This window comes from Fructilactobacillus myrtifloralis (assembly GCF_024029335.1).
Lineage (GTDB): Bacteria > Bacillota > Bacilli > Lactobacillales > Lactobacillaceae > Fructilactobacillus > Fructilactobacillus myrtifloralis.
This window is the reverse complement of the sequence record NZ_CP097116.1, coordinates 980,418-1,038,088: the sequence shown is the minus strand read 5'-3', so window position 1 is coordinate 1,038,088 and position 57,671 is coordinate 980,418. Positions and strand designations below refer to the sequence as shown.

The 57,671-nt window shown below is 47.5% G+C and carries 41 protein-coding genes, 2 tRNA genes, 3 rRNA genes and 1 riboswitch (1 of these 47 only partly in view); of the genes, 17 read left to right on the top strand and 29 right to left on the bottom strand.

What is annotated here, in order from left to right:
- Positions 1–893, bottom strand: partial view of an ATP-binding cassette domain-containing protein gene (locus M3M35_RS05170; RefSeq protein ID WP_252749603.1) — the 5' portion only. It extends 1,381 nt beyond the left edge of the window; 893 of the gene's 2,274 nt are visible here — the first part of the coding sequence; its start codon is at positions 891–893; the stop codon falls past the left edge of the window.
- Between the two features lie 14 nt (positions 894–907).
- Positions 908–2,089, bottom strand: a complete 1,182-nt coding sequence (locus M3M35_RS05165; protein ID WP_252749602.1) for an MDR family MFS transporter — start codon at positions 2,087–2,089, stop codon at positions 908–910.
- Positions 2,090–2,251: 162 nt separating this feature from the next.
- Here M3M35_RS05165 and M3M35_RS05160 point away from each other — a divergent pair, with 162 nt between their 5' ends.
- Entirely contained in the window at positions 2,252–3,091 is an 840-nt protein-coding gene (locus M3M35_RS05160) for a DegV family protein (protein ID WP_252749601.1), read from the top strand.
- Between the two features lie 243 nt (positions 3,092–3,334).
- A complete protein-coding gene (locus M3M35_RS05155; RefSeq protein WP_252749600.1) occupies positions 3,335–3,832 on the top strand; it encodes a hypothetical protein in 498 nt (165 codons plus the stop codon).
- 550 nt (positions 3,833–4,382) lie between these two features.
- Here M3M35_RS05155 and M3M35_RS05150 read toward each other — a convergent pair.
- The gene (locus tag M3M35_RS05150) at positions 4,383–5,171 is read right to left on the bottom strand and encodes a LysM peptidoglycan-binding domain-containing protein (protein WP_252749599.1); all 789 of its coding nucleotides are present in this window, start codon (positions 5,169–5,171) and stop codon (positions 4,383–4,385) included.
- A gap of 275 nt (positions 5,172–5,446) precedes the next feature.
- Complete coding sequence (locus M3M35_RS05145) at positions 5,447–7,141, bottom strand: glycoside hydrolase family 13 protein (protein WP_252749598.1); 1,695 nt, start codon at positions 7,139–7,141, stop codon at positions 5,447–5,449.
- A 235-nt stretch (positions 7,142–7,376) separates the two neighbouring features.
- On the opposite strand from M3M35_RS05145, the gene zwf reads away from it, so the two are divergent.
- Entirely contained in the window at positions 7,377–8,867 is a 1,491-nt protein-coding gene (gene zwf, locus M3M35_RS05140) for a glucose-6-phosphate dehydrogenase (RefSeq protein ID WP_252749597.1), read from the top strand.
- Between the two features lie 108 nt (positions 8,868–8,975).
- Positions 8,976–10,406, top strand: coding sequence for an NADP-dependent phosphogluconate dehydrogenase (gndA, locus tag M3M35_RS05135; protein ID WP_252749596.1), 1,431 nt, complete (start codon positions 8,976–8,978; stop codon positions 10,404–10,406).
- 126 nt (positions 10,407–10,532) lie between these two features.
- Here the strand turns inward: gndA and M3M35_RS05130 are convergent, their stop codons facing one another.
- Positions 10,533–14,096, bottom strand: coding sequence for a mucin-binding protein (locus M3M35_RS05130; RefSeq protein WP_252749595.1), 3,564 nt, complete (start codon positions 14,094–14,096; stop codon positions 10,533–10,535).
- A 511-nt stretch (positions 14,097–14,607) separates the two neighbouring features.
- Between M3M35_RS05130 and M3M35_RS05125 the strand changes: the two genes are divergently transcribed.
- Together M3M35_RS05125 and M3M35_RS05120 are read left to right on the top strand one after the other, a co-directional pair.
- The gene (locus M3M35_RS05125) at positions 14,608–18,117 is read left to right on the top strand and encodes a mucin-binding protein (protein WP_252749594.1); all 3,510 of its coding nucleotides are present in this window, start codon (positions 14,608–14,610) and stop codon (positions 18,115–18,117) included.
- A 280-nt stretch (positions 18,118–18,397) separates the two neighbouring features.
- The gene (locus tag M3M35_RS05120; RefSeq protein ID WP_252749593.1) at positions 18,398–19,774 is read left to right on the top strand and encodes an amino acid permease; all 1,377 of its coding nucleotides are present in this window, start codon (positions 18,398–18,400) and stop codon (positions 19,772–19,774) included.
- 45 nt (positions 19,775–19,819) lie between these two features.
- On the opposite strand, the gene M3M35_RS05115 is transcribed toward M3M35_RS05120, so the two are convergent.
- The 9 genes from M3M35_RS05115 to lysA all read right to left on the bottom strand — a co-directional run bounded on the left by M3M35_RS05115 (position 19,820) and on the right by lysA (position 28,313).
- Positions 19,820–20,647 (bottom strand): amino acid ABC transporter substrate-binding protein, encoded by an 828-nt coding sequence (locus M3M35_RS05115; protein ID WP_252749592.1) that lies wholly within the window; start codon positions 20,645–20,647, stop codon positions 19,820–19,822.
- 14 nt (positions 20,648–20,661) lie between these two features.
- The gene (locus tag M3M35_RS05110; RefSeq protein WP_252749591.1) at positions 20,662–21,300 is read right to left on the bottom strand and encodes an amino acid ABC transporter ATP-binding protein; all 639 of its coding nucleotides are present in this window, start codon (positions 21,298–21,300) and stop codon (positions 20,662–20,664) included.
- A gap of 12 nt (positions 21,301–21,312) precedes the next feature.
- Positions 21,313–21,957, bottom strand: coding sequence for an amino acid ABC transporter permease (locus M3M35_RS05105; RefSeq protein WP_252749590.1), 645 nt, complete (start codon positions 21,955–21,957; stop codon positions 21,313–21,315).
- 382 nt (positions 21,958–22,339) lie between these two features.
- Entirely contained in the window at positions 22,340–23,422 is a 1,083-nt protein-coding gene (locus M3M35_RS05100; protein WP_252749589.1) for an aspartate-semialdehyde dehydrogenase, read from the bottom strand.
- An 18-nt stretch (positions 23,423–23,440) separates the two neighbouring features.
- Positions 23,441–24,223 (bottom strand): 4-hydroxy-tetrahydrodipicolinate reductase, encoded by a 783-nt coding sequence (dapB, locus tag M3M35_RS05095; protein ID WP_252749588.1) that lies wholly within the window; start codon positions 24,221–24,223, stop codon positions 23,441–23,443.
- Positions 24,224–24,226: 3 nt separating this feature from the next.
- Complete coding sequence (gene dapA / locus M3M35_RS05090; protein WP_252749587.1) at positions 24,227–25,105, bottom strand: 4-hydroxy-tetrahydrodipicolinate synthase; 879 nt, start codon at positions 25,103–25,105, stop codon at positions 24,227–24,229.
- Positions 25,106–25,110: 5 nt separating this feature from the next.
- Positions 25,111–26,265: an N-acetyldiaminopimelate deacetylase gene (locus tag M3M35_RS05085; RefSeq protein WP_252749586.1), complete on the bottom strand. Its 1,155-nt coding sequence runs from the start codon at positions 26,263–26,265 to the stop codon at positions 25,111–25,113.
- A gap of 3 nt (positions 26,266–26,268) precedes the next feature.
- Positions 26,269–26,976: a 2,3,4,5-tetrahydropyridine-2,6-dicarboxylate N-acetyltransferase gene (gene dapD / locus M3M35_RS05080; protein WP_252749585.1), complete on the bottom strand. Its 708-nt coding sequence runs from the start codon at positions 26,974–26,976 to the stop codon at positions 26,269–26,271.
- A gap of 38 nt (positions 26,977–27,014) precedes the next feature.
- Positions 27,015–28,313, bottom strand: a complete 1,299-nt coding sequence (gene lysA, locus M3M35_RS05075; RefSeq protein ID WP_252749584.1) for a diaminopimelate decarboxylase — start codon at positions 28,311–28,313, stop codon at positions 27,015–27,017.
- A gap of 113 nt (positions 28,314–28,426) precedes the next feature.
- Positions 28,427–28,602: riboswitch (Lysine riboswitch) on the bottom strand.
- 178 nt (positions 28,603–28,780) lie between these two features.
- Here lysA and M3M35_RS05070 point away from each other — a divergent pair.
- From M3M35_RS05070 to M3M35_RS05040, 7 genes are all read left to right on the top strand, one after another.
- Complete coding sequence (locus M3M35_RS05070; protein ID WP_252749583.1) at positions 28,781–30,157, top strand: aspartate kinase; 1,377 nt, start codon at positions 28,781–28,783, stop codon at positions 30,155–30,157.
- Positions 30,158–30,171: 14 nt separating this feature from the next.
- Positions 30,172–31,152 carry a diaminopimelate epimerase gene (gene dapF, locus M3M35_RS05065; protein ID WP_252749582.1) on the top strand — a complete coding sequence of 327 codons (981 nt, stop codon included), beginning with the start codon at positions 30,172–30,174 and terminating at the stop codon, positions 31,150–31,152.
- A 119-nt stretch (positions 31,153–31,271) separates the two neighbouring features.
- Complete coding sequence (locus M3M35_RS05060) at positions 31,272–31,874, top strand: NADPH-dependent FMN reductase (RefSeq protein WP_252749581.1); 603 nt, start codon at positions 31,272–31,274, stop codon at positions 31,872–31,874.
- 92 nt (positions 31,875–31,966) lie between these two features.
- Positions 31,967–32,293 carry a PadR family transcriptional regulator gene (locus M3M35_RS05055; RefSeq protein WP_252750701.1) on the top strand — a complete coding sequence of 109 codons (327 nt, stop codon included), beginning with the start codon at positions 31,967–31,969 and terminating at the stop codon, positions 32,291–32,293.
- Positions 32,293–32,895 carry a DUF1700 domain-containing protein gene (locus M3M35_RS05050; protein ID WP_252749580.1) on the top strand — a complete coding sequence of 201 codons (603 nt, stop codon included), beginning with the start codon at positions 32,293–32,295 and terminating at the stop codon, positions 32,893–32,895. The genes M3M35_RS05055 and M3M35_RS05050 overlap by 1 nt, the downstream gene beginning before the upstream one ends.
- Positions 32,888–33,073 carry a hypothetical protein gene (locus M3M35_RS05045; RefSeq protein ID WP_252749579.1) on the top strand — a complete coding sequence of 62 codons (186 nt, stop codon included), beginning with the start codon at positions 32,888–32,890 and terminating at the stop codon, positions 33,071–33,073. The genes M3M35_RS05050 and M3M35_RS05045 overlap by 8 nt, the downstream gene beginning before the upstream one ends.
- Before the next feature lie 158 nt (positions 33,074–33,231).
- Entirely contained in the window at positions 33,232–34,149 is a 918-nt protein-coding gene (locus tag M3M35_RS05040) for a DUF4097 family beta strand repeat-containing protein (protein WP_252749578.1), read from the top strand.
- Positions 34,150–34,268: 119 nt separating this feature from the next.
- Here M3M35_RS05040 and M3M35_RS05035 read toward each other — a convergent pair whose 3' ends face one another.
- From M3M35_RS05035 to M3M35_RS05025, 3 genes are all read right to left on the bottom strand, one after another.
- Complete coding sequence (locus tag M3M35_RS05035) at positions 34,269–35,147, bottom strand: ketose-bisphosphate aldolase (protein WP_252749577.1); 879 nt, start codon at positions 35,145–35,147, stop codon at positions 34,269–34,271.
- A 16-nt stretch (positions 35,148–35,163) separates the two neighbouring features.
- Complete coding sequence (locus M3M35_RS05030) at positions 35,164–35,766, bottom strand: 5' nucleotidase, NT5C type (protein WP_252749576.1); 603 nt, start codon at positions 35,764–35,766, stop codon at positions 35,164–35,166.
- Between the two features lie 194 nt (positions 35,767–35,960).
- Positions 35,961–37,406 (bottom strand): catalase, encoded by a 1,446-nt coding sequence (locus M3M35_RS05025; protein WP_252749575.1) that lies wholly within the window; start codon positions 37,404–37,406, stop codon positions 35,961–35,963.
- A 122-nt stretch (positions 37,407–37,528) separates the two neighbouring features.
- On the opposite strand from M3M35_RS05025, the gene M3M35_RS05020 reads away from it, so the two are divergent.
- A complete protein-coding gene (locus M3M35_RS05020; RefSeq protein WP_252749574.1) occupies positions 37,529–38,146 on the top strand; it encodes an NADPH-dependent FMN reductase in 618 nt (205 codons plus the stop codon).
- Between the two features lie 117 nt (positions 38,147–38,263).
- Here M3M35_RS05020 and M3M35_RS05015 read toward each other — a convergent pair whose 3' ends face one another.
- The 3 genes from M3M35_RS05015 to M3M35_RS05005 form a co-directional block, all read right to left on the bottom strand.
- The gene (locus M3M35_RS05015) at positions 38,264–38,854 is read right to left on the bottom strand and encodes a cadmium resistance transporter (protein WP_252749573.1); all 591 of its coding nucleotides are present in this window, start codon (positions 38,852–38,854) and stop codon (positions 38,264–38,266) included.
- A gap of 167 nt (positions 38,855–39,021) precedes the next feature.
- Positions 39,022–39,372, bottom strand: a complete 351-nt coding sequence (locus M3M35_RS05010) for a type II toxin-antitoxin system PemK/MazF family toxin (RefSeq protein ID WP_252749572.1) — start codon at positions 39,370–39,372, stop codon at positions 39,022–39,024.
- Positions 39,373–39,453: 81 nt separating this feature from the next.
- A complete protein-coding gene (locus M3M35_RS05005) occupies positions 39,454–39,732 on the bottom strand; it encodes an AbrB/MazE/SpoVT family DNA-binding domain-containing protein (protein WP_252749571.1) in 279 nt (92 codons plus the stop codon).
- Positions 39,733–40,120: 388 nt separating this feature from the next.
- Here M3M35_RS05005 and M3M35_RS05000 point away from each other — a divergent pair, with 388 nt between their 5' ends.
- From M3M35_RS05000 to M3M35_RS04990, 3 genes are read left to right on the top strand one after another with little or no spacing between them, the layout of a single operon-like run.
- Positions 40,121–41,350 carry an MFS transporter gene (locus M3M35_RS05000; protein WP_252749570.1) on the top strand — a complete coding sequence of 410 codons (1,230 nt, stop codon included), beginning with the start codon at positions 40,121–40,123 and terminating at the stop codon, positions 41,348–41,350.
- Positions 41,334–42,905 carry a bifunctional metallophosphatase/5'-nucleotidase gene (locus M3M35_RS04995; protein ID WP_252749569.1) on the top strand — a complete coding sequence of 524 codons (1,572 nt, stop codon included), beginning with the start codon at positions 41,334–41,336 and terminating at the stop codon, positions 42,903–42,905. The genes M3M35_RS05000 and M3M35_RS04995 overlap by 17 nt, the downstream gene beginning before the upstream one ends.
- 16 nt (positions 42,906–42,921) lie before the next feature.
- Positions 42,922–43,488 (top strand): hypothetical protein, encoded by a 567-nt coding sequence (locus M3M35_RS04990; protein ID WP_252749568.1) that lies wholly within the window; start codon positions 42,922–42,924, stop codon positions 43,486–43,488.
- Between the two features lie 100 nt (positions 43,489–43,588).
- On the opposite strand, the gene carB is transcribed toward M3M35_RS04990, so the two are convergent.
- The 9 genes from carB to M3M35_RS04945 all read right to left on the bottom strand — a co-directional run bounded on the left by carB (position 43,589) and on the right by M3M35_RS04945 (position 57,552).
- A complete protein-coding gene (gene carB, locus M3M35_RS04985) occupies positions 43,589–46,762 on the bottom strand; it encodes a carbamoyl-phosphate synthase large subunit (protein WP_252749567.1) in 3,174 nt (1,057 codons plus the stop codon).
- Between the two features lie 15 nt (positions 46,763–46,777).
- A complete protein-coding gene (locus tag M3M35_RS04980) occupies positions 46,778–47,857 on the bottom strand; it encodes a carbamoyl phosphate synthase small subunit (protein ID WP_252749566.1) in 1,080 nt (359 codons plus the stop codon).
- Positions 47,858–48,122: 265 nt separating this feature from the next.
- Positions 48,123–49,412 (bottom strand): cation:dicarboxylate symporter family transporter, encoded by a 1,290-nt coding sequence (locus tag M3M35_RS04975; RefSeq protein WP_252749565.1) that lies wholly within the window; start codon positions 49,410–49,412, stop codon positions 48,123–48,125.
- Positions 49,413–49,525: 113 nt separating this feature from the next.
- A 5S ribosomal RNA gene (gene rrf / locus M3M35_RS04970) occupies positions 49,526–49,642 on the bottom strand.
- A 69-nt stretch (positions 49,643–49,711) separates the two neighbouring features.
- A 23S ribosomal RNA gene (locus M3M35_RS04965) occupies positions 49,712–52,627 on the bottom strand.
- 166 nt (positions 52,628–52,793) lie between these two features.
- A tRNA-Ala gene (locus M3M35_RS04960) sits at positions 52,794–52,866 on the bottom strand.
- 35 nt (positions 52,867–52,901) lie between these two features.
- A tRNA-Ile gene (locus M3M35_RS04955) sits at positions 52,902–52,976 on the bottom strand.
- A gap of 84 nt (positions 52,977–53,060) precedes the next feature.
- Positions 53,061–54,636 (bottom strand): 16S ribosomal RNA (locus tag M3M35_RS04950).
- The 16S, 23S and 5S rRNA genes sit together here with 2 tRNA genes alongside, the layout of an rRNA operon.
- Before the next feature lie 381 nt (positions 54,637–55,017).
- On the bottom strand, positions 55,018–57,552 hold the full coding sequence (locus tag M3M35_RS04945) for a M1 family metallopeptidase (protein WP_252749564.1): 2,535 nt from the start codon (positions 57,550–57,552) through the stop codon (positions 55,018–55,020).
- Positions 57,553–57,671 lie beyond the last annotated feature (119 nt).

Here is a 57,671-nt window from a genome sequence, read left to right as displayed (position 1 = left end):
AGAAAATCCAAAAACTGAACCAGATTCATCTGCGTGGCTGCCGCAATGTTAACCCCGTTAATCGTGACGCTGAGCGCCTGGTGGTTCAACCGGGCTCCCTGACAGACGGGACACGTCCGGCGCGTGACCACTTCATCAATGGCCGCTTGGTGGTGCTTTCCCTCAGAGCTGTGCAGAATGGAGCGCACAATCCGAGGCACCACGCCTTCGTAATCAGTACTTTTAAAGGCGGCTGGCGAATGTGGAAACGGTTGTTTAGGGGCGTGCATTAATAGCTGGTACTCAGCGGGCGTGTAATCTTTAATCGGTTTATCATTATCAAAAAGGCCCGAATCACCATAGCGCCGCCACCGCCAACTCCCAGGCCGAAAGCTCACGAAGGTAATGGCTCCCTCGTTCAGGGACTTTTCTGGGTCAATCAACTTGCTTTCGTCGACATCATCGACGTAGCCCAATCCCTGACACTTGGGACACATTCCCTGGGGCAGGTTAAACGAAAAAACCTCCGAATAACCCACAAAGTGATCCCCAATCCGGGAGTACAGGAGGCGTAATAACGAATAAATGCCCGTGTAGGTTGCCAACGTGGAGCGGGCGTTCCCCGTCAGTTGCTTCTGTTCAATGGCAATCGCGACCGGAAGGTTTTCAATCGCTCCGACCTCCGGTTGCCCGTACTTGGGGAGGTACTGTTGGGTAAAACTCGGAAAGGTTTCGTTTAGCTCCCGACGAGATTGGGCGGCCACCGTATCAAAGACCAACGATGACTTCCCCGATCCAGATTCCCCTAAAAAGACGGTGATTTCGTGTTTCGGAAGCTGGACGTTGACGTGCTGTAAATTATTTTGGTGCGCATCGCGCACAATGATTTCTGTAGTCTCTGTTTGTTTTTGCATCTATTCCTCCGTAATTACGTTGTCGCCTGCCGATTGGCAACTAAGACAGCGCCTAAGGCCAGTAAAATCGAGCTCCCGGCGACCGCAAATAGAATCGGATAGTTAAACCATTCTACCATCAGCCCGCCAAACAAGGGCCCTACTGCCCGACCCAGGGACATGAAAATGTTAAACATGCCTTGATACCTCCCCTTTGCTCGTGCATCCGCCAAACTATCAATCCAGGCCGGAATGGCGGGGAGTCCGTTCATCTCTCCAAGGGTTAAGATGACCATGATAATGACAAACCAGTGGTAGTCACGCGCCCAGATTAACATAAAGAAGGTCGCCGCAAACACCGTTACCCCAAACGCAATTTGGGGGACCATGCGGAAATGTAGCCCAATCCGATTCACGATTGGTTGCCCAATTACAATTAACAACCCGTTGATGGGCCAAATTAAACTATATTTTTCAAAGGAAATGTGCAGGTCCCCCATGTGAACTGGCATGACACTTTCCCACAATGTGTAACTTAAATAGATAAAAAAGACCATTCCACAAATTAACCAAATTAAGCGCGGACGTGGGCGGGGAGTTGGTCCCATATCAACCCCCTGGTCACCTGCCGCATGCAAATGGGCTTGCACCGGGGGAAATTTAACGTTAAACTCAAGAATCGTCATGAGTAACAGAATGACGTAAAAGAACGCGGCGACCGTAAAGACGACGGCCACTCCATACTTCATGAGGTAGCCAACCGCCGTCGTCCCAATTACCACGCCCAGGTTCACACCGATGTAAACGGAGTTAAACACCTGGCGGGTACTTCTGCTTTGCACCTTGGCTGCATAGGCATTTAACAGGGTCAGACTGGCGCCCTCGCCGAGCCCGTAGACAAACAGGAGAATGGCGAACATGGGCCAGCCATGCGCAAAAATTAACCAAATAACAGCGATTAATGCAATCGAAATACTAATGATGGCGGTCTGGTAAGGCGACCAGCGGTCAAACAACCGTCCGCCCAGGTAATTACCTAACACCATGAAACACGACATGATGAATAACACCGTTCCCGCGACCGTGAGTGACTCGTGCAAGGTATCGTGCATATAAACGGTCGTTAACGGCCACATCAAGGCCGCTCCCGAATTAAGTAGTAGCGAATAAATTAAAACCGAAGTTAACCGAATTTCGGAACGAGGTGCTCGGCTCATACGCAGTTCCTCCTATCATTGATCATTATTTCTATTTTCGCATAAATCAGCTGGTTTAAAAAGGAACGGCCCGAGCTTTAAAGCGTGGTAAAATATGAGTACTTAGTTAGCAACTCATCCGAACCTTAATCAAAATTAACCATCCGAAAGGAAGTTCACATTATGATTCATATCGTTACAGATTCAACTGCCCAACTAACTCCAGAAGAGATCACTGAAAATGATTTGCACGTCATTCCTTTACAGGTCAGTTTTGAAGGAAAGACGTACCGTGATAACGTTGACATCACCCGGCAACAGTTTTCTGACATGCTAAAGGATGACGAAACGGAATTTCCCAAAACCAGTCAACCTGCGTTAGGTCAGTTCGTAGAAACTTACGAACAAATCCTTAACGATGATCCCCACGGTAGCATTATTTCGATTCACCTCACTCACGTAATCAGTGGGACGGTGGAAACGGCCCGGTCTGCAGCCCAGCAAGTGGAAGGCGATATCCGAGTTATCGATAGTCAGTCCACCGATCGGGGAATGGCGTTTGAAGTCTTAGAAGCCGCTAAATTAGCCCAGAAAGGTAGCACTCCGGATGAAATTGAAAAAGCGGTGGTGGCCATGATTCCAGAGATCAGCCTCCACGTGTTCGTAAATAGCTTTGACTACTTGGTCAAGGGGGGACGCGCTAGTCGAGCCGTTGGTTTTATTTCTTCCCTCATTCAACTCAAACCGGTCTTAGAACTGAAGGATGACCAGTTAGCAATTGTGGCTAAGTGTCGGGGCGCCAAGAAAATGCACAAGGTTCGAGATGAAATTACCGAAACCCTAATTAAGGATCCGAAGGTGAAGGAAGTCGGCCTCTCTTACGTGGACTCTACGGAAGACGTTGACGTAGTTGCAAACCGGATTAAGGAAGCCCGACCGGACATTCACGTGTTGGTACGCCTCACCTGCCCAGTAATTATGACGCACGTAGGCCCTGGCGGATTTGCCATTATTTATAAATAAGCATTACGCATAAAAAACAAGCTCTCCCACAAGGTTAGACAACCATCTAATCCTAGGTGGGGAGCTTTTTTAATTCGCTGTACATGCCTTCAAAGCTTAACTAACCGAAAAAGTGTACCTAAAATTTGCAATTATTAGTTCAGTAAATATTATGGAAGTAGATTATAGTGAAAAATGTGGATTATGTCTTATTTAAAGAATTATTGATTAACCAGTATTAGATTTATAAATGGAGAATAACTAATGAAAAAACATAAAATTATGATTACTTACGATAGATATAAAAAAGTCATCAAATCAAGTTTAATTATTTTAAGCATGTTAGAAATAATATTAACTATTATTAACTTGGGATTAATTCTTACAAACGATGTTACAATTAATTTTTTCCTTTTTTTTATTTTGGGATTTGAATTATGTTTGCTTATGTTGTTCTTATTGACATCATTGGGGAAAAAAAGAAGAAAACGAAATCTTAGGAAAATGGATCTAATTGTTAAGGACTATATTTATTTAATTTTAATGAAAAGAAAAAAAGTATACTATATTTTATTTATAACATCTATAATTTTATTTATACTTATTGTTTTTCAATATAATGAATTTAGACCTAAAATATTTACTTATTTTCTTCTTTTTCTTTTATATGGTTTTATATCTAGTGAATTTTGTTTATTTATATTTTTATCGTCTTTTCTTAAAAAAAGAGAATCACATATAAAAAAATTAAAAAATATTTAAACTAAAAACTGTAATGAAGATATTAATTAATATCTTCATTACAGTTTTAAATTATGACATAATACCATAAATATCAACACAGATAGAAGCAAAACCGTTAGCTACTGTTGCTAAAGTAAGTGGGGAACTAGCAATAACAATTTTTGACCATTTTGTTTTTACAAAATCTATAGCCTCAGCATATTGTTTTACTACCGGAATATTATATGGTTTGATTTTGAAATCAATTTGTAGATTTCCATCCGTAATGTAATCAATATTATTAATTTTAGCTTTGAAAATGTTAATACTAAATTAAATAGTATAAAATCCTTCTTCATCAATAGAGATGGAAATAGTTAATTGACCATCAACGATATTTTGCATTAGGAATATCTCCATTTTGCACATCAATATCACCAGCAAAATAGATAGTAAATTCCTGAGGGACCCCCCAACATTTGCATCATATCCCTCTTGATTTACAGCAAGGTATCCCTCATTTATAAATTTAAACCACAAAAAAGGACGCTACTCAAGTAGCGTCCTTTTCGTTAGTTTAATTTACTTTTTACCAGTAGTTGTGGGCGTTCCGGAAAGCAACGGCGTTCGCAACTGAACCGTAACGACTAATTGCGTATTGACGAGCAACCCGTTCTTGGTTAGCTGGTGAGTAGTCACCGTTCAAGTATGATGAAGACAATTGGTATTTACCAATGTATTGACCATTCCGGGCCGTGTATGAGCCACCAGATTCAACAGCGGCGATGGAGTCTAAGGAACCATCACTTTCGGCACCAGTATTGCTGCTTGCTTGGGTAGCAGCTGGAGCTTGCGTTTGAGCTGGTTGTGCAGCTACGGCTGGTTTAGCAGCTGGTTGTTGTTGAGTAGCTGGTTGAGCTGGAGTTTGTGCTTGAGCTTGAACTGGTTGAGCAGCTGGGGCTTCAGTCTTAGCTGGAGCTTGTGCTTGTGCTTGTGCTTGAACCGGTTGTGCAGCAGGTTGGCTAGCTTCGGCTGGTTGTGCAGCTGGAGTTTCAGTTTGAGCAGCTGGTTGAGCAGTTGCTTGCTTAACTTCGTAGTGAGGTTGAGCAGCTGGTGCTTGAGGAGCAGCAACTTGAACGTTACCATTGTCACCGATTACAAAAGTTTCACCAACGTAAATCCGGTTAATGTCTTGGATTTTGTTAGCTTCCTTTAAGCTTTGAACCGTTACGTTGTAGTCTTGGGCGATTTGTGAAAGCGTGTCCCCAGATTTAACCGTTACGTTCGTAGAAGCGTCAGCGTTGTTAGCACCGGCAAACAAAACACCAGCAGAAACAGCGGTAATGGCAGCAGCAGTTTTTAGTCCTTTAAATTTCATTGAGTAAATCTCTCCTTATTAAATAAATAATTATCAACATTAGTTTACGAATTCTTGAGTTCCGTTAAGTGATTACTGAATCATTTAACAGTACCTATACTAACGGCTCATTGTTACAGTGATGTTACAGCCGGTTTAAAAAAGCAGCCGATTTTGTAATGATGTAACATTAGTAACACATTCTGTAATTACGTAACTTGCGTTAAATTCCTGCAACCTCGCTCTCATCTAGTCAAGCCACTACTTTAAAGCCCGGCACTTCGGTTCACTTTAGATTACAGTTCCCATAAAACCAGAGCCTGGTAGGGTTGTAATTTGGTAATTGTTTGCGTTGTTGTCGGTGGTGCAACGGTGTAATTATCCAAAACCACCCGGCCGCGGTAGGACGACTGTGAGGTTACAACCTGTTGACTTAAATTTACCAATACTAGGAGACATTGGTCGGCTTGACGGCGCCGGTATGCAATAACCGAATCGCTGCCCGTTGCCACTGGAAGCAATGCACCCGTTCGTAAAACTTTCCGCTGGGTGGGAGAGCGCCATACCCGAATTAACCTGCGGTAGTAATTTAAAACCGAAGTCGGATCCGCCGCCTCAGTCTGCACGCTAATTCCCCGTCGGACGATTCCCATCTGTAACCACGGGGTTCCCGTGGTAAACCCACCCGTCGCGGTTTCATCCCACTGCATGGGAACCCGTGCATTATCCCGGGAGCGCCAGTTAACAATTGCCAGGGCGGTTGCGGGACTGTTACCTGCTGCCAGTAACCGATAATAGTTATTTAATGAAGAAACGTCATTAAAGTCAGCAATCTTAGTCCGCTGAAAATTTTGCATCCCTAGTTCTTGCCCCTGGTAGATGACGGGAACGCCCGCCAAAAAGAAGTAGAGTGTGGCCAACGCCTTGGCGGCCATTGGCGTTCGTTCCGCAGGGTTAGGCACAAACTTAGACAGGGCTCGATTTTGATCGTGGTTCTCTAACACGTTGGCAAATTTCCCCCCAGCTTGTTGCATCGCCGTCTGGCTTGCAAAGATGGTTGTTGCTAGTTGTTTCACAGACCACGGTCGGGGTTCCTCCCACTGGTTGGCATCCGCCACGTCCAGATTGAGATAACTAAAGTCAAAAATCAGCGAGAAATACCCGTTGGGACCAACAAACTCACCGAGTTGGTCGTCCCCGACTCCCGCAGCCTCCCCAATCGTCACAGCGTCAACTCGCGCAAACGTCGCATCCCGCATTTCCCGTAAGAATGTGCCTAACCCCGGCCGATTTAATCCCTTGTTGGTTACACTAACCAGCCCATCCGGTCCATCAGCCGGTAAACTCGCCCAATCCTGATCCTTCTTTAAGTGGGTAATCGCATCTAACCGAAAGCCGGCGATGCCCTGCGCTAGCCACCAGTTAATGATCCGATACATCTCGCTCCGAAGTGCGGGATTTTCCCAATTCAAATCGGGCTGTTCAGCCGTGAAGGTATGGAAATAATACGTTCCCGGTTCATTGGGGACGGGCGTCCAGGTCGAACCACCAAAAATCCCCCGCCAGTTGTTGGGTGGTTGCCCCGTGGTGGTCGTTTTAAAAATGTAGTATTTCCGATAGGGGCTCGTTGGATCAGCAAGGGCCGCTTGAAACCACGGGTGCTGATCCGAAGTATGGTTCGCCACCAAGTCGAGCATCACCTTTAACCCTCGCTTGCGCGCCGCCCGAATGAGCTCATGCAGATCAGCAAGCGTCCCGAACAGGGGATCAACGGCTTGATAATCGGCAATGTCATAGCCCATATCAACCATTGGCGACCGATAGAACGGCGCAATCCAGAGTAAAGTTACCCCGAGATGTTGCAGATAATCTAACTTAGCTGTGATTCCCGGTAAATCCCCGACTCCATCTCCATTACTATCATTAAAGGAACGCGGATAAATTTCATAAATCACTTCGTCCTGCCACCAGGCCGGGTGTTGTGTTTGCATAAGTAATCCTTTCTGAAGCTTTCTTCCATATTAGTTAGCTAATATTGTAACAAATCCGGTCCCCTAGCATTCTTCCTTCACTAAGGTTCTCTCCCAGGTGCATTTACCGGGTAATTTTACCCTTTAAGATAGCGGTTTCATTTAGGGCGGGCGGGGAAACAAACCCCTTTCATTCTAGGTAAATATGGTTTATTCTTGGTTATGTATCTAACCAATTTTTGAAGGAGTGAATGTTATGGCAACTGGAACACCAACTCGAGCATTATTCATGCTGTTCGGTGGGACTGGTGACCTAGCATTGCGGAAGTTGTACCCTGCCATTTTTAACCTTTACAAAAAGGGCAGTTTAAGTAACGACCACTTCGCTTTGATAGGTCTCTCCCGAAAAGAACTAACCGATGATGAATTTCGTGCTAAGATTATCGACTCAGTTTCAAGTGAAGCTGACCAACCGGAACAAGCACAAGCATTTGCCAGTCACTTTTACTGGAAATCTCATGACGTAACTAACAACGATCACTATTCCGAATTAAGCGATTTAGCTGACCAATTAGAGGCAAAATACGCTACTGAAGGAAACCGGGTTTTCTACGTATCAATGGCTCCCCGGTTCTTCGGAATCGTTGCCCAGAGCTTACATGACCAAGGGGTTCTCTCAACTAACGGAGGCTTCAACCGCTTAGTCATTGAAAAACCATTTGGTCGGGACTACGCCTCCGCCAAAGAACTGAATGATGCCCTCACCAGTGCCTTTAACGAAAATCAAATTTACCGGATTGACCACTACCTCGGGAAGGAAACGACCCAAGCCATTCCCGTTCTCCGGTTTGGGAATCCCATGTTAGAAGCCGTTTGGAATCACGAATACATTAAGGACGTGCAAGTAACCCTTGCCGAAAAGCTTGGTGTGGAAGATCGGGCCGGCTATTATGACACAGCTGGTGCCCTGCGGGACATGATTCAAAACCATACCCTCCAAATCGTTAGTTATCTAGCGATGGATCAACCAAACTCCTTTGTGGACACGGAAATTCGGCGGGAAAAGGTCAAGGCCTTAGAAAGCATGGAAATCTACGATGCCGAAGGTGTTAAGCAAAACTTTGTCCGCGGTCAATATGGCGCTGGTCCAGACTCCGTTCCCTATCGTGAAGAACCAGGGGTTCCCAGTGACTCTAACAACGACACTTACGCAGCTGGTAAGATTGTTTTCAACAACCACCGCTGGGGCGACACACCGTTCTACATTCGTTCCGGAAAGAAGTTAGCTGACAAGCAAGGCCGGATTGACATCGAGTTTAAAAAGCCGCTGGTTGACATCTTTGCCAAAGGAACTAAGCAGCCAGCAGAGTTACAAGGCAACGTGTTGTCCTTCTACATCGATCCTAAAATCGGCGTAACGCTGAGTGTTAACACCAAGGATTCTGAACAGGGGCTCCACACGGAAACCATTGACCTTAATTACCTGCAAGGTGCCGACCGGGCTGCTCAAGTCCCACTTCCATACGAACGCCTCTTCCATGATATTTTAACTGGCGACGGAACGTACTTCGCTAGTTGGCCGGAAGTGGCTGCTGCTTGGAAGTTTGTGGATCCCGTGCAAAAACTCTGGGATCAAGAACCCGGTGACTTTCCAAACTATGAGTCGGGATCAATGGGACCAAAGGCCGCTGATGACCTCCTCGCTCGCGACGATAACCAGTGGTATTGGCCTCACAACGTTCACTAATAAAGCGGTTTCAAAATATAATGAAAACCATTTCACAAATGTAATTTCTAATGATAAACTATGATTGTAGGATTTTACAAAACTGATATCCAAAAAGGAAGGTATATTATGGCTGACAAGAAAGCAAACATCGGAGTTGTTGGAATGGCCGTTATGGGTAAGAACCTTGCCCTTAACATCGAAAGCCGCGGTTACACGGTTGCCATCTACAACCGTTCTGCTGCGAAAACAGAAAAAGTAATGGCAGATCACGGTGACAAGAACTTGATTCCTTCATACGACATCAAGGACTTCGTGAACTCCATTGAAGCTCCACGGACGATTTTATTAATGGTGAAGGCTGGTGCCCCAACCGACGCCGTAATTAACGAAATTCTCCCACTCCTTGATAAAGGTGACACGTTGATCGATGGTGGTAACACGAACTTCCACGACACGATTGCCCGGAACAAGGAATTAGCTAAATCCGGAATTAACTTCATCGGAATGGGAGTTTCTGGTGGTGAACTAGGTGCCCTTGAAGGTCCTTCATTGATGCCTGGTGGCCAAAAAGAAGCTTACGACCGGGTTGCTCCAATCTTGGAAAAGATTGCTGCAAAGGCTAAAGATGGCAAGCCATGTGTTGCTTACATCGGCCCTGATGGTGCTGGTCACTACGTTAAGATGGTCCACAACGGGATTGAATACGGTGACGAAGAGTTAATTGACGAATCATTTAATATCTTACGGAACGCCGCTGGCTACTCCGTTGATGACCTTGCTAAGATTTTCGCCGACTGGAACAAGGGTGAATTGAACAGTTACCTAATCGAAATTACGGCTGACATTTTAACTCGTAAAGATGACTTAGGCGCTGACAAGAGCAAGCCAATCGTTGACATGATTCTAGACCGGGGTGCTAACAAAGGAACTGGTAAGTGGTCTTCAGAAGATGCCTTGGATGAAGGTGCTCCACAATCCGTTATTACTGAATCAGTTTACGCTCGGTTCGTTTCGATGTTGAAAGACGAACGGATGGCCGCTGCCAAAGTATTACACGGACCAGCTAACAAACCATCTTACAACGGTAGTGACATCGTTGAAGACATGCGTCAAGCCCTCTACTTCGGTAAGATCATGAGTTATGCGCAAGGATTTGAACAAATGCGGATGGCTTCTAACAGTCACAACTGGAACTTAAAGTACGGCGAATTAGCCCAAATTTGGCGTGAAGGTTGTATCATCCGGGCTCAATTCTTAGACGAAATTACGAAAGCCTTTGAAAAGACCCCTGACTTGAACAACTTATTAATGGATCCATTCTTTGGTGACATCGCCAACAAGTACCAAGATGCAGCTCGTCGAATTCTGGCATTCGCAACTGAATACGGAATTCCAGTTCCATCATTGGCCGGCGCTGTTTCCTACTTCGATTCTTACCGGGCTGAAATCCTTCCTGCTAACCTGTTACAAGCTCAACGTGACTACTTCGGTGCTCACACTTACGAACGGGTTGACCGTCCAGGAAGCTTCCACTACCCATGGTACAAAGAACAATAAACATCAGCGACAAGCTGAAAAAGAACCGATTTTCATCGGTTCTTTTTTTATGCTCACATTCTTACACGTACAAAAGGAGTCCCGCTGACAGCGGAACTCCTTTTTATTTTGCTAATCGCCTGTGGTTTATTCCTTGCGTTGCTTCAACTTCCCGAAGCCAAAGAGTCCGGCTAGCGTTGTCAGCAGCATTCCCATTAAACCAAGGAAGCGGTGCTGAGTTTGCCCCGTTTGCGGTAACTGCGTTTGCGGTTTCCCGGCTTGGGGTTTAGCGGCTTCTGGTGCTTGTGAGGTATTCTGGGCGTAAACCGCGAAGGTTTTTCCAGCTTTCGTTTGGAATTCTTTGAACCGGTAACTTGGGATCGTTGGGACTTGTGGGTGTTCAGCACCGGTTGGGTAAGCTGGTCCCACGGGGTTTCCTTGTTCATCAATTGGTTGGACCGTCATCTGATCATCTTTGGCGGCCGGAGTATCGTCCTTCGTGTAAACGGCGTAAGTCTTCCCAGCTTTCGTTTCAAAGTGATCAAACTGGTAGCCTGGGATTTCCTGTGGTTGCGGCTGCTTAGGATCCGTTGGGTAGGCTGGTCCGACTGGATTCCCGTCTTTATCAATTGGTTGCACAATCAAGGGGTTCTGGGCGTAAGTGACCGTTTGGTTGCTGTTGTTCCCAGCCGTGGCTGTCACGGAAACTTGCTCTTGATCCGGCGTGTAGCCATCAATCCTTGGAGAAGTAATTGTAACCTCGGTGCTGTCGATCGGCGTCCAAGCTCCGTAGGTCACTTGACCGGTTACCATGTCAACCGTAACTGTCCGCGTGAATTTCACCGTCCGGGTTGCATCTGGTGCAGCTTGGCTACCATCTGCGTACTTGTAATGAACGGTAATCGTACTTTCCGTTTGTAGTTGTTCAGCTGCCGTCCCCTCCGGCCATTTTGGTCCGTCCGGATTGTTCGGATCGATTGGTTGGCCTGGGTTTCCCGGGTTATCTGGGGTTCCGGTAACTGAACCGTGGGTGACGTGAATTTCATAGGTTTGTTCCGCATCGGAACCAAAGATCGTTGGCACGTTGTTACTTCCAATCACATAGCCTTTGTTTTTCAAAGCTTGCAGGTCAACTGGGTTCGTTAATGAATTCCCAATTTTACCGTTGACTGTCTGCGTGTCAATGGTTTGCCCGGTCGTGTCATCAATCACCTTAATGGTTGCCTGAACGTCATTCGCATTGTAGACCACAGTTTGCTTACTATCTTGTCCGGCAGTTACGGTAGTCGTAATCTGACTGTGGTCCGGGGTGTAACCATCAATCCTTGGAGAAGTAATTGTAACCATTGCACTGCCAACGGGCGTCCATTCGCCGTAAGTTACGACACCGGTAACGTGGTTAACTGTCGCCATCCGTGTAAACCGGACTTTTTTAATTGCACCCGGGGCTGCTTGCCGACCATCTGCGTACCGATAATGAACGGTAACGGAGTTTTCTGTCTGTAGTTGCTCAACACTCGTTCCTGCCGGCCATTTCGGTCCCTCGGGATTATTCGGATCAATCGGTTGCCCTGGGATTCCAGGCTTATCCGGCGTAATTTGACTCGTCCCTTGGGTCACGTGAATCTCATAAGTCTGGTCAGCGTTTGGTCCAAAAGTACCGGGGACATTATTACTACCGATGATATAACCCTTGTTCTTCAAAGCTTGGAGGTCAATGGGATTGTTTAATTGTGCATCAGTTTTCCCAGTAACGGTTTGGGTAGCAATCGTTGTCCCAGTAGTATCATCAATTAATTTGATGGTCGCCTGCACATCATTAGCCTGATAAGTTACCGTGGCATTACTATCCTGACCAGCAGTAACGGTGGTAGTTACCTGATTTTGATCGGGCGTATAACCATTGATTGTGGGAGAGTCAATGGTGATGGTTGCACTACCGACCGGAGTCCATGCGCCATAAGTGATTTTCCCAGTTACTTCATCAACGGTTGCATTTCGTGTGAATTGAACCTGCTTAACAGCATCAGGCGCAGCTGAGCGACCGTCTGGATATTGATAATGAATGGTGACGGAGTTTTCTGTGTTTAAATGCTCTCCGGTCGAGCCATCGGGCCACTTAGTTCCATCGGGATTGCTGGGATCAATCGGTTGGCCCGGAACACCGGGGCTATCCGGCGTAAGTTCTTTTAAATTATGTTTTAGCCCAACGTAAATGGTTTGAAGACCGTCTTTGTCGACCGTGCCTGCAACGCCATTTTGATATGTAGCCGTTGGATCACTCAAATGATAGCCCTTGGGGATGTTTTGGTGCACTGGCTGGGTAATCTCAATTCCGGGAGCTTGATAGCCTAACTCAAGACCAGTTCCTACCGATTGATCCTGATTATCGTTATCAACGTAAATAATTTTAGTGTTAGTCGTTTGGGCCCACACGTATTGGTTGGGATGCGCCTGCCCATCAAGGAGTACCTGCGCTGCAACCCATTTACCCAATGGATTTAAATCAGAACCATTCCCCAATAGTTGCCAACTTGGTCCAGCAACGGTTTTATTGCTGTTTGGAATCGCATTTCCCGTGGTTGGATTTGCTAAGCCCGCATCTTGATAAAGCAACGTATCCGCCCCTAATTTAAGATTCCACAGTGAGGTCGTTCCTCGGAACATGTTGGCAAGTCCCCCACCGGTGAAGTTGGCGTTACGCGTGTTAAACATGGATAAATCCAGGTGCGTCAGACTGGTGGCATCGAAAAACATAGCATTAAAATACTGCGCACCGCTAGTATCCCAACCGGTAAAGTTCACATCAGTTAGACTCGTACAGTTCCGAAACATTGCTCCAAACGAAGTTACCTTAGCAACGTTCCAGCCACTAAGATCCAGCTTTTTTAATGCTGTACAATCTTTAAACATTCCGACAATATTAGTTACTTTGGAAGTATCCAAATAATGAATGTTAGTAATGTCTTCTAGTTGACTTAAGCCGGCAAACACAAAGGGAGACGTTGCTGCCAGCGATACGGGGCCGTTAAAAACGATGTGGCGAACGTCTGGAAAGGGACAACTAGAGGTCCCGGTGTTTCCAGTTGAATAAGTCCCGGCAGGAAGTTCGCCACCGCCCAGAAGTGTCAGGGTTTTAGAGCTATCATCATAGGTATATTGCGCGGTTCCCCAAGTTCCCGTTTGAATTGCTGCTGGTGCTGGGGTGGTTGCCGCAAGTTCAACCGTGGGCGTAGTTACCGGCTGGACAGTCGCAGTGGAGTCTGCGGTTACAGAAGTCGCCGTTCCTGATTCACTAGTGGCACTTACTTGCGTCGCGCTTGCAGAGGTTACTTGCAGCGCGCTTGCAGACGTGGACGTGGCAGTTGCTGCTGATGTTGCCGGACTGGTACTCGTCCCTTGACTAGTTACAGTAGTTTCTGGAGTAACCACCGCTGGAGCCTGGCTTGAACTAGATTGTGAACCACTAATTTCAGTTACCACTTCGCTTTGAGCCGTAGCAGTTGACTGCGCTACTGGAGCTGGAACAGTTTGTGACTCCGACTCTGGTTGTGGTGTAGCAGTGGCCTGGTCTGTCTGCACATTTGTGGCAGCTTTAACCTGGGATTGTGTTCCAAGTAATAAACCCGTGCCGAGTGTAATGGTAGTTAAAGTAGCAAAGAGCCAGAATTTTCCGGCTTTATACATTTTGTAATGGAGTTTAGGTTCCATAAAAAATTCCTTTCTTAGCAGTTCGGACAAAAAATTAGGTTACCAATGGAGCTTTAAAAAAGTTCCAAACTTAATTATTTCAGATCAATGTTAACGGTTTATTGAAATTAGATTGCGATTTAATTACTTAATCAAATTTCATTTTTTAACATTCGTTTTCTTCATATATAGCACATTAATGCACAATCTTTAATCACATTGTGAATATAGTGACACTTGATCCAGATTAGTAACGCTTTCTTGGTTAAAAAAACACCTTATACAGGAAAGCAAATTATTAAAGCGTTAACAATTATGAATGATCTGTGCTCATTGCCATACACAACAGAATTGATAACAATAATTTTGCGTAATTTCACAATAAATCGTGAATTATAAATTAAAATTTATTTAAAAAGTTCGTTTTAATGTTAACTATTTGATTGTTTTCAAGTATAATTAAATTATACAAAAATATATGCATTATTTATGTTATTTTTTCACAATTACCTTTTATGGAGGATCTATACATATGGAAAACAAACTTCATTACAAGATGTACAAAGCTGGAAAAATCTGGCTGTTTGCATCAATTTCAACCATTGCCTTCGGAACTGGGATCATGCTTAGCCCGAACGGAAACAAAGTTCATGCTGACACTGTAGCCACAACAACCACCGCTCAAGCAGGACAAACAGAAACTACGCAAGTAGCACCCACGAGCGAAGCTGTTACTACTACAAATCCGGCAAGTGAACAAACTAGTTCAACAGATGCGAAAAATAGTACTGATACCACAGTTGTTGCTCAACCGGCTTCCACAACGGCTACGAACGCTTCTGAAGCCACTACGTCAACGAGTCAAGCTAGTCAGACAACGACCACCTCTGAAGCTGCTACCGCAACTCCAGGTTCACAAGCAACTAGTGCTGTCACAACTGAGAGCGTTGCAACTTCAACTGCTGTAAATGAGACTAATCCGGAATCAGCAGCGGTTTCCTCCCCGGCCACTTCTGAAGTAAAGGCTACACCGGAAACCGAACCAACTTCCACGCAACCATCATCCCAACCGGATGTTACCCAACAAACAGAAACAGTCCAACCAGTTTCACAACCAAACTTAAACAAATTAACTACTAACCTAGCAGCCGCTCCAACAACTGCTGCTACAGTTGTTGCTCAAGGAACATGGCCATGGGGAAACACCGCACACTGGACGTACACCGATGATGGAACGTTAACCTTTGATGGAGATGGAACCATTTCTTCAAACTGGGCCAGTGACAATAATAGTTTTGACAATAGTGACTCACCAATTGTTAAATACAACCCCAAGAAGATTGTTTTTGCAGCTAAGGTAACAATTGTTAATCGTGGTGCAGATATTTTTTCAAATGTTCCAGGTAAAATAACCGCTATCAATGGTTTTACCGGTCCTGAAGTTTATAACAATAAAACCAGTAACCTAGAAAGCTTTGAAAACTTATCTAATCTTGATATTTCTGGATTAGATCGAGTTGGTCGCCTGTTTGAAGGTTTAAATAGCCTAAAAACAATTGATTTAAGCCAATTAAAACCTAATCCTAACGTAGTACTAGATCGGAATCTTGGAGATTCTGGTTACAACGCTTTATTTGCTGGAGACTCCTCCCTGGTAGAAATCAAGGGACTGGAAACTTGGAAAGACTTACGAGCTGGACTAACTTTTAATAGTACTTTTTGGGCTTGTTCTAGTTTGCAAACCCTTGATTTAAGTAACTGGAACACCGGTCAATCAATCAGTAACACTTACATGTTATTAGGGACTAAATCATTGTGGAAGCTTACTTTAAACAAAGATCATCCCCTATTAAACGTTCCTGATGCTGCAATTCCTAACGGAACTGATAACTTCAACTCTAATCCAACTAAGGGACAAAAAATTCCTGGGACCGTTAATCCTGCTACTGGTGACAATAACATTGCTACTGGTCAAGGGTGGCGTTCCGTTGGAAATGGGACAGATGCTAATCCCCAAGGAACTAACTATCCAACTGCAAAAGATGTTGCAAACATTCAAGGCCCAATTACTGACAATGTCTTTGTTTGGCGTCAATTGGCGCAACCCGTTCAAATTGAATATGTTAATGATAGCAAGGGTGGAGCTCCTATCACTGGTCCCAACGTCCCGACGCAAGTTCCTGGTTATAACGGTATTGATAGCGATAACCCCACTAATGCCGGGGATCAATTAACCATCGATAGCTCGATCCCAGCAGAAACGATTGTTGTTGATGGAATTACTTATAAGTTAGTTCCAAGTAAAAATCCCCAAGTACCTGGATTCTATACCAATGATAATCAAAAACTGACGTATCACTACGTGCAACAAGCGTCAGCAACCATTAACTATGTTGATGCCTCAAATGGGAATACCATCATTGACTCAACTAACCTAACTGGCACAATTGGGGACCCAATTACGGGAGTTACTGAAAAAATCGCTGCTTTAGAAAAACAGGGTTACAAACTAAAAAGTAACAATGTTCCTGCAACGTTCGGTGAAGATGCTAACCAAACCTATACGGTAGAGTTAGAACACAACATTCTTACCATTAATCCAGATAATCCTGGAAAACCGGGTCAACCAATTGATCCAAATAATCCGGACGGCCCAAAATGGCCCGAAAAGACCACTGCCGAAGACTTAAAGACGGAAAGTACCATTACCGTTCATTACAAGTACGCAGATGGTCGGCAAGCGGCTCCAGATGCGACCCGGACGGTACACTTCACCCGGACAGCCACGGTAGATGCGGTTACTGGCCAAGTGACCTATGGTGCCTGGACTCCGGTTGAGAGTGCTAACGTGACCGTTGATTCTCCAGCAATCTCTGGCTACACGCCGGATCAAGGTCAGATTTCTGTGACGGCTACGGCTGGGAACAACAGTGACCAAACGGTTACTTACCAAGCTAACGATGTCAAGGCGACCGTGAAGGTGATCGATGATACAACCGGTCAAACCATTGAAACTCACCCGCTTACAGGTAAAAATGGGGGTCAATTAACAAACCCAGTTGACCTGCAGGCTTTGAAAAACAAAGGTTATGTGATTGGAAGTAACAACGTGCCAACGACCTTCGGTCCTGATGCAGAACAAACCTATGAAATTCACGTCACGCACGGTTCGGTTACCGGAACGCCGGATAACCCGGGAAAACCAGGCCAACCGATTGATCCAAACAACCCGGACGGACCGAAGTGGCCGGACGGAACGGCAGCTGATCAACTGCAAACGGAAAGTACCATTACCGTTCATTACAAGTATGCAGATGGCAGTCAAGCGGCTCCAGATGCTACCAAGACAGTGAAATTCACCCGGACAGTTACGGTTGATACGGTAACCGGTCAAGTAACCTACGGAGCTTGGATCCCCGTCGACGGTACCAATGTTACAATTGCTTCTCCAAGGATTGATGGCTACACGCCAGATCAAGCTCAAGTTTCCGTGACGGCTACGGCTGGGAACAACAGCAACCAAACGGTCACTTACGCCCAGAATCCCTTGATTGTGCAACCAATCGATAAAGACGGGAACCCAGTCGGACCTGCCTACCCAACGGATCCTAAGCAGCCGCAACCACAGGAAATTCCAGGTTACAAGTTTGATCACTTTGAAACGAAAGACGGCAAGACTTACGCCGTTTACACGAAGGACGACACTCCGGCTGCTAAAGATGATCAGATTACCGTGCAACCAATCGATGAACAAGGGAACCCCGTGGGACCAGCTTACCCAACGGACCCTAAGAATCCCCAAGCCCCAACGATCCCAGGTTACCGGTTCAAAGAATTCCAAACGAAAGCTGGCAAGACCTTCGCAGTTTACGCCAAAGTTGCTTCACAACCAACGGAAGCCGCTAAACCCCAAGCAGAGAAACCGCAAACGCAGTTACCGCAAACGGGTCAAACCCAGAACCACTTCCTCGGTTTACTTGGAATGTTGCTGACAACGCTAGCCGGCCTCTTCAGGTTAGGCAAGTTGAAGAAACGCCAGTAATTAACCCGTAACCTTATACAAAAAGACCTTCGTAAGTAATTACGAGGGTCTTTTTTCGTTGCATCCATTTATCCACCCTTATTGCCAGACGCTTTGCGCTTTTGACTGGCATTGCTTTAAAGCCAACTAATCGCAGACCTACGTTTACAACGGCCAACCTAATCCAGTTAATTTTACGTTTTATGTCACAATACCTCACACGAACCCTTTGTAAATGGTAAAATTAGTCGTATACTGCAAACCTGTGCAAAATTTTACTACTAATCAAAGGAGCATCACTATGCCAGAACAAAACGATTGTAAGTTGAATCGGGGCCTGAAAAACCGCCACATTCAACTGATTGCCCTTGGGGGGACGATTGGGACGGGACTCTTTTTAGGATCCGGAGAATCCATTAGTTTAACCGGACCGTCCATCCTCTTGGCCTACGCAATTACTGGAGTTATCTGTTTCTTCATCATGCGGGCCCTCGGAACCTTACTCCTCTCGAACCTAGAAGCGAATTCCTTCATTGAACCCATCGCCCACTTTCTCGGCACCACCACGGGCTTTGTGGCCGGATGGACCTACTGGATGTGTTGGATCATTGGCGCCATCGCAGAGGTTACCGCCGCGGGAATCTACATTAATTTTTGGTTCCCCGGGATTCCCTCGTGGTTTACGGGCCTAGTCATCCTCGGGATTATCTACGCGCTTAACACGATTAACGTGGCTGCGTACGGAGAAACCGAATTTTGGTTTGCCCTCATCAAAGTGATTGCCATCGTTGCCATCATTATCGTGGGAATCGTGCTCGTCCTCATTAACTACAAAACCCCTGCTGGGCACGCTTCCATCACGAACCTGTATTCACACAAGTTCTTCGGCCATGGTTGGCAGGGATTTGCCCTCTCCTTTCAAATGGTTGTCTTCTCTCTGACCGGGGTCGAAATGGTCGGAATGACCGCTGGAGAAACCAAGGATCCCGTCCACGTGATTCCAAAGGCAATCGATGCCGTGCCGTTCCGGATTATCTTATTCTACATTGGAGCCCTCGCTGCCATCATGTGTGTGATTCCTTGGCAAACGATTTCTCCAAACCAAAGTCCGTTCGTGGAAGTGTTCAAAAACATTGGGGTGAACGGAGCTGCCGGAATCGTGAACTTTGTGGTTCTAACGGCCGCTACCTCCGCTTGTAACTCGTCTATTTACACGACTGGTCGGATGATGTTCAGCTTGACCAACGGGAGTAACGGGAAACTAGCAAAGAAACTGGGAACCCTTTCGAACCGGCGAATTCCGCAAAATGCGATTACCTTCTCCACGTTAGTCGTTGCGGCGGCGACCCTCTTAAACGTCTTCATTCCAAAGGGCGTCTTCGTCTTTATCGCTAGTATTTCTACCACGCTCTTCCTCTTCATGTGGTCCTTAATTATTCTGGCCCAGATGAAATACCGGCGCGAAGTCGATGCCGCTGGTAAGGAAGATCAACTTACCTTCAAAATGCCGTGGTACCCATTTTCTAGTTACATCGTGTTAATCTTCTTGGTCTTTGTCGCCATTGTGCTGCTCTTCCGGATTAGTTCGTTACTTGCCTTGATTGGCTCCCTAATCTGGATTGGAACGCTGTACGCGGTTAAGTTGCACCGCAATCACCAACAAAAACACCAAGCATAGCAAATAAAAAACCACCAATTACAGGTAATTGGTGGTTTTTTTAGCTTAACGTTGCGGTTGCGGCGTCCCAAAGTACTTCTTTGCCAACCGTTGTTCAGTTCCATCCAGGTGCAATTCTGCAATCGCCCAGTTCAACTTGTGACGGAGCGTCTTATCTTCCTTTCGCACCCCGACCGCCATCTCATCCGGCGGGAAGTTGGTGGAAACAATCTTTAACGGCACCTTCTGGTGACTGTGCGCTAGGTAATAGCGCGCGTAGTCTTCATCGATTAAAACGGCTCCGAGTCGGCCAACCTGCACATCATTGATGGCCTTATCAAAGGTATCATACTGAATCGGGGCCTTCGTTAAGAAGCGTTTTAAATCCTGCGGGTGCGATTGAAATAGCGTGTACCCGGAGGAGCCCGACTGCACGCCGAGCTGCTTACCACGCATATCAGCGGGTTGGTTAACTCCCGAATCCGCGCGGGTCAGCAACACCTGCCCGGTCCGGTGGTACCCCTTGGTAAAGGCCACGTGTTCCTTTCGTTGGGGCGTCACTGTGTATCCGTTCCAGATTGCATCAATGTGGTGAGTGTTTAACTCCGTTTCCTTCATGGACCAGTCAATCACCTGAAAGTCGGGCTTCAAACCGAGTTTTTTACAAGCGGCCTTGGCCATTTCAACGTCATAGCCCACCAGGTGGTTATTTTTATCCCGAAAGCCCATCGGGACAAAGGTATCATCAATTCCAATTTTTAGGGTTTTTTCGTGTTGCAAGCTCTGCCAGCTATCCGTGCGGTGGTTAAATCGGTAGTAGGCACCCCCGAGGATCACCCCTAGAATCACCAGTACTAGGATATTACCAATGATGAGTTTTTGTTTTGCCTTCATCTCAGCCTTCCTTTCTAACGGTCAACGTCCGTTCCGAAGTCCAAAACCTGGCCGTTCAAGCTGTGGGCAAAGGGCAAATCGTGGGTCACCACGATCTGGGTCACCCCGCGTTGTTGTAACTTCTGGATCACTTCCGTCACCCGCTTCGTCGAGGCTTCATCAAGTCCGGAAGTCGGTTCATCGTAAGCCAACACTCCCGGTTTCATGGCGAGAGCCCGGGCAATCGCAACCCGCTGCTTCTGACCACCTGAAAGTTGGAACGGATAGGAGTCCTGCTTACTGGTTAAGTCCAACTCGTCCAGTAACGCTTGGCACTGGTCCTGGTACTGCGCCTTCTTTTCCTTCTTAACCACCTTGGGGGCTAGAGTTACGTTCTCAGCGACCGTGTACTGGGGAAACAGGTTGAAGTCCTGAAAGATGACCCCAACGTCCGTGCCCTTCCGGTTGGGACTTAGTTCCAGTTGCTTCCCGTTTAAGGTAATGGTCCCGGCATCGGCCGCGATTAACCCGGCTAAAATATTTAAAAAGGTGGTTTTCCCAATTCCAGAAGGTCCGACCACGGTCAGGATGCCCCCGTCTGGAACGGTAATGTTGAGATTTTGAAAGACAACCTGATCGCCGTACGATTTCTTAAGGTTTTTAATCGTTAACATGTGCTTTCCCTCCTACCGATAATAGTTCAGCCGTTTTTCGATGTAGCGCATTGCAATTGTCAAAATGATGGTTAGGCCTAGGTACATCGCACCAACGAGCAGGTAGGGAACGAGCGTTACATCCCGTGAAACGGCGATGTTTCCGGCCCGCATTAAATCACCCAGTCCAATTACGTATACCAAGGAGGTATCCTTTACCAGGTTAATCACTTCGTTTCCAACCGACGGCATCACCGTCTTTACTACCTGGGGCAACGTAATGTACCACATTGTTTGGAGGCGGCTGAACCCGAGTACCTTGGCTCCGGCGTACTGCCCGGCTGGAACGGCTTGCATGCCTCCTCGAAAGATTTCGGCGAAGTAGGCCGCATAGTTCAAGATGAAGGTGAAAACCGCCGCTTCAAACCGGGGGAGCGTCACCAGATTGGCCAAACTCAACCCGTAGTAAACAAACACGATTTGTAATAACAGGGGCGTTCCACGCATCACAGTGATGTAGCCATCGATCAGCCACCGGAGCACCTTTAGTGGTGATTTCTGTAAGATCGCAACCACCACCCCGAGTGGTAATGACCCAATTAACGTCAAAGCGAACACGCCCAGCGTCATTTTTAACCCAGCTAGTAAACTGGGTAAAACTTGGTTAATGTAATTCATGATTTCCTCCTTTGATGATTGGGTTCTACCACCAGTCGGCTGGCCATAAAAAAAGTCCCCAAGTTATCAACATTGATAACTTGAGGACGATTCCGACTCGTGTTCCCACCTCTATTTTGGTTAGCATTACTACTAGCCACTCAGGCACCTCACCACGGTGAGGCACAGCTCGTAACGGAGCAACCCGAGAATTTTCTAGAAAGTTCCTGACGAACACGAGTGTGGTTCACCTAGTTCCAATTATCGCTTCTCAACTCCAGCGCGATTCTCTGTAAATTGAAAGTTAGGTTACTCTTTCGTGCATATCTTTATCGAGTATCTTAAACCCTGTTGATTGTTCGTGTCAACCATTTGTTGCTATTTTCGGGGAAAGAAACTGTCGTTATTCTTTCCCGTAGTAATCAGCTGGAACCTGAACCAAATCATGTTCCACCAGTTTTTCGGCAATTTCAACGGTGTTCGCAGCCGCTCCCTTGAGCAGGTTATCGGCTACCACCCACAGGTTGTAAGCACCTGGATTTTCGGGATCAGCCCGCACCCGGCCGACGTACGTTTCGGTGTGCCCGGCCGCGTTAATTGGTTGCGGATAGAGCTGTTGTGCTGGATCGTCTTCCAGTACCACGCCTGCGCCCGCCTGCAGTAAGGCTTGCACCTTGTGTGCATCCAAGTTGGAGTTATCTTCAACTTCAAAGTAGACCGATTCTCCGTGTCCAATCACGACTGGAACCCGCACACAGGTAGCGTTGACCTTAATCTTTGGGTCGTTCATATCGCCAGCCATGATCTTCTTCGTTTCGTGCACCATCTTCCACTCTTCGTGCGTGGAACCATCATCTTCAAACACATCGATTTGGGGCAGCAGGTTAAAGGCTAATGGATAATGGTGTGCTTCGCTCTTGACCGGGAAGATGTTAGCCGTCATTGGTTCCCCATTGAGGTGTTGTTGGGCTTCATCATCCAGCTCCTTAATGGCCATTTGCCCCGCTCCAGAACCGGCTTGATAGGTCGACACAATAATTTGTTTCAACCCCACCGCATCCATGATGGGTTTCAACGCCACCACCATTTGGATCGTTGAACAGTTCGGGTTCGCAATGATTCCCTTGTGTTGTTGGAGTGCTTCCTCATTTACTTCTGGAACCACCAGTGGGACTTCTGGATCCATCCGAAAAGCACTGGTATTATCAACGGCTACGGCACCGCGTTTCACGGCTTCCGGGAGGAATTGCTTGGAAGCAGCTCCCCCAGCGGAGGCCAAGACGATGTCAACGTCATCAAAGGACTCAGGCGTCGTGGCTTCGACCGTGACATCCTGGCCCTTAAATTGTAAGACGGTTCCAGCTGACCGGGGCGAAGCCAATAACTTAACCTGATTCACTGGAATCGTGGACTGCTCTAATTGCTGAATTAGGCGCGTGCCCACAGCCCCCGTGGCCCCTAAAATTGCTACATTATACTGCTTCATGATGAAAAAATCCTTTCCTTACAACACGTTTTCTAATCCAACGGCGAACCCCGATAACCGGCCAACCTGTTTAATCGCAATGTTTAACCCGTGCATAAATGATTCCCGGTCAAAGGAATCCTGGCGAATCGTCAAGGCTTCACCGGGGCCACCAAACAAGACCTGTTCGTGGGCAACGTACCCGGGTAACCGAACCGCGTGAATGGGAACTGCTTCATAGTTAGCTCCACGTGCTCCCGGTAGCGTTTCAACGGGGTTGGCCACCGTTTCTGGCGCTTGCGTCCGCCCAGCAGCAATCATTTTCGCCGTATTAATGGCCGTTCCCGACGGGGAATCCTTTTTATCGGCGTGGTGCATTTCGATGATTTCCGCATCCGGGAAGTACTGCGCCGCCTGCTTGGCAAACTGCATCAACAAGACTGCCGAGAGTCCAAAGTTCGGCACTAACAACCCGGCCTGGTGCTGTTCATCCGCCAGTTTTGTTAGTTGAGCAACCTGTTCGTCGCTGAGCCCACTGGTTCCAATGATGGGAGTCATCTCGTGTTCTAACGCAAACTGAGCGTTGGCAAAGGCGCCCGCGGGCGTCGAAAAGTCGACCCACACCGTGGCGGTGGTCTTAATTTCAGCTAAATCAGTAAATACCTGTGTGGTGGCTGGTAAGTCATATGCAGCCGGGTCGGTCGTGGTCGCATGGGGGCTATAAACAGCGCCTAATGCTAATTCGGGATCGCGCTCAATCATCGCGGTGGCCTTTTGCCCCATCGATCCTTGAAAACCAGCTACTAAAACGGTCGTTGTCATGGGTTACTCCTTTTCTCCGAGGGCTTCTAAAACATAGCTTTGTTCGACGGCAGTCAAATCAGTGATCGGTAACCGACAACCCCCAACGTCTAAGCCATTTCTAGTCAACATAAACTTTACGGCCGATGGTGAGGGATAGAGGAATAAGCCCTGCATCTTCGGCGTTAATTCCCGTTGTAATTGACCCGCCTGAGCTAAGTCTTGATCCAGCAAATCATACATTTGCCGCATAGCGGGCAGGTAGAGGTGCGAAGCAACGGACACAACCCCGTTGCCACCCACACTCTTTGCAAACAAACTCTGCGGATCTTCACCCGTGTAGACCAGGAAGTCGTCAGGAGTTTGTTCCACAATTGCTTCAAAATCTTCCATTGAACCACACTGTTTAATTCCAATGATGTTTGGTTCCTGACTGAGTTCGACGACCGTGTCTACGTCCATGTTAACGCCCGTCCGGCCGGGAATGTTGTAGATAATAATCGGGAAATTCGTGGCGCGTGCTACGGCCCGGAAGTGGGCCTTCATCCCCACTTGGTTGGGCTTATTATAGTAAGGAACGACCACTAAGGCCGCATCGATGCCCGGAATGTGGCTCACTTCTTCGGTAAAATCGATGGTGGCCTGGGTGTTATTACTCCCAGTTCCGGCGATGACCGGAACCCGGCCGTTTACAAACTGGGCGAAGTTCGTATACAAACTCAGCTTTTCATCGTGGGTAAGCGTTGGAGTTTCCCCAGTCGTGCCCCCGATTAGAAACCCGTTGCCCCCTTCTTGTAATAGCCGCTCCGTCAACGTTTCTAACGCTGGATAGTTAATCTCTTGTTCCGCGGTGAACGGGGTGATTAATGCGGTAATAATGTCAGTTTGTGTAAAATCAGTCATTTTGCTTACTCCTTTTCTGTCATGCGTTGTTGTAACCACCCGGTGATTGCACTGATCCCGGGTTCAATGGCGGCCTCACTCGGCACTAATTCACTCGAATGCAACTGGTGGTTGGGATCGCCCACTCCCAGCCAAAACATGGTTCCGGGAAACTTAGACAGTAAATAGCCGAAGTCTTCGCCCGTCATGGCTGGTTCCGTTTCAATGTATTGAACATCCGGCGCGCTCTGCATGTATTTAATGAAGTCCGCGGTAAGGCGAGGATTATTTTCCACCGGCAGGTAGCCCCCCTGGTTTAACTTGAGATCTACCTGGCAGTCATAGCTCGTGGCAATGCCATTGGCAACCGCCCGCAAGCGATCATCAATGTGTTCAATCATTTTCTGGGTTAACCCCCGGATCGTCCCGTGAAGCTCTGCTTCTCCGGCAATCACGTTCCGAATCGTCCCGGCGTTAAACTGCCCGAAGGTAATCACGCCCCCTTCGATGGGATCCACGCTTCGTGACACAATCGTCTGAACCTGTCCAATGAACTGGCTCGCTGCAACCACCATGTCATTTGCGAACTGCGGGTAGGCCGCGTGCCCCTGGGTCCCCGTAAAGTGAACGTCCACTTCCGTAGTCCCCGCAAACAGAGTTCCCATCCGGCAGCCAATCGCCCCGGCGGGAAGTTGCGGGTTATCGTGGAGACCATAGAACTCATCAGGGCGCCACTGACCGGTAAAGATGCCATCCTCGTAGGCCAGCTTGCCCCCGTTTTGACTCTCTTCGGCGGGTTGAAAGAAGAATAACAGGTTATCCGTTGGCTGGTTCGCAACGAAGTGAGCCAGCACTCCCATTGCCACGGTCATGTGCAAATCGTGACCACAGGCGTGCATCCGCCCCTCATGCTGCGAAGCAAACGGTAATCCCGTGGCTTCCGTCACTGGTAACGCATCAATGTCCGTTCGGTATCCAATCGTGCGGGTCGGATTCGTGCCGTGCAGTAACACTAAAATCGCCGTTGGTAACTGTTCTGGGACCTGAACCTCAACGAAATCGCAATCAGCGGTTAACGCCGTGATTTGCTTCATTAAGAGGTCGTGCGTTTGAAACTCTTGAAGCGCTAATTCTGGAATCTGGTGTAATTCGCGGTAGAGGTTGTGTAAGTCAAGTGTCATGGTTTACCCCCGTAAATCGTCTTCCAGTTTGGTTTTCGAGCGGGTCTTTTGGTTCACGTCCTTCACCTTTTTAGCAGGCATGCCGGCTACGACCGTGTATGGGGCAACGTCCTCAGTTACCACGGCCCCCGCGGCCACGACGGCACCTTTCCCGACATGCACGCCCTCAATTACGACTGCATTTGCACCGACCAAGACGTCGTCGTCAATTTGGACTGGTTTAGCACTGGCTGGTTCAATCACTCCGGCCAGCACGGCGCCCGCCCCAATGTGTGAGTGCTTGCCAACGATGGCTCGGCCCCCAAGGACCGCTCCCATGTCGATCATGGAGTCGTCTCCAATTTCAGCCCCAATGTTAATGAGGGCACCCATCATGATAACGGCATCTTTCCCAATCTTAACTTGGTCCCGAATGATGGCACCGGGTTCAATCCGTGCGTCAATGTTCTTGGTGTCTAATAACGGCACCGCTGAGTTGCGACCGTCGTTTTCAATTTCGTAATCCGTAATGTGGGCTTGGTTGGCTGCTAAGAACGGTTGTACATCCTTCCAGTCCCCAAAAATAACCCCGGTTTGGTCGTTCACAAATGGTCTAAGGGAGTCCGGAAAATCAATGTCAGCCAGTTGGCCTTTCAGGTACACCTTCACGTTGGTTTTCTTTTCAGCATTTCCGATGAATTGAATGATTTCTTGTGCGTTCATTTCCGCCATGTTCTGTCTCCTTGCTTGTCAGTAGTAGTTTTGCTTCCTTAATCACTTAGTTTCACGTCGAGGCGGGTTAAATCAGCTAGGGTTTCCCGCTTAACCACGACTTGGGCGCTGCCATTTTCAACGAAAACGACCGCGGGCCGGGGATTCCGGTTATAGTTAGATGCCATTGAGTACCCGTAAGCTCCCGTGGCCAATACCGCAATCACGTCGCCAGCTTGTACAGGCGGGAGCTTGGCATCCTTTACTAAGATGTCCCCTGATTCACAGTACTTCCCGGCGACCGTTACCACTTCGGTTTCGGTCGGTGCCACATTGTCAGCGGCGACCGCTTCGTAAGCAGCGCCATAGAGCGCGGGTCGGATGTTGTCACCCATCCCGCCATCGACTGCCACGTACTTCCGCACCTCTGGAATTGTTTTTTGCGAACCAACCCGGTACAGACTCACTCCGGCCGGACCCGCAATCGAACGCCCGGGTTCAATCCAGACCGCTGGCAAAGGAAGGTCAGCTGCGGCCGTTTCCGTCTTCAAAGTGGTGATGATCTGTTCCACAAACTCTTCCGGCCGAATGGGATGATCGGCATCGGTATACTGAATCCCAAAGCCTCCCCCAACGTTAACCACTTGAGGGATATAATCATATTCATCCCGCCAGTGTTGCATCAGGTGCACCAGCTTCTGCGTTTCAATCTTAAAGCCGTCGGTCGCAAAGATTTGTGACCCAATGTGGGAGTGCACTCCCTGTAAGTGCATCCGTGGTTCCGCTAGGACCTGTTGCAAGGCCTGGTCAGCCTGTCCGGTCAGCAGGTCGAAGCCAAACTTACTGTCCTGTTGGCCGGTCTGAATAAATTCATGGGTATGCGCGGAAACGGCGGGAGACACCCGCAGCATCACGTTTACTTCCGCATCCGCTGCTTCGAGAACCTGAGCCAGGAGCCCAATCTCGTAGAAGTTATCGAGGATAATCGTGCCCACGTGGTGGTGAACCGCCATTTGTAACTCTTCATAGGACTTGTTGTTCCCGTGAAAACTAACCCGCTCCATCGGAAAGTCCGCTGCTAACGCAGTTGCTAATTCACCAGCAGAGACAACGTCAATGTGGGCGTGTTCTTGATTAACAATTTGATACATCGCCACGCACGCAAAGGCCTTGCTGGCATAGCTAACGGCATAATCAACGTGTTGTTCCACAAAGACCCGTTCAAACGCCCGAATCTGGTGCCGGATTTTTGCCACGTCATACACCTGGAGCGGCGTTCCATATTCATCAGCGAGCTCCGTGGCGGGAATGCCACCAATCAACAACTGATTATTGCGCACTTCATCACTACTTAACATCCTGTTTTCCTCCTCAATCGTCCTAACCGGCAGACCCTTATGCGTACTAAAAAAGGGCCTTTTGGCACGGAAGCTCCGTCCAAAAGACCCTATTGTCGCCGATTAGAATCAATTTTATCCATAGCTCCCCGAGAATAGCATTCCCGACAGTCCGTAACCTCTTAAGTTACGTCCCAGTTAACTAAGGTCCATCCTCCTTAGCACTTCGGCAACCAATCCTTTCGGTGGGTTCAAAGCTGGATGGCAACTCCCCCACGTACTCTTCTTGCTTGCGACCTCTATTTGATTTGTGTTTAGCATACCGAAAAAGCCAATCAGCGTCAACCTTTTCCAAACTAACTTACTGAAATTTCTTTATTTCTATATAGAGTTTTCTAAAAATGTCCGTTATTTTCCCAGATCGAGTTGCGAAATCAAAAAAATGATGATAGTTTCACTAATAATAAAACGAGCGAGGTCAGACGAGCATGAAAGTAGTTAAATTCGGGGGCAGTTCGTTAGCCGATGCCACCCAGTTCGAAAAAATTATTCACATCATTCAGCAGGATCCGGAGCGGCGGGCCATCGTAGTTTCCGCCCCTGGAACCCGGTTCAAGGGCGACATTAAGGTGACTGACCTGCTAATTCAATATGCAAATGCCGTTCGCAATCACGAATCATTGGAAGACGTTCAAACCGAAATTATTGATCGCTACCGAAACATTGCTAACCACTTTGCCGTTCCGGACGCCGTGATGGAACACATTTCGGCGGTCATCACCGGCTTAGCTAGCCAATCCTTTGCAGATCAAGACCACCAGTTAGCCGCTTTTAAGGCCCATGGAGAATACCTAAACGCCTACCTACTGAGCCAAATTTTGACGAAACTGGGCCTGCCAACTAAGTTCATGGACCCGCGGACCGTTGGGTTTGATGTCGCTGGACCCGTGAATGATGCCCACGTCACGCCTAAAACTTACAACCATCTCGCCGCCTACCAAACTAGTACTGATTACCTAGTCTTTCCGGGCTTTTTTGGCATTAACGAAGCGGACGGAACGATTGCCACCTTTTCACGGGGTGGTTCCGATATTACCGGTTCAATCGTCGCCAAGGGCTTACACGCCGAGGTCTACGAAAACTTTACGGACGTCGACGCCATCTACTCGGTGGATCCCCACATCGTTCCCAATCCCAAGAGTATTAGTAAGATGACCTACCGAGAAATGCGGGAACTTTCCTATGCCGGGTTCTCTGTGTTTCACGACGAAGCGTTACTTCCGGCCATTGAGGCCCAAGTTCCAATTAACGTGAAAAATACTAACCATCCAGACCTCCCTGGCACCTTGATTGTCCCCGAACAGGGCTTTAAACCCGCGGGCTTTATCACTGGGGTAGCCAGTTCCAAGGGCTTTTCGGCTCTATACCTGCACCGGTACTTGCTTAACAAGGAAGTTGGGTTTACGCTAAAGCTATTACAAATCCTCTACAAATACGGGATTTCATATGAACACATGCCGTCTGGAATTGATGATTTGACCATCATTTTTGATAACCGCGAGCTCACGCCGGAAACCGTTCAAGCAATGTGTGACGACATTCGGACGGAACTCCACCCTGATCAATTAGAGTGGATCGATCACTACGCCATCATCATGATTGTCGGCGAAGGGATGCAACTGAGCCCTAACACCATCGAAAAAATCATTCGCCCGCTCACCGACCATGACATTAACATTCACATGATTAACGAAGGGGCGTCCAAAATTTCAATCATGCTAGGCACTGACGAAGCCGATGCGGAACAATCGGTCAAACTCATTTACCAACACTTCTTTGACAATAACCGCATTTTTACTGACTAACGGGAGGTCATTTCATGGTAACGCTACGCAAAGTTCACGGTTCAGAAAACCGGTTTTTCATTTTAGATCGGACCCAATTTACAACCACCCCAACCATCGAGCAAATTGCCAACCTCGCCGTGAACCTCAAACAGAGTGACAACGAGACCTTTAACGACATCGATGGAATTTTAGTCGTGGATGCTTCGGACCATTCCGGGTGCTTAGGCAAAATGACGGTCGTGAATGCCGATGGTAGTCTCGCCTCCATGTGTGGTAACGGGCTGCGAACGGTCGCCCGCTACCTAGCTGACCAAACGGGAGAAACTAAGTTTAAGGTTGAAACTCAGGATGCCGATTTACACGTGGAACAAGCCGACCAGTTGGCACCAGAGGTTCCCGCCTATGGAGTAGAAATCGCCCCCGTGCGGTTTCACGCTGCTGACTTTCCGTTTGCCGAGCTGGGAGGAGACACGATTTTGAACCGGCCCTTACCCCAGTTAGCGCCCGACCTAGACTTTACGGCCATTGCGGTGCCCAATCCGCATTTAATTAGTTTTATGGACCACGACACCTTAACCAGTGGGTTGCAAGCTCAACTGGGACCCTATTTAAACGGAGAAAATCCGTACTTTCCAGACGGAGTAAACCTCAACTTTGCCCAAATCCTCGGTCCCGATCGCTTGTTTGTGAAAACTTACGAACGGGGCGTCGGCTTCACCAATGCCTGTGGAACCGGAATGACGGCCACGAGTTTGGCCTACGTTTTAAACCACGACCAGGGCGATTTTGACCACGTGGTAACGGTCTACAATCCGGGGGGAATGGTGAAAGTGCACGTCGCCCGGACGGGGACGGAGTACGCCCTGCAGTTGATTGCCAACGCCACCACGCTGGGAAACTGGGAAATCGAAGCTACTGACCTGTTCCAGCACCAATTTGCAGCTGGTAACTACCAACCTACCACTGAAGAAACGGCTTACCAAAACTGGGTCGCCACCCTGCCGCAACCCTAATACTAACTAGGTTAAACTCACTCATCCGGGTGAGTTTTTTTGTATGGGAGGCTTTTACCTTTACTTACTAAAAATAAGTAGATATACTAGGTTTACTAATTATAAAGGAGTCGATCATCATGACCACTGTTAACGTAATCCTCGGAAGTGTCCGCGAACCTTCCATGGGATCCCGCCTGTTTCAATACCTGCAAAAGCACCAACCCGAATTAGAGCAAACCACGCACGTTAGTTTGCAATTTTTAAAGGTTAGTGACTATCAGCTTCCCGCCTACGCCGAACCCCTTCCCCCAATGGGAACTCCCGATTATCCAGAGAATCTGGCTCCAAATGCCAAACGCTGGGTAACCGACGTGATGAGTGGCGACGGAATCTTGTTGCTCACCCCTGAATATGACTACTCAGTTCCGGGTGCATTAAAAAATGCCTTTGACTACCTCGGAACCGGCGTTAGCGACACCCCGATTCAAACGATCAGTTACTCCATGGGTTCGTTTGGTGGTATCCTGGCTGCAATGGCCTGGTTGCCGATTTTCCAAGTTCTAAGCTTGGTAAGCGTCCCGCGGAATCTCAACCTCCGTTTCATTCAAAACATCTTTACTGAAACTGGGGACTTAAATCCGGATTTAGAGGCGTCCGAACAACAATACTATGCCGACAAGTTGACGGCTACCGTACAAAACATTGCCAACTACGCCAGCCGCTTACAAGCAGATGCATAATCAAAAAGACCATGAAAATTCATGGTCTTTTTTTACTTGCTTTTTATATTATACGATGTATAATATTGATGAAAGTGAAGGAGCTGATCATTATCGCCATTCAAATTAGTTCAGAAGTGCTGGAAGGCATCGTGTTAGCCTTGCTCGCCCAGGAAGATTACTACGGCTACGCCTTAACCCAGGGAGTCAAAAAGTTTATTCCGATTTCAAACTCAACCCTCTACCCGATTTTACGCCGGCTCAAAAAGGAAGATTGGGTCACCACTTACGACCAGCCCTTTGACGGTCGGAACCGGCGGTATTATCAAATTACGGAGGCCGGATTAACCCAACTTGCCAAAGTTAAGACCGACTGGAATCATCACAAGCACATCGTTGACCAGGTCTTTAACAATCAAATGCCCAAGGAGGATGACTAATGCCAACGGATCAGGAACAATACATCACGGAACTGAAGTACTACCTAAAAAATATCCCAACTAAGGAACGCGATGAGGCCGCGACCTACTACCTCGACTATCTCAAGGACGGTCAACTTAGTAACTACAAAGAAATCGTCGCAAACCTTGGAACGCCCCGGCAGCTAGCGCGCCAAATTGCCGCGAATTACTCCATCTCAGAAGATGAAAAGCAACCGAAAAAGGGAAGCGTCAATCACAACGTTAAGCTCATTATTACCATTTTAGCGGCCATTGCCTCCCCAGTTTTGCTGGGGATTGCCGGCTTTATCTTACTGATGTTATTTATTGTAGTTGTAGTCGTAGGAGCTTTTTTATTTACAACTTTGGTTGTTGCAGGACTTGCTTTTTGGGTTGGAATCACAACTATCGCTAGTAAAGGGATTGTTGCATTAAATTTAATTGGTGCATCGTTGCTTATCTTCGGTGTCTTGATTATGATCCCGCCCATCGTGTACTTTGTAATTCGCTTTATTATTCAAATTGGTGCGAACTGGACCAAGAAAATCTATCGGTATTCACAAGCTAAATTGACTAACAGAAAGGATGGTTATCATGGCTAAATTCATGAAACGAATGCTAATCACTGGAATCATACTATCTGTGTCTGGATTAGTAATGGGTGTAATTGGTTTTTATGGTGGTGGTCGGACACACGGCTTAGAAAAGGCCTACTCCCACAATTCGACTCACATGTCGCTTAATTTTAGTGACGACGATGATGGTGACGACGATTACTAAAGGAGTTTGATTTAATGAAATTAGCAATTATTGGCATTCCCGTTTGTCTTAGTTTGCTGCTAGCTCTAGGCATTATTGGGCTAGTACTAATTATGGAATTAGGTTAGATAACCTAAGAAAGGATGTTTCCTATGTATAAAAAAATCATTGGATTGACAATGTTAAGGTTATTTCTAGCGGTTTTACCAGCTGCATTCACACCACAAGCAACGGCCGCTAGCCAAACCCAGAAAGTCAAAAATACCGCTCAACTTGATACTTTAAAAATAAACGTTCCAGCCCAGGTGACAGTAAAATCGGGTAACGAATTTACTGTCCAATCTAACTTCCGGGACCAGCAAAAACCTAAAGTCACCAAAAATGGTGATAACATTGAGGTTAATGTTAAGGACCAAAAGCTCTGGGATCAGATCAACCACAGTCACAGCGGCAAGCTCAAGCATAAGGTTGTGATCACCCTGCCACAGGTCATTAATCCGAAGACGGTCAAAATTAACTCTGGAACCCTGGACTTTAAAACGACTACTCCCATTCAGAACTTTCAAGCTAACAGTAACGCATGGAACATGACAATAAGCAAGGCCAACTTCAAGCAATCCAAACTAGTAAGCTCAAGTGGAGATGTAAATAGTAATGACAGCCAAATCGGGACGACCATGATTAAATCGGAAAGTGGAGACGTGTCCTTACGCAACACAAAGCTGCAAGCTACCCAGATTGAATCAGAAGGTGGCAACGTCTTACTTGAAAAAGTGGACTCCAATCAACCACTTAAAATCAACAGTAGTTCAGGTGACATTACCATGAAACAACCCAACTTAACTAAAGTCACCCTCAGCTCCGATGGTGGTGACATTAAAACTCATGATCTAATTGCAAAAGACTTAAACTTTAACAGTGGAGCTGGAGATGTAGCAATGGATAACCAAAAATCGATCACCTACGATCAACTTCAGCTTAAAAGCGATAGTGGTGATGTTCAGATTAAAAATGCCAAGATTAACCACAGTAAAATTAATGCTGATGCTGGCGATATAAGCTTAAAACACGTCAACATTAAGCATAAGGATAATTAAAGGTCAATTGTCAAAGAGACCTGGAAAAATAGCCATTCATATAAAAAATAGCTGGAAGTTAAGATTAACTTCCAGCTATTTTTTATTTAGAAACTAATTTTTCTAGCCTCAGTTTTTAACTAAGCTTTGTTTCCCGAACCAAAGACCCGAATCCGGTCTAAGCACATCTCTACCAACTGATCGGTTCCAGCAGTGAGCAGGATTCGAGGGTCATAGTTCTTCCCCTTTAAGTCCTCATCACTCAGGATGTAATCCCGCAGGCCCTGGTGAAAGGCTAGTTGTCCTTCGGTATTCACGTTAACCTTGGCAATTCCTAGTTGAATGGCCTTGCGTACTTGGTCATCCGGAATCCCAGAACCACCGTGTAGGACTAATGGAATCCGTTTGCCTAACGCATCATAAATCGCGTCATCAATCTTTTGCAGGTGCGCAAAGTTGAGCCCTTTCCAGTCCTTCGGGTACTGACCGTGAATGTTCCCGATTCCAACAGCTAACATATCAACGCCAGCTTTCGCCATGGCCACCGCGGAATCAACCGGCGCAATTTCACCATCAGCAATCACACCGTCTTCTTCACCACCGATCGTGCCAACTTCAGTTTCTAAGCTAACGTCCTGGTCCTTTGTGAGGTCTCTCAGTGTAGCCGTCTTCGCTAAGTTTTCATCAAGAGGGAGACTCGACCCATCAAACATAATCGACGTGTAACTAATCCCTAACGTTTTGAGTGAATCAAAGTAAGTTCCGTGGTCTAAGTGAATGGAAATCGGAACGGTAATGTGTAAGGCATCGTGCATGTCGACGATTAAATCGTAGGCTAACCGGAAGCTTCCCATGTACTTAGCGGCACCACTGGTTACCTGTAAAATCAACGGTGATTGGGCTTTTTCCCCGGCTTGCAAAATTGCCTTAGCCCATTCCAAGTTGTTCACGTTAAATGCTGGAACGGCGTAGTGGCCGGCCCGGGCTGCTTGTAACATTTCCGTACTGTTTGTAATCATTAGTTGTTCTCCTTTATTATTCCCAAGTTGCTGCATGAAAATCTTTTAAATCACCGTGAATGAGATACGGGTTCGGACGCGCGTTCGCTGCCGTAATCGCAGCTGGCAACGCCTGCCCCTGTTCCTGGTTTTCGGCGATGTCTAAGAGGAAGTTGGTTAGTTCGTTCTTCCACTGCAAGCGTTCGTCAGCGCCGTATTGTAACCAGGCACTCGGAACCGCTGGATCCACCCAGGCACTCGCCCCGTGGTACGGCCGATCGTCAACCAGTAACCCCCCAGTTCGATGCACCAAGCCCTTGTCATGCGCGATAATTACCCGTTTGTAAAAGGGATTCTCCGCCCCGGCACCAAAGTACTGTTGCAACCAGGCCAGTTTATCCTGCCAGGCACTCGGATTATCCCACGGGGCCGTTGAGAGCACGTACATTTCGTAGTGCTCTGCGAGTTTGGGCACACTCGTTAGGATCCCTGGCAACGGCGCTAAATCCCGAAACACTCCCGTGATTTGGTCGGGCTTGGGTTTGGTAAATGGGAGCCTTGCCAATTCGTTCAAGACTGGAAGGGTATTAACCATCACGTTGTCCATGTCTAAAAATAATTTTGGTTTCGTACCTGTCATCCTCGGACCTCACTTTTAAAAATTACCGGAGCATTGGACCCGCTCCCTCTACTACCGATGATAAGGGAAGCCGGCATAAATGCAACTGAAATGCCTCTCGGTCACCTTAACTATTCTCATTTTACCACCACTTCCACTGCGGGAGAAACACACAAAAAAGAACAGCATCGCAAAGATGCCGTTCTTAAATTGGGTTATTCTTTAATTTCGTCTAAATCAAGTCCGAGTGCCTCTGCAACCCGCGTTCCGTACTCTGGATCCGCCTTGTAGAATTGCTTCGTTTCTAACACTTGAATTTCATGGTTATCAAAGGAGCCTAGGCCACCCTTAATCGTCTTAATGAGCCGATCTTTTTCTTCCGGACTCATCAACCGGTACAAGGCCCCAGCTTGTGAGTAGTAATCCTGGTCGTACGGCCGGTATGCTCCGGTTGCCCCTTGTAATTGTTCCGGCGTAATGGAAGCGTGCGGATCTTCAACTGGACCATTTTTACTGTTCGGTTCGTAGTTAACGTCGCTTCCTTGATTATCAGCCATGAATCCGTCGCGTTCGTAATTGTGAACTTCATTAATGGGCCGGTTAATCTTCAGTTGTTCGTAGTTAGCTCCTAGCCGGTACCGTTCAGCATCCTTGTACGCAAAGAGCCGTCCCTGTAACAACTTATCTGGAGAAGCTTCGATCCCTGGAACCAAGTTGGCTGGTGAGAAGGCAATTTCTTCCACGTCATCGAAGTAGTTCGTTGGATTTTCGTTCAACGTGAACTCACCCACTTCTTGCAGCGGATAATCGTGGTGGGAAACGACTTTGGTTACATCGAAAATGTCAGCGGGGTAGTCAATCCCTTCTTGGTACGGCAAGATTTGTACGTAGACCTTCCATGATGGATAATCCTTGTGTTCAATCGCGTCGTACAGGTCGTGCATGAGGTAATCAGTATCTTCAGAAGCAGCCTTCGCAGCCGTTTCATCCGTCATGTTTTCGACCCCTTGTTGGCTAATGAAGTGGTATTTAACCCAGTAAACTTCACCGTCTTTGTTGACCCACTTGTACGTATGGCTTCCGTACCCGTTCATCGTCCGGTAACTAGCTGGGTTTCCCCGGTCACCCATCAAGTAAGTAACCTGGTGGACTGATTCTGGTGAGTGAGACCAGAAGTCCCATTGCATTTCGTTACTCCGTAAGTGGGTCTTAGGATCCCGCTTTTGGGAGTGAATGAAGTCTGGGAACTTCAACGGATCGTTCACGAAGAAAATCGGGGTGTTGTTACCCACGATATCGTAAATTCCGTCTTGGGTGTAGAACTTAATGGCGTAACCACGCACGTCCCGAATCGTATCTGGGTAACCAGATTCTCCAGCCACCTGCGAGAACCGGATAGCCATCGGTGTCTCTTTGCCCACGCCGTTAAACATGTCGGCCTTGGTGTATTTGCTCATGTCATGCGTTAACTTAAAGACTCCCTTGGCACCAGCACCCTTCGCGTGCACGACCCGTTCTGGGATTCGTTCCCGGTTAAAGTGGGCGAGCTTTTCTAAAAGTTGGTAATCCTGCATTAAAACGGGACCACGAACTCCAGCCGTTTGGGAATGCTCGTTGTTAGCCCACGGTTGTCCGGCATCAGTTGTTAATTTATCTGCCATATTATGTTCCTCCTATTACGTAAAGTTATATGTAAATGACTCCAACCTTAGTACATAACAAAACCGTGTTACTGTCAACGTAAAAGCCTTATAATTAAGTGATTCAAACCTACGAAAATTCAATGATTAGAAAGTGTGTCCACATGGTTACCATTAACGTAATTTTAGGCAGTTCCCGCGCTAACGCCGCGGGTCGCCACCTCTTTAACTACCTGCAAACCCACCAACCGCCTTTTACCAATCCTGCTGACGTCCAGCTCAACTTCATGGACATTGCTAGTTACGACCTCCCCTTTTTCAATGAACCAGAAGCCCCCATGGATCATCCCAACCGGACATTAACACCCCCCGAACAGCAGTGGCTTAACGATTTACAGGCGGGTGATGGGTACGTGATTTTGACCCCGGAGTATAACCACTCAATCCCGGCCGTGCTTAAAAACGGACTGGATTACGTCGCCTTTGAAATGCAAGGAAAGCCCGTCCGCGTGCTTACATATGCTCCTAGTGCTCGTGGCGGTCAGTTTGCCTTTTTAGCCCTGTTACCGACCCTAAACCAGCTCGGTTGTTGGGTTCTGCCTAAGCCCACCATCATCGGGCGGGTGACGCAAAACTTTACGGCGGACGGAGAAATGCCAGTTGATGCCCCGGCAGCGGGACGCTATCCCGATCGGTTAGAGCGCATGCTGCAAGAGCTTGCTTTTTATGCGCAGCTCTTGCGGGAAAATCGCTTTGCATAACGCGCATCCGTTGCTAATTTAAAAACAGGCTCGGCCCCCATTTTGGGTGGACCGAGCCTGTTTAGATTTGGAATGAAACTACGTTCCTATCCTGAACATTGTTTTCCAGGAGCGAAATTATTTCAAAAAATGCTGAATCGTCCCACTCCCAAGTAACACGGAAAGACCCAGGTAAATATAAATGATTCCCGCTAGGTACCGACCGTAGCGATTTAAAATTCGTTCCAACTGTTTGTTCTTACTAATTAGCAGGGCAATCAGGAAAAAGAGGATCGCCATCACAATCATCACGATGTAAATTATCACTAGCTGTTGCACGGAACGGTGCACGAAAAGTGGGATGTACACGGCAATGTTATCGGCACCACAGGCCGTCACGGTAATGATGGCAGTATGTAGAGCCGTTCTCCATCTGGAATCATGATCGGTTTCGTTCATTTGGTTCCCAGAATCTGGGAAAAAGAGCGCTTGGATTCCAAAGTACAAGGGAAATAACCCCAAGAAGCCAATCATCCAGGTTTGGGTGACCGCCCCAACAATCGCCGCCAGGGCCATTGGTAGTAGAATCAAAACGTTGGTTCCAAGCACATCTCCGGCTAGCACCGGGCCATCCTGATGGTTGGCATGAATCAGTAACACCAGGACTAGGATGTAATCCATGTTGGTAGACACGTAGTAGGCGATGGCAGTTAAAATGGTAGAGAGCATAATTGACCTTCTTTAAAAACGTTTTAGCTCCCATTATACCGTTTTTGTTTTAAAATTTTTGTCAACATTTATATTTATTATAAAAATAACTGTTGACAAAATATATAAAAAATGTGACCATAAGCAATGATCACTTGCAAATAGTCACATTTTTAATAACTGATGTTTTAGTATGATTTATTAATTAAATCAAGTACTTTAGTCACAACATCATCTGGCATAATTCCCATTAGAACAGGATTTCTAGAACTAGGTTGAATAGTTCTTTCCTGGTCAGAAAGAATATCTCCGCGAACAAATTCTACTTCATCCGGAATCATAACCCTAGTGGGGAAGGACCTATGGGTATTAGTTATTGCAACTACCTTTACAAATCCGGTTTTACTATTAAATGCTTCATTTGAAACAACCAACACCGGACGTCTACCCGCTTGTTCGTGTCCTACAACTAAAGGTTCTGGATCACACCAAACTACTGACCCTTGTTCTAACAGATTAGAAGAATCATTACGATTCATTAAAATCTCCTTTCAAAATACCAGCTTTTAACGTCTTCAGTATCATAGATTTTATGATAGCTGGACAAAGGAGAATATGAATTAAATTGCTTCTTTACCTACACTTTTACCCCAATGCTCAACAAAATCATCAGGATTTTCTTTTTTATATGATTTTAAATCAAATCCTTCAAACAATTCATCGAATTCTGATGAATTGTTTTTTTTCTTTTTACTTAAAATAATTTTTCCATTATTTGAATCAATATCTATATTAAATAGTTGATTAGCTACATCAGTAACACCAATTTGTTTTAAAATAGTCTTAGGTATTATAATTCCATGGCTATTGCCAAAACGCTTTAACTTTAATGCATTCATAGCTAATCTCCCTTCTATTTTCCATATTCATCTTATTCTCCCTCTTCTCCTAATTCTACACAACTGCGGATTTCTCCGCATAGTTACGTTATCACAAAGTAATAACATTGTCAACCATTTAGTTATAACTTAGTACTAACATAATCCCAATAATTAAAAAGTAGTTACTTAATTATTGTAAAAATAAAAACGTAAACAATAATATATATTATTGTTGAGAATTCTAATAAAAGTGCTATTCTTATAAAAAAACAGGGCTTTAAGTTGGTTCAGAGAAACCACAAGCACGGTTATTTAACGTTAGCGAAACTCCATAACCAAAGTGATTTTGTGTCCTCTGAACCCTCAGACCCGGCCTTAATCACTTTTTTAATTTGGAGGAAGTCTTATGCACTTTAACCAGTTTACGAAATACCAAAAGCGGGTGTCCCTATCCACGGGCATCGGGTTCGTCCTCGAACGAATGGATTCCGCGTTCATCGGGCTCGCGTTAGCGTCCATCATCGCTACCTTACATATCACCAAGGCGGAGGGTGGCTTAATTCCCTCAATCACTGCCATCGGCTCCCTCTTTGGGGGCATCGGCTTTGGGATCTTAGCAGACAAATTTGGGCGGGTAAAAACCCTCAGTTGGTCAATCTTCATTTACGCGCTTGGCACGGCTGGCATGGGGTTAACTAACTCCTTCTTCATGCTGTGCCTGTTTCGGATCATCATCGGCATCGGAACGAGCGGTGAATACGGAATCGCGCTCACGATGCTCAGCGAGGCCTTTGCGAAAAAATGCATGGGCCGGATTTCGTCCGCAGCGGGAGTCGCTGGTCAACTCGGAGCCGTCCTCGCCTCGCTCCTAGCGGCTTTCATCATCCCTCACTATGGTTGGCACCTGCTCTTCTTCGTCGGGATTTTTCCCGTCATTCTAGCCTGGTTCATTCGCTTTCACCTGCCAGAAAGTGCTGACTTTAAGCATAATCACGAATTGGCGCAAACCAAAAAAGTCCAGCTTGGTGACTTGTGGTCGCTCTTTTCCACACCGCGCGAAGCATCCCTATCAATTCGGATTATCATTATGTTTCTAATTCACATTGCCGGTTACACCACGGTGATGAACTGGCTCCCCACGATTGCACAGGAACGAATGCACGTGAACGTCGCCAGTTCCTCCGTGTGGATGGTCTTTACCATCATCGGTATGGCCGCAGGGATTGCCGTCTTTGGTTACTTACAGGACCGCTTTGGCAGTCGCTTGGCCTTTGGTCTGTATCTCCTAGGTTCGGCAGCCTCCGTATACCTACTGATCATGGCGCAAACTAAAATCGAATTTGTGGCCGCCGGCACCATCGTTGGATTTCTGACTGATGGAATGTATAGTGGGTATGGGGCCGTAGTTAGCAGCCTCTACCCCAGCAAGAACCGGGCCACGGCAAATAACACCATCATGTCGATTGCCAAAACAATTGGAACCTTTACCCCAGTTCTAATCGGGTTCATCATGGACGTTTCGACGATTACCATGGTAGTCGTTTTCATGAGTGGTTGTTACCTAGTGAGCTTCGTGGTCATGATGTCAATTAAACAACTTCGGAAGGGACACCCGCGCTATGCCAAAAACAATTAAAATTCTATCCACGAGTGACGTGCATGGATACGTTTACCCGACCAATTACAGCACCAAGGAAAACTATACCGGGATTGGATTATTAAAGGCGGGGACCATTATTAAACAGGCTCGTGCGAAGGCCCAACCAGACGAAATCGTACTGGCCGTGGAAAATGGCGATTTGATCCAAGGATCTCCGCTTACCAGTTACTTAGCCGAGCACCCGCAGGCTCCGACGGCCTTTCTCACTGGAATTACGAGTCAGATTGGCTATGATGCCGGTATCTTGGGTAATCACGAATTTAACTACGGATTAGAGTACCTTCGAGCTGCAGAAGCAGACCGTAATTATCCCCTTTTAAATGCCAACATTGACGGTGCTGAGGCCGAACAGATCGCCGATGCTCCCTATCGAATCATTGAAGTCCAGGGCGTCAAGATTGCCATTTTAGGCTTAACCACCGCCTTTGTTCCGAACTGGGAGAAAGCCGCAAACATTGCCGGCTTAACCTTTCATTCCATTTTAACGGTTGCCCAGGACCTGGTGCCAAAACTCCGCCGCCAAGCCGACGTGGTGATTGTCGCTTACCACGGGGGCTTAGAAGCTGATCCAGAGACTGGTCAGCCCACCGAAGCCGCCACGGTTGAAAACGAGGGCTACCGGCTTTTAACAACCGTGCCGGGCATTGACGCCCTGATCACCGGGCACCAACACCGAGAACTAGCCGGGACGATTAACCACGTCCCCTTCACCCAACCCGGGGTGCGTGGCAGTTACGTTGGCCAAATCACTCTGACTCTGGATGAGCAACAGCACGTCCGCACCGGGAAAAGCACCCTGCTTCCCACGGCGGACGTCACCATTGATCCCAGCTTACTCCCAGCTACTCAGCTTGAAACCACCGTTGAGAACTGGCTCGAAGCCCCCGTGGGTACGGTTACCGGGGCCGACCTGCAAATTCATGATCCGATGCAAGCCCGCTTGCATGGTCATCCATACCTCACCCTAATTAATCAGGTCCAAATGGACGTGCTTGGCGTCGACATCTCTGGAACTGCCCTGTTTAATAATGAAATTACCGGGCTGAGCCCGCACGTTTCGATGCGCGAGATCATCAGTAATTATTCGTTCCCAAACGTGGCCGTCGCCGAACGAATCACGGGAAAAGAGCTGCGAGCCGCGTTGGAACAATCTGCCACCTTTTTCACCGTCCAGGCGGGGCAAATTGTCATCAACGAGGAATTCGTGAAACCGAAGTTACAACTGTATAACTACGACGTTTACAGTGGGATTGACTACGCGTTTGACCTTGCACAACCGCTCGGACACCGCGTCACCAAACTCAATTATCACGGACACCCAGTGACCGACGAACAGGAATTAACGGTGGCCATGAATAACTATCGGGCCATCGGTGGGGGCGATTATCAGATGTTTTCCATTGATAAGGTCGTCAAGCAGACCAGCGAAACGATCCCGAACTTAATGATTCAATACCTCAAAGACCACAATCCCTATCATGCTACCGAACCGAATAATTTCCGGGTAATCGTTAGCAACCACGATAAATAAACAGGAGGAGCTTAAGATGAAAAAAAGTTTAATTACATTGGGAGCTTGCCTAACGCTGGCATTTACACTCGCCGCTTGTGGCTCACATTCAACTGAATCAAAAGACCACCAGGCACCCAAAAGTAGTCAGCACGAAAAAGCAAAAAAGAAGGCCAAGAAGACAACCTCTAAAAAGCAAGAGCAACCAGCTGAGCAATCGAATGCTGACACGCAAAGTAACTCTGCTACTGGGACAAAGAACACCAATCAATCCAATAGTAATCAGCAAGCTACTGCTCAACCGGCCACACAAGCAACACAAAGCCAACCTAATCAAAATAGTAGTCAATCCAACACCTACTACCAGGGAAACCAACCAGTTAACCTACCCACTACTGATGGCGTCAGTAATGTAACTGATTATTGGCCTACCACCATGACCATCAACGGTACGAAACAATCAGTTATTGCGGGTTACACGCGGATGGGTTACTTCCAAATCTATACCAAGCAGCCCACCGATCAGGATTACAGCTTCACTTATAATGGTGAGGACTACCAAAAATACATTGGAGCGAGTGATTTAGATCAGATTCGCCAATAACTAACAACTTCCTAAATAAAAACAGCCACTAACTAATTAGTGGCTGTTTTTATTTAGTTTATAATTACGTGCTTTAACTGTGTTTCACATGAAACATCCACTACAGACTCTCAGTTGTAAACGATTGATCCTCCAACATTTGTAGGATAGCCGAAACCGTATCCAGTGAGGTGAACAATGGGACCCCATCCGCAATGGCTGCGCTTCGGATCATGGCTCCGTCCCGCTCACTTCCCTGCGTGTTCGAGACCGTATTCACAACCATTTGGATTTGCTTAGCGACCATCATATCCAGTAAATCATGATCAGCGCCCAGCTTTCCTACTTCTTGGACCGTGATTCCGTGTTCCGCAAAGTACTTTGCGGTGCCCGGTGTGGCAAGAATTTGGTAGCCCAACGCAGCAAACCGCCGCGCTAACTGCGCCGTTTCTTCCTTATCCTCATCCTTCACGGTTAATAACACCCGGCCGTGATCAGGGACGTGTAATTTGGCGGCTTCCAACGCTTTGTATAACGCCTTCGGGAAGGTTCGATCAGAGCCCATCACTTCCCCCGTCGACTTCATTTCGGGTCCCAGTAGCGTATCCACGTCGTTCAATTTCGAGAACGAGAAGACCGGGGCCTTAACGTGCACCAGTTTGCCTTCGGGAGCCAATCCAGAGTGATACCCCTGGCTAGCTAAACTCTCGCCAAGAATGGCTTTGGTGGCTACCTGAGCCATTGGAATCCCGGTGACCTTGCTAAGGAACGGGACCGTCCGACTTGCCCGCGGGTTCACTTCGATCACGTAAGCCTGGTCGTTATGCACTACGAACTGAATGTTCATGAGACCCACACAGTGTAACTCCAGTGCCAGCTTTTCCGTATACGCCACGATTTGTTGTTTAACGTGTTCTGACAACGTTTGGGATGGATAGACGGCCATCGAATCTCCGGAGTGAACTCCGGCCCGTTCAATGTGTTCCATGATGCCCGGAATCAGCACCGTCTTGCCATCACTGATGGCATCCACTTCACATTCTTTTCCGGTCAGATACTGGTCAATTAACACGGGATGATCGTGCGATACTCGGACTGCATTTTCCATGTAGTTTTCCAGGTCTTCACGACGCCGGACGATCTCCATGGCCCGCCCACCGAGAACATAACTAGGCCGGACTAGGACTGGGTACCCAATTTGGTCAGCAATTTGGAGCGCCGTAGCTGGATCTGTGGCAGTGCCCCCCACTGGTTGCGGAATGCCTAACTTTTTGATGACTTGGTCAAATTCATCCCGATCTTCAGCGCGGTTCACATCGGCCACGCTGGTTCCCAGGATCTTAACCCCGTGCTCTGCCAGTGGTTCCGCTAGGTTGATTGCCGTTTGCCCTCCAAACTGGACTACGACTCCAAGTGGTTGTTCCAAATCAATCACGTTGAGCACTTCTTCCACCGTCAGTGGTTCAAAGTACAGTTTGTCAGAAATGGAAGCATCCGTCGAAACGGTCTCTGGATTATTGTTCATGATGATGGCTTCGTAGCCCGCCTGCTTAATCGCTTCTACCGAATGAACCGTAGCGTAGTCAAACTCGACTCCCTGTCCAATCCGAATTGGTCCCGAACCTAAGACTAGCACCGCTGGCTTCTGACTAACCTGACTCTCATTTTCCCATTCGTAAGTACTGTAAAAGTACGGTGTTTGCGATTCAAACTCACCGGCACAGGTATCGACCATCTTATAAACTGGAACAATCCCATTTTCTAATCGATGCGTCCGAATCGCCGTTTCAGACTGATTCCACAGCTTGGAAATCGTGGCATCGGAAAAGCCGTACCGCTTGGCCTCCTTTAGAGTCGCCAGGTCTCCCGGTTCCGCAACTAAGGCTTGGCTAAGCTCCAAGATGTGTAACAGCTTATCCAAAAAGAAAATGTGAATCTTCGTCAGGGCTGCTAGCTGGTCAATGGAAACCCCGCGGCGCAATGCTTCGTACAGGTAAAAGAGGCGATCGTCACGAGCCTCAACTAATCCCGCTTCTAACTCTGCCTGACTAAGGTCATGCAAAGCCGGATCATCAAGGTCCTTTAGATCAATGTCTAACGACCGCACGGCCTTTAAGATGGATCCTTCAACCGTTCGTTCAATCGCCATGACTTCTCCGGTTGCTTTCATTTGCGTCCCAAGGTGGCGATCTGCCTGGGTAAACTTATCAAACGGCCAGCGGGGAATTTTGCAAACCACGTAATCTAGGGCGGGTTCAAATTCAGCGTAAGTCGTCCCCGTGACGGGGTTCATGATTTCATCCAGGTTTAACCCGACCGCAATTTTGGCGGCAATCCGAGCAATCGGATAGCCGGTCGCCTTGGAAGCTAGCGCACTGGACCGACTCACCCGGGGGTTTACCTCAATCACGTAGTAGTGCATGCTATTTGGATCCAAGGCCAGCTGAACGTTACAGCCCCCTTCAATTTTCAGGGCGCGAATAATGCGTAACGCGGCGTCCCGCAGCATTTGGACTTCATCATCCGAAAGGGTTTGCGTGGGGGCAAAAACGATTGAATCTCCCGTGTGAATGCCAACCGGGTCAAAGTTTTCCATATTGCAGACCACCATCGCGTTATCTGCGTGGTCGCGCATCACTTCAAATTCAATTTCCTTGTAGCCAGCGATACTTTGTTCAATTAAGACCTGGGTCACCGGCGATAGTTCCAGCCCGTTCGCGGCAATTTCTGCCAACTGTGCTTCGTCGTGGGCAATTCCCCCACCAGTGCCGCCCATCGTAAAGGCCGGGCGAACAATCACGGGATAACCGTGTTGTTCCGCAAAGGCGAGAGCCTGCTCCGTGGTGGTCGCAATCGTCGATTCTGGCACTGGTTCTCCAAGTTCGCGCATTAAATCCCGGAATTGTTCCCGGTCTTCGGCTTCGTTGATGGCCGCTAGATCCGTTCCAAGCAGTTGAATCTGTAGTTCATCTAAAACTCCAGCGTCGGAAAGTTCCTTGGCCATGTTCAACCCCTGCTGTCCCCCCAAGGTCGGGAGAATGGCATCCGGACGCTCCTTGCGTAACACCCGCGTCACGAACTCGAGAGTTAATGGTTCAATGTACACTTCATCGGCCACTTCCCGATCCGTCATAATCGTTGCCGGATTGGAGTTTACCAAAACTACTTCATAGCCCAATTCTTTTAGAGCCAGGCATGCCTGGGTTCCAGAGTAATCAAATTCAGCGGCTTGGCCAATAATGATTGGACCAGAGCCAATTACCATGATTTTTTTAACGTCCGTTCTTTGGGGCATGTTCGTCACCTTTCTCTATTTCTGCACGGGATTTTGATCAATTAGATCCATGAATTCATCAAATAAGTAGTCGGCATCGTGAGGACCTGGGGCAGCATCCGGATGGAACTGCGCCGAAAATGCCGGAAATTGTTGGTGTTGTAAGCCTTCCACACAGTGATCGTTAATCTCTTCTAGGAGGACATCTAGATCGGTCGCGGCTAACGAGTCCCGTTCGACCATGTAGCCGTGGTTTTGCGAGGTGAAATCAATCCGCCCGGTCACTAAGTTTCGAACTGGATGATTGAAGCCCCGGTGCCCAAATTTCATTTTGGTCGTGGTCGCTCCGTTCGCCAGTGCGAAGAGTTGGTGTCCCATGCAGATTCCAAGCAAGGGATACTTTTGCTCTACGGTTCTAATCATGTTCAAAGTCCGCTCTGGAACCGCCGTCGGGTCACCAGGTCCGTTGGTTAACAAGACCCCATCGGGATAAACTGCTTCAACGTCCTGAACCGTTGCCGTTGGTGGTAACACCACTACGTCACAATTCCGCTTGGACAGTTCCCTCAGAATCGAATACTTCAATCCAAAGTCAATCACGGCAATCCGCCGCCCTGTTGCGGGAGCAGAGTAGGCATTGTGAGTAGCACTTTCATTAATCGCCTGGGGATCACGCGACCAAGCTCGCACCCGCGCCAGGGTTGTCTCTTGCACGTCGTTGACGAGCGCGGCTTTCATTGCCCCAAATTGACGAATGTGCCGGGTGACCGCCCGGGTGTCAATCTCGCTAATTCCCGGAATGTCGTGTTGGGCCAAATAATCAGCCAGCGACATCGTCATCCGCCAGTTCGTGGTGCGCCGTGCTACTTCGCGAACCACCACTCCCTGACAGGTTGGAACCTGTGACTCTAAGTTATCGCGATTAACCCCGTAATTGCCGATTAACGGGTTGGTAAACATCAAAATCTCATTGTTATAAGATTGATCGGTAATGGACTGTTGATATCCAGACATTCCCGTGCTAAAAACCAGTTCCCCAATGCTTTCGCGCTCACTACCAAAGGCCGTCCCGGTGTAAATCGTGCCGTCCTCTAAGACTAAATACCGTGCTGCCACAAAAAGTCCTCCTTTGCCCTTTTCCAATAAAAAAAGCTACTCCGCGGTCTCCGGGAGTAGCTAAATTGAATTCATAATAAGCCTGAACCTCAATTGGTTTCTCACCGGAAACGATTAATTGATTAGATTAGTGTGGACGTTGGGCTCCGACGCTTGGTTAGTTTCACGGAACTAACTTACAAGCGCTGGTTACATTGCCAACTACCACAAGGTTTAATTTATCCTAGCATATCATCAAAGCTAAAAATGTCAATCTTTCTTTAGGTTAGGACGTTGCTTTTTGCTTAACCTGTTGGTAATAGGTAGCCGCCTTGTGGGCGTCAAATTCATGTTCCGAACTCCCAATCACGACGGTTGCTAACGAATTTCCAACCACGTTCACGGCGGTCCGACCCATGTCGATAAACCGGTCAATCCCTGCAATAAAGGTTAAGCCAGACATCGGAACCCCGATCGTTGAAACCGTAGCTAGGAGAACCACAAATGAAGCCCCTGGGACTCCTGCCATTCCCTTCGAAGTAATCATCAACACGAGCATCAACGTAATTTGCTGCCCGAGCGAGAGATGGATGTTATAAGCCTGGGCGAGAAACAGGGCAGCAATTGATTGATAAATGGCCGAGCCATCCAGGTTAAATGTATATCCAGTCGGAATTACAAATGAAACAATCGAGGGACTCACCCCAAAGCGATCCATTTTTTCAATCATCTTCGGCATTACTGCTTCTGAACTAGCGGTCGAAAAGGCCAGGACGATTTCATTTTTAATGACCACTAACAACTCGTACAGTTTAAAGTGACAGAGCCGTGCCACAATTCCCATGATGACCAGGACAAAGAAAATCATGGTTAGGTAAACCAACAGTACGAAGTAACCTAGCGGTAATAAGGCCCCAATCCCTAATTCCGCGAGGGTAACTCCGATCAGCGCACAGACCCCAATTGGAGCCAGGTGCATTACCCAGTTTGTAATTTTAAACATAACCTGCGACACTGCCGTCATAAAATCAATGATAATTTGGCCGCGTTCTCCAATTGCTGCTGTTCCTAATCCAAAGAAGACCGAAAAGACAATGACCGGCATCATGTCCCCCTTGGCAAGGGATGCAAAAATATTCGTGGGAATCAGCCCAATTAGCATCGACCACAAGCCCTCATTTTTAGAGTGTTGGGCGGTAGAGACGTACTTACTAATATCAACCGAGGAATGCATTGCATGGACGTCAATGAACGATCCGGGATGAGCGACGTTAGCAACTACCAATCCCATGATAATCGCCACGGTCGTCATCAGCTCGAAGTAAATTAACGTCTTGCCCCCGATCCGACCAACCTTCCGAATATCACCCATACTGGCAATTCCAACCGTTAAACACGAAACGACGATTGGCAATACGATCATTTGAATCAACCCAATGAACATGGTTCCAATGCTTTGCATGGCTGTGATGGCCGTTTGATTCTTATAAAAGACTACTCCTAGGATAATCCCCAGCAATAATCCCAGCATAATCTGCCATCCTAATGTAATCCGAAAAAAATGTTTCTGTTTCATTATCCTGGCTCCTTTATTCTGAACAATTGCCTTGATTATACAATAATTAGTTAGCTTTCACAAAAACACAAAAAAAGACGCCTTCGAATTGCTTCGAAAGCGCCTTTAAGTTCGCGTGGCAACGTCCTATCCTCGCAGGGGGCGATCCCCCAACTACTTTTGGCGTGCTAAAGCTTAACTACTGTGTTCGGCATGGGAACAGGTGTATCCTTTAGGCTATCGCCACCACACTACTGAGTGAACTTCGTTCCCTCAAAACTAGCTAATATTATTTTCTGCTGAGTCACCATTGCTCTTCCTTGGTTAAGTCCTCGACTGATTAGTATTAGTCCGCTTCACGTATCACTACGCTTCCACTTCTAACCTATCGACCTGATCATCTTTCAGGAGTCTTACTTCCATATAGGAATGGGAAATCTCATCTTGAGGCGAGTTTCACACTTAGATGCTTTCAGCGTTTATCTCATCCATACATAGCTACTCAGCAATGCGCCTGGCGGCGCAACTGATACACCAGCGGTATGTCCATCCCGGTCCTCTCGTACTAGGGACAGCTCCTCTCAAATTTCCTGCGCCCGCGACGGATAGGGACCGAACTGTCTCACGACGTTCTGAACCCAGCTCGCGTACCGCTTTAATGGGCGAACAGCCCAACCCTTGGGACCAACTACAGCCCCAGGATGCGATGAGCCGACATCGAGGTGCCAAACCTCCCCGTCGATGTGAACTCTTGGGGGAGATAAGCCTGTTATCCCCAGGGTAGCTTTTATCCGTTGAGCGATGGCCCTTCCATACGGTACCACCGGATCACTAAGTCCGACTTTCGTCCCTGCTCGACTAGTCAGTCTCGCAGTCAAGCTTGCTTCTGCCTTTACACTTACAGAATGATTTCCAACCATTCTAAGCAAACCTTTGAGCGCCTCCGTTACTATTTAGGAGGCGACCGCCCCAGTCAAACTGCCAACCAGACACTGTCTCCGAGCACGCTAAGTGCTCAGGGTTAGAGTGTTCACATAGCAAGGGTAGTATCCCACGGGTGCCTCCACCGAGACTAGCGTCCCGGTTTCAATGGCTCCTACCTATCCTGTACAAGCTATGTAAACACCCAATATCAAGCTACAGTAAAGCTCCATGGGGTCTTTCCGTCCTGTCGCGGGTAACCTGCTTCTTCACAGGTATCTTAATTTCACCGAGTCTCTCGTTGAGACAGTACTCAAATCGTTACGCCTTTCGTGCGGGTCGGAACTTACCCGACAAGGAATTTCGCTACCTTAGGACCGTTATAGTTACGGCCGCCGTTTACTGGGGCTTCATTTCGAGGCGTCGCCGAAGCTAACCTTTCCACTTAACCTTCCAGCACCGGGCAGGCGTCAGCCCATATACTTCATCTTACGATTTTGCATAAACCTGTGTTTTTGATAAACAGTCGTTTGAGTCTCTTCACTGCGGCTGACCTGACGGTCAGCACCCCTTCTTCCGAAGTTACGGGGTCATTTTGCCGAGTTCCTTAACGAGAGTTCTCTCGCTCACCTGAGGATACTCTCCTCGACTACCTGTGTCGGTTTGCGGTACGGGTAGTTAACTACTAACTAGAAGCTTTTCTCGGCAGCGTGACATTGGTTCCTTCTCTACTTTAATTTCGATCCTCATCATCGCTTGTCAACCCGATGAGAAGCATTTCACTCCTCACCTGACTTACGATTTGAACATACTTTTCCAATCGTATGCTAAACCTAGCCTTCTGCGTCCCTCCATCGTTCAAACATAATTAACTAGTACAGGAATCTCAACCTGTTATCCATCGCCTACGCTTCTCAGCCTCGGCTTAGGTCCCGACTAACCCTGGGAGGACGAGCCTTCCCCAGGAAACCTTAGTCATTCGGTGGATCAGATTCTCACTGATCTTTCGCTACTCATACCGGCATTCTCACTTCTAAGCGCTCCAACAGTCCTTCCGGTCTGCCTTCATTGCCCTTAGAACGCTCTCCTATCACGCAACGTAGTTGCGTCCGCAGTCTCGGTAATATGCTTAGCCCCGGTAAATTTTCGGCGCAGAATCACTCGACTAGTGAGCTATTACGCACTCTTTAAATGGTGGCTGCTTCTGAGCCAACATCCTAGTTGTCTAAGCAACTCCACTTCCTTTTCCACTTAGCATATATTTAGGGACCTTAACTGGCGGTCTGGGCTGTTCCCCTTTCGACGATGGATCTTATCACTCATCGTCTGACTCCCGGACATAAATCAATGGTATTCGGAGTTTATCTGAACTCAGTAATCCAAGACGGACCCCTCGCTCAAACAGTGGCTCTACCTCCATGATTCTAATTCCGAGGCTAGCCCTAAAGCTATTTCGGAGAGAACCAGCTATCTCCAAGTTCGTTTGGAATTTCACCGCTATCCACACCTCATCCCAGCACTTTTCAACGTACACGGGTTCGGACCTCCGGTGCGTATTACCGCACTTTCATCCTGGACATGGATAGATCACCTGGTTTCGGGTCTACGGCAACATACTAATTCGCCCTCTTAAGACTCGCTTTCGCTACGGCTCCGCTTCTTCGGCTTAACCTTGCATGCAACTGTAACTCGCCGGTTCATTCTACAAGAGGCACGCTATCACCCCTTAACGGGCTCTAACTGCTTGTAGGCACATGGTTGCAGGAACTATTTCACTCCCCTTCCGGGGTGCTTTTCACCTTTCCCTCACGGTACTGGTTCACTATCGGTCACTAGGGAGTATTTAGCCTTGGGAGATGGTCCTCCCGGATTCCGACGCCGTTTCACGTGTGGCGCCGTACTCAGGATCCTGAACTGAGGGAATTCAATTTCGCTTACGAGACTATCACTCTCTTTGGTGCAGCTTCCCAACTGCTTCAGCTATCAAATTCTTTTGTAACTCAAATGTTCAGTCCTACAACCCCGAACCACGAAGGTTCGGTTTGGGCTATTCCCAGTTCGCTCGCCGCTACTATGGGAATCGAAATTTCTTTATCTTCCTGTGGGTACTTAGATGTTTCAGTTCCCCACGTCTACCTCTCCGCAGCTATGAATTCACTACGCAGTGATTAGTCATGACACTAATCGAGTTTCCTCATTCGGAAATCTCCGGATCAAAGCTTACTTACAGCTCCCCGAAGCATATCGGTGTTAGTTCCGTCCTTCATCGGCTCCTAGTACCAAGGCATTCACCATGCGCCCTTCTTAACTTAACCTATAATCCTGCGGATTATAAATCATTGAGTTTAGCGATCAAACTATTAAAAAACTCAAATTACACAATGGTTGTTCTCGGTTGAAATTATATTAACAATATAATTCTTACAGAAAATAATATTATCTAGTTTTCAAAGAACCAAGCGGTACTAAAGTTAGTACCAATGGAGAATAGCGGGATCGAACCGCTGACCTCCTGCTTGCAAAGCAGGTGCTCTCCCAGCTGAGCTAATTCCCCAAAAGGTTAAATTGTAATGCCGAACCCGTCGGCGATGGGCCTAAGTGGACTCGAACCACCGACCTCACGCTTATCAGGCGTGCGCTCTAAACCAGCTGAGCTATAGGCCCAAAAAGCGCGGATATTATGTGAGAGTAATCCTCTCAAAACTAAACAAGACTTTGATCGGTGTAAGGTTCCGTATTATTCCTTAGAAAGGAGGTGATCCAGCCGCAGGTTCTCCTACGGCTACCTTGTTACGACTTCACCCTAATCATCTGTCCCACCTTAGGCGGTGGACTCCTAACGGTTATCCAACCGACTTTGGGTGTTACAAACTCTCATGGTGTGACGGGCGGTGTGTACAAGACCCGGGAACGTATTCACCGTGGCATGCTGATCCACGATTACTAGCGATTCCAACTTCATGCAGGCGAGTTGCAGCCTGCAATCCGAACTGAGAACGGCTTTAAGAGATTAGCTTGACCTCGCGGTTTCGCAACTCGTTGTACCGTCCATTGTAGCACGTGTGTAGCCCAGGTCATAAGGGGCATGATGATTTGACGTCATCCCCACCTTCCTCCGGTTTATCACCGGCAGTCTCTCTAGAGTGCCCAACTGAATGCTGGCAACTAAAGACAAGGGTTGCGCTCGTTGCGGGACTTAACCCAACATCTCACGACACGAGCTGACGACAACCATGCACCACCTGTCATTCTGCCCCCGAAGGGGACACCTAATCTCTTAGGCTAACAGAAGATGTCAAGACCTGGTAAGGTTCTTCGCGTAGCATCGAATTAAACCACATGCTCCACCGCTTGTGCGGGTCCCCGTCAATTCCTTTGAGTTTCAACCTTGCGGTCGTACTCCCCAGGCGGAATGCTTAATGCGTTAGCTCCGGCACTGAGAGGCGGAAACCTCCCAACACCTAGCATTCATCGTTTACGGCATGGACTACCAGGGTATCTAATCCTGTTTGCTACCCATGCTTTCGAGCCTCAGCGTCAGATGCAGACTAGACAGCCGCCTTCGCCACTGGTGTTCCTTCATATATCTACGCATTTCACCGCTACACATGAAGTTCCACTGTCCTCTTCTGCACTCAAGTTTCCCAGTTTCCGATGCACTTCTTCGGTTAAGCCGAAGGCTTTCACATCAGACTTAAAAAACCGCCTGCGCTCGCTTTACGCCCAATAAATCCGGACAACGTTTGCCACCTACGTATTACCGCGGCTGCTGGCACGTAGTTAGCCGTGACTTTCTGGTTAGATACCGTCACGCCGTGAGCAGTTACTCTCACAGTCGTTCTTCTCTAACAACAGAGTTTTACGAGCCGAAACCCTTCTTCACTCACGCGGCGTTGCTCCATCAGACTTTCGTCCATTGTGGAAGATTCCCTACTGCTGCCTCCCGTAGGAGTATGGGCCGTGTCTCAGTCCCATTGTGGCAGATTACCCTCTCAGGTCTGCTACGTATCATCGCCTTGGTGAGCTATTGTCTCACCAACTAGCTAATACGCCGCGGGTCCATCCAAAAGCACTAGCGCAAAGGCCAGCTTTCAAACTAAAACCATGTGGTTTTAGTTGTTATACGGTATTAGCATCTGTTTCCAGGTGTTATCCCCTACTTCTGGGCAGGTTACCCACGTGTTACTCACCAGTTCGCCACTCGGTCCGATCTAAAATCCAACCCGTGCAAGCACGGTTTTTCAATTAGGAGACCGCGTTCGACTTGCATGTATTAGGCACGCCGCCAACGTTCGTCCTGAGCCAGGATCAAACTCTCATTTTAAATGAGAACTTTACTAGCTCTACTTGATTTGTTTCTTAAAGCGAATTGACTTCGCAATTGTTTAATTTTTAAACTTCCGTTTAAAAATTCCTTACACTTTTGTAATCAAAATCTTGTTCAGTTTTCAAAGAACTACTCTACACTGCTCTTCAGCGCATAAATAATCATATCGCGTTTGTTAAACATTGTCAAGCACTTTTCAAAGATTCTCAAGGAAGTTTCGAAAAATCAGCCGACAGTTCTTAACGAACGATTACTACTATATCGTCCCCACTTCTAAATGTCAACCCTTTAGTCAAAAAAAGTCAAAAAATTATTTAACTAGATTCTAAACAAAAAGGACCCGCTTGCAAAGCAGGTCCTTTCCTTAATTAAATTACATTAAACATTGCGCGTAAGTTCTTTTAAGACCGCAGCTTGTTCCCCGGCAATCAAATCAACCTTCCCGGAGATTGTCCGCGTATCCATCTTAATTTCTCGTTCTAATCCCGGTGTTTCCAATTTTGGTTCAAAGAACGCTTTAAATTCTGCTAGTCGCTCTGGGGTGTGGAAAATCCGGGCTGTCACCGTAATGAAAGTCGCAAATTCCATATCTCCACCGACAGTTGCTTCGAGCCAATCCCAATTATTCCGAATCCAATCCCACGCTACCTGTTGGTTTAACTCATTAGCAAGTAAGCCACGGTACCATGCCCGTAAATCTTGGGGTTTAATGACATCCGCATTCTTAAATTGCGAAACGAGCCGTTCGGCTAACTGCGGATCAGCTACATTAGGAACTGCAGCTGCTAAATCTTCTCGGTAGTTAACGTCATTCGTTGTGGTGTAATCCGTCAACAACTGGTCAAAGAGGTCCGCACTACCATAATTTTGCACTTCATTCTTTAAAATCAAAGCCCGAACGTCCGCTGGCAGAGAAACCAAGCCCGCGTGGTGGTCAGTGAAAATGGTGTGGGCTTGTTCAATGATATCCGGTAATTGCGCGTACAGAGCCGCATTAAATACAATCGGCCGGACCTTTTGATCATCATTCGACTCGCCAGTTCGTGGTAGTAACCCTAACCGGTTCACGTTAGCTTGCACTAACTTGCCAAAGAACTCGCGTAGCTCTTGTTCAGCAGGAGAACCAGGCGTTACAAACATCTTCAGTGAGTTTGCAACGGCATAGAGTTCGGCATTCACAATCGCCGATTCACTCTCTGCAAACTGTTGAAGCAACGGAATTAACCGTGCGTAATCAATCCGTTGGGCACTAGCTAACAGGCGCAGGTCCTGTAAAATTTGCCGTTGATCAATCGGCGTTAACGTTTCAACGTCCTCTAGAATGTCGGCCAATAACTCTGGATCATATTGCACAACTACGTGGGAGTTGTTACCAACGTTTACTCGGAACGGGATTCCTGCTTGCTTTCGCAAGGACTTGTAATCACCAAGTTTTAGCTCTGGTTTATCCATAATTTGAGGCGCTGCCGCGTAGTTACTATCTAACGGAATCTGCCATTGCCGGCCCTTGTCCGTTCCGCCTCCGATAAAGAATTGTTGTTGCCGTAAGGTTAACTGGCCATCATCCGTCACGGTCGCAGAAACCACTGGGTAACCGGGTTGTTCCAACCATGAATTCATGATCTTCCCAATCTCTAAACCAGAAGCATCCCCGAGAGCTTGCCACAAATCCTTCCCCTCGGCGTTTCCATACTGGTGCGCAACAAAGTACTGGCGCAGCCCCTTCCGTAAGGCATCGTCCCCTAACAAGGCCCGTACCATTACTAACATCCGAGCTCCCTTGGCGTAGACAATTGCCCCGTCAAAGAGCGCGTCAATCTCCGCTGGATTATTTACGGCTACGTGCACTGACTGAACTCCATCCGTAGCGTCCCGTGATAGGGCCATGGGAACTTCGGACGTCTGAAACATTTCCCACACGTGCCAATCGGGCTGAAGGGCATCAACGGCCACGTATTCCATCATGTTGGCAAAACTTTCGTTTAACCACAAATCATCCCACCATTTCATGGTCACTAGGTCCCCAAACCATTGGTGAGCCAGTTCGTGGGTAATAACCGTCGCCACGACTTCCTTCGTTTCTAACGGGGTATTGTCAGGATCCAGTAATAACAGTGCTTCTCGGTAGGTAATTAACCCCCAGTTTTCCATTGCCCCAGCCGAAAAGTCAGGAAGTGCAAGCTGCCAAGAATGTGGCAACGGATAAGGAGTTTGGTAGAAGTCTTCATAAAACTCGATGGCGCGCTTCGCAATGTCTAGGGCAAAGTCGAGTTCCTTCGGTTGGTGAGCCTTGGTAGCAAAAACGCCGACTTCGACTCCACTCTTAGTGGTCGTCATCTTACTCTGGAGATCTCCAAAGGCAAATGCCACTAAGTAGGTCGACATTTTCAGGGTCTGGGCAAAGTAGTGCACCCCATTTTCAACCCGTTCCTCTGGCATGTTGGCCAACACCGTTTCTCCCGGGTGTTCGTCAAATTTCAGTGCCAAACTAAACGTCGCTTTAGCTTCTGGCTCGTCGATACTAGGAAAGGCCTGCCGGGCAAACGTGGTTTCAAACTGGGTTCCAACCACCTGCTTCTTTTCTCCCGCTACTTCATAGTAAGAAGGGTAAATACCCATCATGGTATCAGTCAACGGGGCTTGGTAGTCCAGTTCGAGTTCAACTGCTCCTGCAGCCGGTAACTCAATGCGGATTGCTTCTGCCTCATCATCAGTTGTAAAGGGAACCGGATTGCCGTTGGCCCGAACCTGACTAACCTGTAAATCCTTTTGGTTAACCGCAATCTTGGCTTGACTAGCATTCCCACGAATCTTCGTGGTTCCCGTAATTGTTTTCTGTTCCCGGTTAACATCAATGAATAAATCATAGTGTTCCGGTTGAAACAGGGGATAAAACCGTTCAATTCCTGCCATCGTTTCCACTCCTTTAAGATTCTAGCGTTATAAATTGTCTTAATTGTACACAATTTTCGGATTATTCGGAACCATTTTGTTTTGCTACGCTTTAGTTCTCTTCTAACATAAATTGCCGT

Coding starts and splice junctions, on each gene's coding strand:
- M3M35_RS05165 (WP_252749602.1), bottom strand. CDS start 2,089: ATGAGCCGAGCACCTCGTTCCGAAATTCGGTTAACTTCGGTTTTAATT.
- M3M35_RS05160 (WP_252749601.1), top strand. CDS start 2,252: ATGATTCATATCGTTACAGATTCAACTGCCCAACTAACTCCAGAAGAG.
- M3M35_RS05155 (WP_252749600.1), top strand. CDS start 3,335: ATGAAAAAACATAAAATTATGATTACTTACGATAGATATAAAAAAGTC.
- M3M35_RS05150 (WP_252749599.1), bottom strand. CDS start 5,171: ATGAAATTTAAAGGACTAAAAACTGCTGCTGCCATTACCGCTGTTTCT.
- M3M35_RS05145 (WP_252749598.1), bottom strand. CDS start 7,141: ATGCAAACACAACACCCGGCCTGGTGGCAGGACGAAGTGATTTATGAA.
- zwf (WP_252749597.1), top strand. CDS start 7,377: ATGGCAACTGGAACACCAACTCGAGCATTATTCATGCTGTTCGGTGGG.
- gndA (WP_252749596.1), top strand. CDS start 8,976: ATGGCTGACAAGAAAGCAAACATCGGAGTTGTTGGAATGGCCGTTATG.
- M3M35_RS05130 (WP_252749595.1), bottom strand. CDS start 14,096: ATGGAACCTAAACTCCATTACAAAATGTATAAAGCCGGAAAATTCTGG.
- M3M35_RS05125 (WP_252749594.1), top strand. CDS start 14,608: ATGGAAAACAAACTTCATTACAAGATGTACAAAGCTGGAAAAATCTGG.
- M3M35_RS05120 (WP_252749593.1), top strand. CDS start 18,398: ATGCCAGAACAAAACGATTGTAAGTTGAATCGGGGCCTGAAAAACCGC.
- M3M35_RS05115 (WP_252749592.1), bottom strand. CDS start 20,647: ATGAAGGCAAAACAAAAACTCATCATTGGTAATATCCTAGTACTGGTG.
- M3M35_RS05110 (WP_252749591.1), bottom strand. CDS start 21,300: ATGTTAACGATTAAAAACCTTAAGAAATCGTACGGCGATCAGGTTGTC.
- M3M35_RS05105 (WP_252749590.1), bottom strand. CDS start 21,957: ATGAATTACATTAACCAAGTTTTACCCAGTTTACTAGCTGGGTTAAAA.
- M3M35_RS05100 (WP_252749589.1), bottom strand. CDS start 23,422: ATGAAGCAGTATAATGTAGCAATTTTAGGGGCCACGGGGGCTGTGGGC.
- dapB (WP_252749588.1), bottom strand. CDS start 24,223: ATGACAACGACCGTTTTAGTAGCTGGTTTTCAAGGATCGATGGGGCAA.
- dapA (WP_252749587.1), bottom strand. CDS start 25,105: ATGACTGATTTTACACAAACTGACATTATTACCGCATTAATCACCCCG.
- M3M35_RS05085 (WP_252749586.1), bottom strand. CDS start 26,265: ATGACACTTGACTTACACAACCTCTACCGCGAATTACACCAGATTCCA.
- dapD (WP_252749585.1), bottom strand. CDS start 26,976: ATGGCGGAAATGAACGCACAAGAAATCATTCAATTCATCGGAAATGCT.
- lysA (WP_252749584.1), bottom strand. CDS start 28,313: ATGTTAAGTAGTGATGAAGTGCGCAATAATCAGTTGTTGATTGGTGGC.
- M3M35_RS05070 (WP_252749583.1), top strand. CDS start 28,781: ATGAAAGTAGTTAAATTCGGGGGCAGTTCGTTAGCCGATGCCACCCAG.
- dapF (WP_252749582.1), top strand. CDS start 30,172: ATGGTAACGCTACGCAAAGTTCACGGTTCAGAAAACCGGTTTTTCATT.
- M3M35_RS05060 (WP_252749581.1), top strand. CDS start 31,272: ATGACCACTGTTAACGTAATCCTCGGAAGTGTCCGCGAACCTTCCATG.
- M3M35_RS05050 (WP_252749580.1), top strand. CDS start 32,293: ATGCCAACGGATCAGGAACAATACATCACGGAACTGAAGTACTACCTA.
- M3M35_RS05045 (WP_252749579.1), top strand. CDS start 32,888: ATGGCTAAATTCATGAAACGAATGCTAATCACTGGAATCATACTATCT.
- M3M35_RS05040 (WP_252749578.1), top strand. CDS start 33,232: ATGTTAAGGTTATTTCTAGCGGTTTTACCAGCTGCATTCACACCACAA.
- M3M35_RS05035 (WP_252749577.1), bottom strand. CDS start 35,147: ATGATTACAAACAGTACGGAAATGTTACAAGCAGCCCGGGCCGGCCAC.
- M3M35_RS05030 (WP_252749576.1), bottom strand. CDS start 35,766: ATGACAGGTACGAAACCAAAATTATTTTTAGACATGGACAACGTGATG.
- M3M35_RS05025 (WP_252749575.1), bottom strand. CDS start 37,406: ATGGCAGATAAATTAACAACTGATGCCGGACAACCGTGGGCTAACAAC.
- M3M35_RS05020 (WP_252749574.1), top strand. CDS start 37,529: ATGATTAGAAAGTGTGTCCACATGGTTACCATTAACGTAATTTTAGGC.
- M3M35_RS05015 (WP_252749573.1), bottom strand. CDS start 38,854: ATGCTCTCTACCATTTTAACTGCCATCGCCTACTACGTGTCTACCAAC.
- M3M35_RS05010 (WP_252749572.1), bottom strand. CDS start 39,372: ATGAATCGTAATGATTCTTCTAATCTGTTAGAACAAGGGTCAGTAGTT.
- M3M35_RS05005 (WP_252749571.1), bottom strand. CDS start 39,732: ATGAATGCATTAAAGTTAAAGCGTTTTGGCAATAGCCATGGAATTATA.
- M3M35_RS05000 (WP_252749570.1), top strand. CDS start 40,121: ATGCACTTTAACCAGTTTACGAAATACCAAAAGCGGGTGTCCCTATCC.
- M3M35_RS04995 (WP_252749569.1), top strand. CDS start 41,334: ATGCCAAAAACAATTAAAATTCTATCCACGAGTGACGTGCATGGATAC.
- M3M35_RS04990 (WP_252749568.1), top strand. CDS start 42,922: ATGAAAAAAAGTTTAATTACATTGGGAGCTTGCCTAACGCTGGCATTT.
- carB (WP_252749567.1), bottom strand. CDS start 46,762: ATGCCCCAAAGAACGGACGTTAAAAAAATCATGGTAATTGGCTCTGGT.
- M3M35_RS04975 (WP_252749565.1), bottom strand. CDS start 49,412: ATGAAACAGAAACATTTTTTTCGGATTACATTAGGATGGCAGATTATG.
- M3M35_RS04945 (WP_252749564.1), bottom strand. CDS start 57,552: ATGGCAGGAATTGAACGGTTTTATCCCCTGTTTCAACCGGAACACTAT.